The organism is Acidisoma sp. S159, from assembly GCF_009766125.1.
In the GTDB taxonomy this organism is placed as follows: Bacteria; Pseudomonadota; Alphaproteobacteria; order Acetobacterales; family Acetobacteraceae; genus Acidisoma.
This window is the reverse complement of the sequence record NZ_LMUG01000059.1, coordinates 489,938-546,759: the sequence shown is the minus strand read 5'-3', so window position 1 is coordinate 546,759 and position 56,822 is coordinate 489,938. Positions and strand designations below refer to the sequence as shown.

54 protein-coding genes (2 of these 54 running past the window's edge) are annotated in these 56,822 nt (G+C 63.1%); 20 read left to right on the top strand and 34 right to left on the bottom strand.

All coding sequences use genetic code 11. From position 1 onward, the window contains the following. Nucleotides 1-1,476: the 5' portion of an MmgE/PrpD family protein gene (locus GSQ92_RS19320; RefSeq protein WP_159013851.1), read on the bottom strand. The gene continues 39 nt to the left of window position 1, outside the view; the window shows 1,476 of its 1,515 coding nt (coding positions 1-1,476); the start codon lies at nucleotides 1,474-1,476; the stop codon falls past the left edge of the window. Then, on the bottom strand, nucleotides 1,473-2,195 hold the full coding sequence (locus GSQ92_RS19315; protein WP_216850380.1) for a GntR family transcriptional regulator: 723 nt from the start codon (nucleotides 2,193-2,195) through the stop codon (nucleotides 1,473-1,475). The genes GSQ92_RS19320 and GSQ92_RS19315 overlap by 4 nt, the downstream gene beginning before the upstream one ends. Nucleotides 2,196-2,392: 197 nt before the next feature. On the opposite strand from GSQ92_RS19315, the gene GSQ92_RS19310 reads away from it, so the two are divergent. Next, nucleotides 2,393-3,280: an MBL fold metallo-hydrolase gene (locus tag GSQ92_RS19310; RefSeq protein WP_254066645.1), complete on the top strand. Its 888-nt coding sequence runs from the start codon at nucleotides 2,393-2,395 to the stop codon at nucleotides 3,278-3,280. A 45-nt stretch (nucleotides 3,281-3,325) separates the two neighbouring features. Continuing rightward, nucleotides 3,326-4,105, top strand: a complete 780-nt coding sequence (locus GSQ92_RS19305) for a cyclase family protein (RefSeq protein ID WP_159013850.1) — start codon at nucleotides 3,326-3,328, stop codon at nucleotides 4,103-4,105. A 52-nt stretch (nucleotides 4,106-4,157) separates the two neighbouring features. On the opposite strand, the gene GSQ92_RS19300 is transcribed toward GSQ92_RS19305, so the two are convergent. From GSQ92_RS19300 to GSQ92_RS19275, 6 genes are read right to left on the bottom strand one after another with little or no spacing between them, the layout of a single operon-like run. After that, the gene (locus GSQ92_RS19300) at nucleotides 4,158-5,216 is read right to left on the bottom strand and encodes an enoyl-CoA hydratase/isomerase family protein (protein ID WP_174247826.1); all 1,059 of its coding nucleotides are present in this window, start codon (nucleotides 5,214-5,216) and stop codon (nucleotides 4,158-4,160) included. Nucleotides 5,217-5,221: 5 nt separating this feature from the next. Beyond that, a complete protein-coding gene (locus GSQ92_RS19295) occupies nucleotides 5,222-6,154 on the bottom strand; it encodes a 3-keto-5-aminohexanoate cleavage protein (RefSeq protein ID WP_158804676.1) in 933 nt (310 codons plus the stop codon). A gap of 12 nt (nucleotides 6,155-6,166) precedes the next feature. Beyond that, nucleotides 6,167-7,111 (bottom strand): 3-hydroxyacyl-CoA dehydrogenase, encoded by a 945-nt coding sequence (locus GSQ92_RS19290; protein ID WP_158804677.1) that lies wholly within the window; start codon nucleotides 7,109-7,111, stop codon nucleotides 6,167-6,169. A 38-nt stretch (nucleotides 7,112-7,149) separates the two neighbouring features. After that, nucleotides 7,150-9,237: an ABC transporter permease gene (locus tag GSQ92_RS19285; protein WP_158804678.1), complete on the bottom strand. Its 2,088-nt coding sequence runs from the start codon at nucleotides 9,235-9,237 to the stop codon at nucleotides 7,150-7,152. Beyond that, the gene (locus tag GSQ92_RS19280; RefSeq protein WP_158804679.1) at nucleotides 9,234-10,778 is read right to left on the bottom strand and encodes a sugar ABC transporter ATP-binding protein; all 1,545 of its coding nucleotides are present in this window, start codon (nucleotides 10,776-10,778) and stop codon (nucleotides 9,234-9,236) included. The genes GSQ92_RS19285 and GSQ92_RS19280 overlap by 4 nt, the downstream gene beginning before the upstream one ends. Before the next feature lie 39 nt (nucleotides 10,779-10,817). Then, entirely contained in the window at nucleotides 10,818-12,068 is a 1,251-nt protein-coding gene (locus GSQ92_RS19275) for a sugar ABC transporter substrate-binding protein (protein WP_216850381.1), read from the bottom strand. A 63-nt stretch (nucleotides 12,069-12,131) separates the two neighbouring features. Between GSQ92_RS19275 and GSQ92_RS19270 the strand changes: the two genes are divergently transcribed. Continuing rightward, nucleotides 12,132-12,842 carry a GntR family transcriptional regulator gene (locus tag GSQ92_RS19270; RefSeq protein WP_158804680.1) on the top strand — a complete coding sequence of 237 codons (711 nt, stop codon included), beginning with the start codon at nucleotides 12,132-12,134 and terminating at the stop codon, nucleotides 12,840-12,842. Nucleotides 12,843-12,852: 10 nt separating this feature from the next. Here GSQ92_RS19270 and GSQ92_RS19265 read toward each other — a convergent pair whose 3' ends face one another. Then, complete coding sequence (locus GSQ92_RS19265) at nucleotides 12,853-13,644, bottom strand: SDR family oxidoreductase (RefSeq protein WP_158804681.1); 792 nt, start codon at nucleotides 13,642-13,644, stop codon at nucleotides 12,853-12,855. Nucleotides 13,645-13,883: 239 nt separating this feature from the next. On the opposite strand from GSQ92_RS19265, the gene GSQ92_RS19260 reads away from it, so the two are divergent. From GSQ92_RS19260 to GSQ92_RS19250, 3 genes are read left to right on the top strand one after another with little or no spacing between them, the layout of a single operon-like run. Further along, nucleotides 13,884-14,786: an SMP-30/gluconolactonase/LRE family protein gene (locus GSQ92_RS19260; RefSeq protein WP_158804682.1), complete on the top strand. Its 903-nt coding sequence runs from the start codon at nucleotides 13,884-13,886 to the stop codon at nucleotides 14,784-14,786. A gap of 22 nt (nucleotides 14,787-14,808) precedes the next feature. Further along, nucleotides 14,809-15,705, top strand: coding sequence for an SMP-30/gluconolactonase/LRE family protein (locus GSQ92_RS19255; protein WP_158804683.1), 897 nt, complete (start codon nucleotides 14,809-14,811; stop codon nucleotides 15,703-15,705). A gap of 33 nt (nucleotides 15,706-15,738) precedes the next feature. After that, a complete protein-coding gene (locus tag GSQ92_RS19250; RefSeq protein ID WP_158804684.1) occupies nucleotides 15,739-16,653 on the top strand; it encodes an SMP-30/gluconolactonase/LRE family protein in 915 nt (304 codons plus the stop codon). 13 nt (nucleotides 16,654-16,666) lie between these two features. Here GSQ92_RS19250 and GSQ92_RS19245 read toward each other — a convergent pair whose 3' ends face one another. Beyond that, nucleotides 16,667-17,116, bottom strand: a complete 450-nt coding sequence (locus tag GSQ92_RS19245; RefSeq protein WP_159013849.1) for a GNAT family N-acetyltransferase — start codon at nucleotides 17,114-17,116, stop codon at nucleotides 16,667-16,669. 70 nt (nucleotides 17,117-17,186) lie between these two features. Then, complete coding sequence (locus GSQ92_RS19240; protein ID WP_159013848.1) at nucleotides 17,187-17,828, bottom strand: HD domain-containing protein; 642 nt, start codon at nucleotides 17,826-17,828, stop codon at nucleotides 17,187-17,189. Nucleotides 17,829-17,941: 113 nt separating this feature from the next. Between GSQ92_RS19240 and GSQ92_RS19235 the strand changes: the two genes are divergently transcribed. From GSQ92_RS19235 to GSQ92_RS19225, 3 genes are read left to right on the top strand one after another with little or no spacing between them, the layout of a single operon-like run. Continuing rightward, entirely contained in the window at nucleotides 17,942-18,955 is a 1,014-nt protein-coding gene (locus GSQ92_RS19235) for a GlxA family transcriptional regulator (protein ID WP_158804686.1), read from the top strand. A gap of 27 nt (nucleotides 18,956-18,982) precedes the next feature. After that, nucleotides 18,983-20,179 (top strand): acyl-CoA dehydrogenase, encoded by a 1,197-nt coding sequence (locus GSQ92_RS19230; protein ID WP_159013847.1) that lies wholly within the window; start codon nucleotides 18,983-18,985, stop codon nucleotides 20,177-20,179. 58 nt (nucleotides 20,180-20,237) lie between these two features. Then, the gene (locus GSQ92_RS19225; protein WP_158804688.1) at nucleotides 20,238-21,356 is read left to right on the top strand and encodes a CaiB/BaiF CoA-transferase family protein; all 1,119 of its coding nucleotides are present in this window, start codon (nucleotides 20,238-20,240) and stop codon (nucleotides 21,354-21,356) included. A gap of 53 nt (nucleotides 21,357-21,409) precedes the next feature. Here the strand turns inward: GSQ92_RS19225 and GSQ92_RS19220 are convergent, their stop codons facing one another. From GSQ92_RS19220 to GSQ92_RS19160, 13 genes are all read right to left on the bottom strand, one after another. Continuing rightward, nucleotides 21,410-22,060, bottom strand: coding sequence for a hypothetical protein (locus tag GSQ92_RS19220; protein WP_158804689.1), 651 nt, complete (start codon nucleotides 22,058-22,060; stop codon nucleotides 21,410-21,412). 1,280 nt (nucleotides 22,061-23,340) lie between these two features. After that, nucleotides 23,341-23,871 carry a hypothetical protein gene (locus GSQ92_RS19215; protein ID WP_158804690.1) on the bottom strand — a complete coding sequence of 177 codons (531 nt, stop codon included), beginning with the start codon at nucleotides 23,869-23,871 and terminating at the stop codon, nucleotides 23,341-23,343. Nucleotides 23,872-24,295: 424 nt separating this feature from the next. Next, nucleotides 24,296-25,771 (bottom strand): M81 family metallopeptidase, encoded by a 1,476-nt coding sequence (locus GSQ92_RS19210; RefSeq protein WP_158804691.1) that lies wholly within the window; start codon nucleotides 25,769-25,771, stop codon nucleotides 24,296-24,298. Nucleotides 25,772-25,818: 47 nt separating this feature from the next. After that, nucleotides 25,819-26,310 (bottom strand): YbhB/YbcL family Raf kinase inhibitor-like protein, encoded by a 492-nt coding sequence (locus tag GSQ92_RS19205; RefSeq protein WP_158804692.1) that lies wholly within the window; start codon nucleotides 26,308-26,310, stop codon nucleotides 25,819-25,821. 30 nt (nucleotides 26,311-26,340) lie between these two features. Then, on the bottom strand, nucleotides 26,341-26,892 hold the full coding sequence (locus tag GSQ92_RS19200) for a methylated-DNA--[protein]-cysteine S-methyltransferase (RefSeq protein WP_158804693.1): 552 nt from the start codon (nucleotides 26,890-26,892) through the stop codon (nucleotides 26,341-26,343). Continuing rightward, nucleotides 26,873-28,369, bottom strand: a complete 1,497-nt coding sequence (locus GSQ92_RS19195) for an AlkA N-terminal domain-containing protein (protein WP_159013846.1) — start codon at nucleotides 28,367-28,369, stop codon at nucleotides 26,873-26,875. Before GSQ92_RS19195 ends, GSQ92_RS19200 begins: the two co-directional genes overlap by 20 nt. Before the next feature lie 98 nt (nucleotides 28,370-28,467). Beyond that, nucleotides 28,468-30,324 carry a hypothetical protein gene (locus GSQ92_RS19190; protein WP_158804695.1) on the bottom strand — a complete coding sequence of 619 codons (1,857 nt, stop codon included), beginning with the start codon at nucleotides 30,322-30,324 and terminating at the stop codon, nucleotides 28,468-28,470. A 55-nt stretch (nucleotides 30,325-30,379) separates the two neighbouring features. Beyond that, complete coding sequence (locus GSQ92_RS19185; protein ID WP_158804696.1) at nucleotides 30,380-31,357, bottom strand: lysylphosphatidylglycerol synthase domain-containing protein; 978 nt, start codon at nucleotides 31,355-31,357, stop codon at nucleotides 30,380-30,382. 219 nt (nucleotides 31,358-31,576) lie between these two features. Further along, nucleotides 31,577-32,479, bottom strand: coding sequence for an SDR family oxidoreductase (locus GSQ92_RS19180; protein WP_216850421.1), 903 nt, complete (start codon nucleotides 32,477-32,479; stop codon nucleotides 31,577-31,579). 111 nt (nucleotides 32,480-32,590) lie between these two features. Continuing rightward, the gene (gene acs / locus GSQ92_RS19175; protein WP_174246698.1) at nucleotides 32,591-34,522 is read right to left on the bottom strand and encodes an acetate--CoA ligase; all 1,932 of its coding nucleotides are present in this window, start codon (nucleotides 34,520-34,522) and stop codon (nucleotides 32,591-32,593) included. Nucleotides 34,523-34,655: 133 nt separating this feature from the next. Then, entirely contained in the window at nucleotides 34,656-35,597 is a 942-nt protein-coding gene (locus GSQ92_RS19170; RefSeq protein WP_158804697.1) for an alpha/beta hydrolase, read from the bottom strand. An 18-nt stretch (nucleotides 35,598-35,615) separates the two neighbouring features. Next, nucleotides 35,616-35,894, bottom strand: a complete 279-nt coding sequence (locus GSQ92_RS19165) for a hypothetical protein (RefSeq protein ID WP_159013845.1) — start codon at nucleotides 35,892-35,894, stop codon at nucleotides 35,616-35,618. Next, the gene (locus tag GSQ92_RS19160; RefSeq protein WP_158804699.1) at nucleotides 35,891-36,124 is read right to left on the bottom strand and encodes a hypothetical protein; all 234 of its coding nucleotides are present in this window, start codon (nucleotides 36,122-36,124) and stop codon (nucleotides 35,891-35,893) included. The genes GSQ92_RS19165 and GSQ92_RS19160 overlap by 4 nt, the downstream gene beginning before the upstream one ends. 205 nt (nucleotides 36,125-36,329) lie before the next feature. Between GSQ92_RS19160 and GSQ92_RS19155 the strand changes: the two genes are divergently transcribed. Next, entirely contained in the window at nucleotides 36,330-36,578 is a 249-nt protein-coding gene (locus GSQ92_RS19155) for a hypothetical protein (protein WP_159013844.1), read from the top strand. Between the two features lie 135 nt (nucleotides 36,579-36,713). On the opposite strand, the gene GSQ92_RS19150 is transcribed toward GSQ92_RS19155, so the two are convergent. From GSQ92_RS19150 to GSQ92_RS19120, 7 genes are all read right to left on the bottom strand, one after another. Then, nucleotides 36,714-36,935 carry a hypothetical protein gene (locus GSQ92_RS19150; RefSeq protein ID WP_158804701.1) on the bottom strand — a complete coding sequence of 74 codons (222 nt, stop codon included), beginning with the start codon at nucleotides 36,933-36,935 and terminating at the stop codon, nucleotides 36,714-36,716. Nucleotides 36,936-36,964: 29 nt separating this feature from the next. Next, the gene (locus GSQ92_RS19145) at nucleotides 36,965-37,405 is read right to left on the bottom strand and encodes a SufE family protein (RefSeq protein WP_158804702.1); all 441 of its coding nucleotides are present in this window, start codon (nucleotides 37,403-37,405) and stop codon (nucleotides 36,965-36,967) included. Nucleotides 37,406-37,547: 142 nt separating this feature from the next. Further along, nucleotides 37,548-38,864: an ATP-dependent protease ATPase subunit HslU gene (hslU, locus tag GSQ92_RS19140; protein WP_158804703.1), complete on the bottom strand. Its 1,317-nt coding sequence runs from the start codon at nucleotides 38,862-38,864 to the stop codon at nucleotides 37,548-37,550. Nucleotides 38,865-38,934: 70 nt separating this feature from the next. Next, complete coding sequence (gene hslV / locus GSQ92_RS19135; protein WP_174246699.1) at nucleotides 38,935-39,498, bottom strand: ATP-dependent protease subunit HslV; 564 nt, start codon at nucleotides 39,496-39,498, stop codon at nucleotides 38,935-38,937. A gap of 101 nt (nucleotides 39,499-39,599) precedes the next feature. Continuing rightward, complete coding sequence (mutL, locus tag GSQ92_RS19130; RefSeq protein WP_158804704.1) at nucleotides 39,600-41,387, bottom strand: DNA mismatch repair endonuclease MutL; 1,788 nt, start codon at nucleotides 41,385-41,387, stop codon at nucleotides 39,600-39,602. Nucleotides 41,388-41,441: 54 nt separating this feature from the next. After that, the gene (locus GSQ92_RS19125) at nucleotides 41,442-42,629 is read right to left on the bottom strand and encodes a YbfB/YjiJ family MFS transporter (protein ID WP_254065806.1); all 1,188 of its coding nucleotides are present in this window, start codon (nucleotides 42,627-42,629) and stop codon (nucleotides 41,442-41,444) included. 90 nt (nucleotides 42,630-42,719) lie between these two features. Then, nucleotides 42,720-43,442: an SDR family NAD(P)-dependent oxidoreductase gene (locus GSQ92_RS19120; protein WP_158804705.1), complete on the bottom strand. Its 723-nt coding sequence runs from the start codon at nucleotides 43,440-43,442 to the stop codon at nucleotides 42,720-42,722. A gap of 252 nt (nucleotides 43,443-43,694) precedes the next feature. On the opposite strand from GSQ92_RS19120, the gene GSQ92_RS19115 reads away from it, so the two are divergent. Beyond that, on the top strand, nucleotides 43,695-44,582 hold the full coding sequence (locus GSQ92_RS19115) for an alpha/beta fold hydrolase (RefSeq protein ID WP_158804706.1): 888 nt from the start codon (nucleotides 43,695-43,697) through the stop codon (nucleotides 44,580-44,582). A gap of 4 nt (nucleotides 44,583-44,586) precedes the next feature. On the opposite strand, the gene GSQ92_RS19110 is transcribed toward GSQ92_RS19115, so the two are convergent. Next, nucleotides 44,587-45,384: a FadR/GntR family transcriptional regulator gene (locus GSQ92_RS19110; protein ID WP_158804707.1), complete on the bottom strand. Its 798-nt coding sequence runs from the start codon at nucleotides 45,382-45,384 to the stop codon at nucleotides 44,587-44,589. A gap of 204 nt (nucleotides 45,385-45,588) precedes the next feature. Here GSQ92_RS19110 and GSQ92_RS19105 point away from each other — a divergent pair, with 204 nt between their 5' ends. The 9 genes from GSQ92_RS19105 (at nucleotide 45,589) to GSQ92_RS19065 (ending at nucleotide 56,416) form a co-directional block, all read left to right on the top strand. After that, nucleotides 45,589-46,581, top strand: a complete 993-nt coding sequence (locus GSQ92_RS19105; RefSeq protein WP_216850384.1) for a substrate-binding domain-containing protein — start codon at nucleotides 45,589-45,591, stop codon at nucleotides 46,579-46,581. A 21-nt stretch (nucleotides 46,582-46,602) separates the two neighbouring features. Beyond that, on the top strand, nucleotides 46,603-48,501 hold the full coding sequence (locus tag GSQ92_RS19100) for a sugar ABC transporter ATP-binding protein (protein WP_158804708.1): 1,899 nt from the start codon (nucleotides 46,603-46,605) through the stop codon (nucleotides 48,499-48,501). Beyond that, nucleotides 48,498-49,478 (top strand): ABC transporter permease, encoded by a 981-nt coding sequence (locus GSQ92_RS19095; RefSeq protein ID WP_158804709.1) that lies wholly within the window; start codon nucleotides 48,498-48,500, stop codon nucleotides 49,476-49,478. The genes GSQ92_RS19100 and GSQ92_RS19095 overlap by 4 nt, the downstream gene beginning before the upstream one ends. Nucleotides 49,479-49,648: 170 nt before the next feature. Further along, nucleotides 49,649-50,665: an ABC transporter substrate-binding protein gene (locus GSQ92_RS19090; protein WP_216850385.1), complete on the top strand. Its 1,017-nt coding sequence runs from the start codon at nucleotides 49,649-49,651 to the stop codon at nucleotides 50,663-50,665. Between the two features lie 10 nt (nucleotides 50,666-50,675). After that, the gene (locus tag GSQ92_RS19085) at nucleotides 50,676-52,154 is read left to right on the top strand and encodes a sugar ABC transporter ATP-binding protein (RefSeq protein ID WP_254065807.1); all 1,479 of its coding nucleotides are present in this window, start codon (nucleotides 50,676-50,678) and stop codon (nucleotides 52,152-52,154) included. Next, complete coding sequence (locus GSQ92_RS19080) at nucleotides 52,151-53,146, top strand: ABC transporter permease (protein WP_158804710.1); 996 nt, start codon at nucleotides 52,151-52,153, stop codon at nucleotides 53,144-53,146. The genes GSQ92_RS19085 and GSQ92_RS19080 overlap by 4 nt, the downstream gene beginning before the upstream one ends. Then, nucleotides 53,143-54,108, top strand: a complete 966-nt coding sequence (locus GSQ92_RS19075) for an ABC transporter permease (RefSeq protein WP_158804711.1) — start codon at nucleotides 53,143-53,145, stop codon at nucleotides 54,106-54,108. Before GSQ92_RS19080 ends, GSQ92_RS19075 begins: the two co-directional genes overlap by 4 nt. Nucleotides 54,109-54,246: 138 nt before the next feature. Beyond that, complete coding sequence (locus GSQ92_RS31040) at nucleotides 54,247-55,293, top strand: alpha/beta fold hydrolase (protein ID WP_158804712.1); 1,047 nt, start codon at nucleotides 54,247-54,249, stop codon at nucleotides 55,291-55,293. A 37-nt stretch (nucleotides 55,294-55,330) separates the two neighbouring features. Further along, entirely contained in the window at nucleotides 55,331-56,416 is a 1,086-nt protein-coding gene (locus GSQ92_RS19065; RefSeq protein WP_158804713.1) for a thioredoxin family protein, read from the top strand. Here the strand turns inward: GSQ92_RS19065 and GSQ92_RS19060 are convergent. Beyond that, a complete protein-coding gene (locus tag GSQ92_RS19060) occupies nucleotides 56,413-56,775 on the bottom strand; it encodes a type II toxin-antitoxin system PemK/MazF family toxin (protein WP_158804714.1) in 363 nt (120 codons plus the stop codon). The two genes, GSQ92_RS19065 and GSQ92_RS19060, sit on opposite strands and share 4 nt — an antisense overlap. Continuing rightward, nucleotides 56,762-56,822 carry the 3' end of a type II toxin-antitoxin system PrlF family antitoxin gene (locus tag GSQ92_RS19055; RefSeq protein ID WP_158804715.1) on the bottom strand. It continues 155 nt past the right edge of the window, so 61 of the gene's 216 nt are visible here — the last part of the coding sequence; the start codon falls outside the window, past its right edge; it ends in the stop codon at nucleotides 56,762-56,764. The genes GSQ92_RS19060 and GSQ92_RS19055 overlap by 14 nt, the downstream gene beginning before the upstream one ends.

The window sequence follows — 56,822 nt, the reverse complement described above, 5'->3', positions numbered from 1 at the left end:
CGTCAGCCCCGCGGCGGGGAGCGCCACGTTCAGCTCTTCAAGTTCATACGCCTTGAGTTTGGGTAGAAGCTGCACCGCCTGCAGGAACCGCGCCGCCTCATCCGCATCCAGCACGCCTTCCGTCAAGATCTCGAACTTGCGAATGTAGTCCGCCCGCTGCCAGGGCGTCGCGCCCAGACTATGCGCATTCGCGACCGCCAGCTCATCCACGATCTCGCGACCGTCCCGCAGGCGGATAACCACGCGACCACCGAAAGCCTTCACGGCCGGGTCCTCGGAATGGTAGCGCCGCGTCCAGTCCGGATCCTCGATCGTGCTAATCTTGTGCCATAGACGCACGGTATCCGGTCGCTGCGCCCGCTCCGGTGCATAGGAGTTGACGTGATGCCAAGCGCCATCCTGCAAAGCCACAGCCACGATATACATGATCGAATGATCGAGGGTTTCGCGTGAGGCGGTGGGATCAAACTTCTGCGGATCGTTCGAGCCTGTGCCGATGACGTAATGCGTGTGATGGCTGGTGTGGATGACGATGCTCTCCACGTGCTCCCAATCCGTCACCTGGCGCCCCATGCGGAAAGCCAGGTCGATCAGCGCCTGGCTCTGATACTCCGCCGAGTGTTCCTTCGTGTAGGTATCGAGGATCGCGCGCTTTGCCTCGCCCGGCGCCGGCAGCGGCACGGCATATTGCGCCTTCGGACCGTCGAGCATCCAGGCGATCACGCTGTCCTCGCCTTCATAGATCGGGCTCGGCGCGCCCTCGCCGCGCATGGCGCGGTCCACCGCCTCGATCGCCAGCTTCCCGGCATGTGATGGCGCATAGGCCTTCCACGAACTGATTTCACCCTTGCGGCTTTGCCGCGTCGCGGTCGTCACGTGCAGCGCCTGCTGAACCGACTGGTAGATTTCCTCCGCGGGCAAATTGAGCAATGTGCCGATGCCAGCCGCGGCCGACGGTCCCAGATGCGCGACATGGTCGATCTTGTGCTTATGCAGGCAAATGGCCCGCACCAAATCCACCTGAATTTCGTAGCCGGTGGCGAGGCCGCGGATCAGCGAGCGTCCGTCTTTGCCGCATTGCTGCGCCACCGCCAGGATCGGCGGGATATTGTCGCCGGGGTGGCTGTATTCCGCCGCCAGAAAAGTGTCGTGATAGTCCAGCTCACGCACGGCCGTGCCATTGGCCCAGGCGGCCCATTCCGCATGCACCCGCAGCCTCGGATCGCAGCCAAACACCGTCGCCCCCCCTTGGCGCAGATGCGCGAGCGCCTGGGCACGCGCGGTCACCACCGGGTGGCGATTGATCGCGGCGATCGCCACAGCGGCATTGTCGATGATCCGGTTCACGATCATCTCGGCGACGACGGGCTCCACCTCCACCGGATCGGCGGCGACGGCGGCGATCTTCCAGGCGAGCTGATCTTCTCGTGCCAGGCGGTCTTTTTCCGGATGAACCCGAACCTCGTGAGTGATCATGCTGCGATCCCGCTTTCCATCTGTGGCGTCCGTGTTTCAGCATCGAGGCTGCCGAGAATGCCGCGCAGCGCCGCGGCGACGTGCCGGCGCATCAATCGCTCGGCGAAATCGCCGTCCCTCTCGGCCAACGCCTCGACCAATTGCTGGTGTTCCTGTAGCGCGCGGCGGGCACGCCCCGCGACCCGGCTGTGACGGCGCCGGACCATGCGGATAAGGTTGTAGTATTCGTCGCAGAGAATCTGCACCAGGGTCGCATTGCCGCTGCGCTGGATGATGAAGAAGTGGAAATCCTCATCCGCCGTGCCCTGCCGATAGACGTCATCCTCAGTCGCATTCAGGGCGGCTTCGTGCTGCCGCAGCAGATCCCGCAGGTGAGCGATGTCATCCGGCTGCATCCGCAAGGCCGCCTGCCGTGCCGCCATGCCCTCCAGCACCTCACGAATTTCATAGAGCTCGGTGATGCGAACCGGCGTTAATTCTGTGACGCGCGCGCTGAGCCTCGGCGTGCGAATGAGCAGCTTGCGCTCCTCGAGCCGGCGGATGGCTTCCCGTAAAGGCGCGCGGCTAACACCGAAACGTGAGGAAAGCGCGGATTCCTTGATCTTCGCGCCGGGCGCGAGTTCCCCACTGATGATTGCTTCACTGAGCAAATCGAAGACGCGGTGGGCCGCCGTGGCCCCATCCGCCTCGGCAGCCGGATCAGCTGGCGCAGTTGACACGGCTCGCTCCCCCGAAGCGCTTATCGCGCGGCCATGGCGTCAGGTCAATATTGTCGACCAGCGTTCCACACGCCTCACCGTCGCGATCACGACAGGTGGCAATCGCGCTGCTTTTGTCGACAAATTAATGACACGCGACGGCTTCGGATTGCCTTCCGAAGCTTTCGGGGTCACTTACCCCTGAACAGCGAGCCCAGATGGATCAGAATGGATTGGAGCCTAACCGCGAGATGACTTTCCTCAAGGAGCCTGAACCACCTCGCGGCTTCGCGCTCGATGTCTTGCCCGGCGTCAAACGTGTGGTGGCGGGTAATGCGGCAAGCATGACCTATCACGGCACCAACACCTATCTGGTCGACGACCCCGATGGTGGCCTGATCGTAATCGATCCCGGGCCCGACCTGCCCGGACATGTCGCCGCCATCGTCAAAGCCGGAGGCGGCCAGATACGCCGCATCCTTCTCAGCCACACCCATAGCGACCATGTCGGCGCCACGGCTGAGCTAAAAGCCGCAACGGGCGCGCCAACCTATGGCTGGAAGCGCAGTGCGACACCGAGCTTCGAACCGGATTTCGCGCTTGACGATGGCGACACGATTTCCGGGCTTACCGCGATCTTCACGCCGGGCCATGCAGCGGATCACCTCTGTTTCGCATGGCGCGACGGCATATTGTTCAGTGGCGATCACGTCATGGGTTGGTCCAGCAGCGTGGTCAGCCCACCGCTTGGTGATATGAAAGCTTATCTGGCGAGCCTCGAACTACTCCTGGACCGCTCCGACACGCTCTATCTTTGCGGCCATGGTCCCGCCTTGCCGAACCCCCAAGCCTATGTCCGTCTTCTCATCGCGCATCGCAGACGGCGGGAAGAGGCGATCAGCCGCGCCATCGCCGCGCGGCCCCAGACGACAGCCGAATTGGTATCGCGTCTCTACGCCAAAACCGATCCCATGCTCCGGCGCGCAGCCGAGCGAAACGTTCTCGCGCATCTCATCAAGCTCGATGCCGAGGGGAGGGTGACCCGCCAGGGAAACACCTGGCGTATAAACGCGCAGCGTGCAGAAAAGCAAAACGTTGAAGTTTGAAGTTTCTCGTTGACCTGCCACAGTTCGATTGCCCAGGAGTTCAGCATGGCCCGTCGCATTATCGACATTTCGATTCCACTCGCGAACGACATCCCGGCCGATCCGCCGATGATGATCCCGTCAATCACCTATACCGCGCACAAGGAATCGCTGCCGCAGATACTGGGCTTCTTCCCGGGCCTGCGCGGGGAAGATCTGCCGGATGGCGAGGGCTGGGCCATGGAGCAGGTGACGATTTCAACGCATAACGGCACGCATCTGGATGCGCCGTGGCACTACCACTCGACCATGAACCATGGCGAGAGGGCGATCACGATCGACGAAGTGCCGCTGGACTGGTGCTTCCAGCCCGGCGTGAAGCTCGATTTTCGCCACTTCCCTTCCGGATATGTCGCGACCGCCGCCGATGTCGAGGCAGAACTCGCGCGTATCGGCCACACCCTGAGTCCGCTCGAAATTGTTGTGGTCAACACCGCGGCAGGCCTGCGTTTCGGCGAGCCGGACTATCTCGCGAGCGGTTGTGGCGTGGGGTATGAGGCGACGATATACCTCCTCGATCGCGGGATCCGGCTCACCGGCACGGACGGTTGGAGCTGGGACGCGCCCTTCGTGCACACCGCCCGGAAATATGCCGAGACGAAAGACGCTTCATTGATCTGGGAGGGTCACAAAGCCGGACGGCACACCGGCTATTGCCACATCGAGAAGCTACACAATCTGGAGCAGCTGCCATCAACCGGTTTCCTGGTAAGTTGTTTCCCGGTGAAAATCGAACGAGCTTCCGCTGGCTGGACGAGAGCCGTCGCGATCATCGAAGAACCGTAGGTATTTGAGCGCCCGCCGCGTAAAGCGGGCAAGCTGAGATTGAAACCTCAACTCACGCTGACCCCTCGTCCAGCCACAGCGAAGGCTTCAGCGCGGCGTTGGCGAAAAACTGAGCGACCTCACCGTCGCTCATTTCTTCTAAATGGGCGGGAACCCAGTGCGGCTTGCGATCCTTATCGACAATCGCAGCCCGCACGCCCTCGACGAAATCGTGGCCACTTGTCCGGACCAACGCCATCCCGAACTCACGGTCCAGACAGGCTCTCAAACCACCACGCGCGGGCGCCGTTCGTAAGGCCTGCAACGTGATCTTGAGACTGCTCGGGGAACGCAGCGCGACAGTCGCGGCTGCCTTTCGTGCGGGCGGCTCCTCCCGTGTCGCAAGCGCCGCGACAATCGCCTCAACACTGGCTCCCGCGTAGCAGGCTTCAATCCAGCCTCGACCTGCCTCGAGAACGCCGGGCGGCGGCGCCTCGGAATGAGCCTGAATGCAGTCCTCTAGACCCACCGCACCGCAGTTCAGCAGTGCCTCCAACAAAGCGGGCAGCCGGACGGATGGCACGTAAACATCCGCAAGCCCGCACAACAAGGCGTCGGCCGCCCCGATCGCATCGCCTGTGAGTGCGATATGCATGCAGATTTCGCGCGGCGCGCGGCTCAGCAACCAGGTCGCGCCGATATCCGGGAAGAAGCCAATCCCCGTCTCCGGCATGGCAACACGCGAGCGCTCCGTGACAATGCGGTGGCTGCCGTGAGCGGACAGACCAATTCCGCCGCCCATGACAATGCCTTCCATCAGCGCCACATAAGGCTTCGGGTATTCCGCGATGCGCGCGTTGAGCTGGTACTCGTTGCGAAAGAAGCTCTCATTTGCGCCAAAATCCGCAGCGAGTGTTGCCTCATACACCTCGCGAATATCGCCACCCGCACATAAGCCACGCTCGCCCGCGCCATCGATCAGCACGAACTCCACGCCGGAATCCGTTTCCCATGCGTCGAGCGCCACACGAATATGCTCGACCATCTCCAAGGTCAGCGCATTCAAGCGGGCCGGCCGGTTGAGTGTGATCCGGCCGACACGTCCCTCGACACGGATCAGGACATCGGACACGAAGCTCAGAATCCGACCTTATCTCCGCCCTTGAGCGCCAACATGGCCCGCGCCTCGTCCGGGCTTGCAAGTTCCAATCCCAGACCTTCGAGAATCTGCCGCACATTGCGCACCTGCTGCGCATTGCTTTCAGCGAATTTCCCTGGCCCGATCCAAAGACTGTCCTCCAGGCCCACCCGCACATGGGACCCCATGGCCGCCGCCATTGCCGCGATCGGCATTTGGTTGCGTCCCGCGCCGAGCACCGACCACTGATACCCATCGCCAAACAGCCGATCGGCCGTGCGCCGCATATGCATCACATCCTCAGGATGCGGCCCAATGCCGCCGAGAATGCCGAATACTGTCTGCACGAATAGCGGCGGTGTCACCAGCTTGCGGTCAAGAAAATGCGCGAGGTTGTATAAGTGGCTGACGTCATAGCACTCGAACTCAAACCGCGTCCCGTTCCCGCTCATCGCGTTCAGCGCGTATTCGATGTCCTTGAAGGTATTGCGGAAAATCAGGTCCCGGCTGCCCTCCAGGAATTCCCGTTCCCAGGGATGCTTGAACTCCTTGAACCGATCGAGCATCGGAAACAATCCGAAATTCATCGAACCCATATTCAGCGACGCCACTTCCGGCTTGTAGGTCGTCGAGGGCCGGATGCGCTCGTCGATCTTCATGAAAGGGCTGCCGCCGCTGGTCAGGTTCAGCACGGCATTGGTCGACTGCTTGATGCGCGAGAGAAATGGCGCGAATGCCTCCGGCCGCTGATCCGGCCTGCCCGTCTCGGGGTCTCGCGCGTGCAAATGCAGCACGGCGGCGCCAGCCTCCGCCGCGCCGATGGCCGCTTCGGCAATCTCGTCAGCCGTCACCGGCAGATGCGGCGACATCGATGGCGTGTGGATCGCACCGGTAACCGCACAGGTGACGATGACTTTTCTGGCCTTGGCCATGGTGCTTGCTCCTTAAACGATCTTCTTCGCCGCGTCGCGTTTATGCGCCAGCAACGCCATCAACCGACGATCCCGCCAACCAGCATGCTCCGCCAGCCGTTCCTTCGGCAGGGCTGCCCGTCGTTCCGCATCCACACGCTCGCTCGCCTCCGCCCAGCTCGCAATATGCTGCTGGCCCTTCCACAGGTTTTCATAGAGGCCCTCGTAGCGCGCGATATAGTCGGCCGCACCACCGGGCGCGTTCAGGTCGATGGTCTCGAAAGGTCCCATGAAAGCCCAGCGCAGCCCCAGACCATCGCGAATGCCGATATCGACATCCTCGACCCCGGCATAGCCTTCGGCAACGAGCCGAAAAGCCTCCTGTAGTAAAGCACCTTGCAGGCGGTTCATCACGAAGCCGTCAATCTCCCGCTTCATCATGATGGGCGCGTGCCCGGCAGCCCGCATGAAATTGCCAGACCGCTCCACCACCTCCGGCGCCGTCCATGGCGCGGGAACCACCTCGACAGCCGGGATAAGGTAGGGCGGATTGATCGGATGGATCACCAGACAGCGATGCCGCCCCGGCAAACTCTCCGTAAAAGCCGACGGCAAAAGCGCCGAGGTCGAACTGGCGAGGATCGTGTCTGGTCCCGCCGCGGCATCAAGCTCGCGAAACACAGCGATCTTGGTCTCGATCCGCTCGGGAGTATTCTCCTGCGCATGCACCGCGCCCTCAAGGGCCGCGGCGAGATTGCGCGCAGGTCTGATGCGGTTGCGCACCTGCTCGGGCGTATGGCCGCTGAGCAAGTCGTTGCGCGCGAGATCCTCCAACACCGAATCGACGTAGGCAACGGCTGCCTGCGCCGCGCCATCTTGAGCATCATGCAATGCCACCTCGTAGCCGGCACGTGCGAAGCTGATGGACCAGGCGCGCCCGATGAGCCCGCTACCAATCACCGCGACCTTTTCGACCATCTCACCGTTTCCTTATCGTCTCAACACGGTCGCCGCCGTCAACGTGTCTGCCGTTCGCGCAAAGCAAGAACCGCGCCCAAAACAACCAAGCCGAAGATGATGTCCCGGACGGCATGCGGCAAGTTCGTGCCGTCGAGCAGAGTCTGCAGAGCCGTCAGAAGTAGCGCGCCTCCCAACATGCCGAGATAGTGGCCACGACCGCCGGTGATAAGCGTCCCGCCCACTACCACCACGGCAATCGAGGGCAAAAGGTAATCATCTCCCATGCCGAGACTGGCTTGGCCGCTAAAGCCGGTCAGCAGTACACCGACGAGCGCCGAACAAACACCGCTCAGCACATAGACCAGAACCAACGTGCGCGGCACATTGACGCCCGACAGCCGCGCGACAGTCACGCTATTTCCAATCGCATAGACGCGCCGCCCGAAGACCGTGCCACCCAGCAGAAAGACCGCCCCGACGATGAACAACACGACGAAGACCACGACGGGCGCAATGCCAGTGATCTTGCCGGTCAGGAACCAATGCAGTCCGGATGAGGAAAACCCATCCGGCGTGCCATTGCTGTAGACCAGCGCCGCACCCTGCAGAATGCCGTTCATTGCAAGCGTAATTACGATTGGTGGGAGCCCCAGCACCACGATTCCGAGACCATTGACCGTGCCAATCAGCGCACCCAGCACCAGAACCGCCGGCACAACCCAGAGCGATGCCTCGTTCGAGCCGCGGATCATTCCGGCCGCCAGGATGCCGCAAAAGCCGATCACCCAGGGAACCGAAAGATCCAACCCGCCAGTCAGGATCACCGTGCCCTGCCCGAGCGCCAGAATGATGAGAAAAGAACTTAGCACGATAAGCGAATTGTAATACGACCAGTGCTCGACTGTGTCCGGCCGCACGATCGCCGTCGCGACCAGTACTCCGGCGACACAGACATAGGCCGGAAGCGCAAAGCGCAGGCGCTCCCGGTTGCGTTGCATCCAACTGACGTTTGGTGCTCGCAACGCCGCTGCCGAGCGTGAAAGCTCAACATGAACGGGCGCCCCGCCCCACTGGATCTGCGACGGCAGCAAGCCCGCTCGCCACCCCCGAAACCAGCGGCGCATGGAGCCGACGCCTTGCGCAAGTGGCGCGTCCTTGTGCAGGGCCGAGACCAGCACGGCAAGGATCAGTACAACGCCTTCGGCAACCGAGCTGTAATAGGCGGATACATTCAGGGCCAATAGGATATTGACCATCAGCATCAGGGTATAGGCGCCAAAAATCGCCCCAATCAGGCCACCCCGTCCGCCACCGAGAACCGTGCCACCGAGCACCACGGCGGCAAAAGTCTCGAGCACCAGAGGGTCCCCGATCAGGGGATCGCCAGCTCCGGTCTGAGCACTGATGAAGATACCCGCCCCACCATAGAACATCCCGGCCACGACATAAGTGAGGAATTTCGTCCGACGCACAGGGATGCCGGTAGAACGCGCGGACTCCTCCTCGCTGCCTATAGCGTAAATGCTGATACCGAAGCGCGTGCCCTTGATCGCCAGCCAGACCACAACCGCAAAGGCGATCACCAGCAGCGCAGCGGGTAAGAAATTAGGGATCGCGGCGCCGGTGAAGAAGTTCTTGAAGCCATCGGGAATCGATCCGCCCGGTGAATCCAGCACCAGGACGGTGACGCCCCGCACGAGGAACATCGAGGACAACGTGACAACGATCGGTTGCAATCCCAGAAAAGCCACGAAAAAGCCGTTGAAAGCGCCGACGGCCCCACCCACGGCGAGGCCAAGAACGCCGACCCCAACTTCCGAGCCGATCCCCGTGCCCATATGCGTCGCCAGCACAACATTGACGAGCGACACGACCGAGCCGACCGAAAGATCAAAGCCGCCTACAAGAATGACGAGCGCCTGCCCCATCGCTGCGAGCGCTAGCGTGGCACCGCCGCTCGCCATGAAACTCGCTTCGAAATAGCCGAAGGAACCGCCGCTGAAAATCGTCGAGACAAGGAAGAGCGCGGTGAATACCGCGACGATGATCAGCACGCCGCGATTTCGGCGCAGGAAGAGGACAGCGCTGGAACTTCGCGGCGCGACACCCGATGGCGGAGCGGATCGCACCACGGCGGAGGTCATGACGCCAATTCCATCACGGCGCGGTTCGGCTCGATTTCACCCAGCGCCGGCCGCATGATGGCCTCTTCGTCAATTTCATCTCCGACCAGCTCGCACACAACCTGGCCGCCATACATAACGAGCACGCGGTCACACAGATTTACTAACTCAGGGACCTCGCTGGAACAGAACAACACCGCACCTCCAGCCTTGGCGAAATCGCGAATCAGAACATAGATTTCGTGTTTGGTGCCGACATCGACGCCGCGCGTCGGATCGTACATCAGCATGACCCGGCTTTCCGCAAGCAACCACTTGGCGATCGCGATCTTTTGCTGATTACCTCCGCTGAACGCCGAGACACGCGTATAAAGCGCTCTTTCCTGCACCTGAACGACATCCAGCACACGCGCGACCGCGCTGGCCTCCGCTTTCTTGTCGATGAGGCCAAAACGACTCCGCCGCTCCAGTGTCGGAAGTGAAACGTTGCTCTGCCCGTCTAGCTTGAGAAGAAGCGCCTCGGTCTTGCGGTCTTCGGGAACCATGCTGATCCCGATCTGCGCGCACACCGCGTCGCCCGGGGAGGACAGCATCACTGGCTTTCCGGCTACCTCGATAACGCCGCCGGTTGGCTGCGCCGCGCCGAAACACGCCTGGAAAAGCTCCAATTGCCCCATTCCTTGCAGACCGGCAATTCCAAGCACCTCACCGGGCGCAAGCGAGAATGACACGTCACGCACCTTGCCCTCTACGCTCAGGCTCTTGGCCGCGAGCGCTGGCGTCGCGCCCAAGACGGCGGTAGAAATGCGCGGCGGAAAAGTTGCCGCAAGCGAGCGGCCGATAATCATCTGGATGAGTTCATCTTCCTTGACCTCATCGACGCGCCCGGCTCCGACATCTTTGCCGTTCCGCAGAACCGTGAGATGCTCGCAGAACAGCCGCACCTCCGGCATGCGATGCGAGATGAAGATGATCGTGATGCTTTGCGCCTTCAGCCGTGCGATTAGATCGCCTAACCAATCGATATCACGTCCTGACAAAGTGGACGTCGGCTCATCCAACAGCAGAATCCTCGGCCGCCGAAAGACGGCCCGCGCAATCTCCACCTTCTGCCGCGAGGAAAGGCTCAGCTCCGACATCTCCCTGCGCGGATCGATATCCTCGAGGCCCAAACTGGCCAGATGCTCGTTAACTAACCGAAGACCTTCCCGCTTGCGCACCTGACCGAGGGTCGAAACGGGTTCGTATAGCAGCAGCATATTCTCCGCGATTGTGAGGTCGCGGATTTGGGTCATTTCCTGGAACGCGGTCTGGATGCCGAGCGCGTGGGACTGGCGCGGCGAACGAAGCGCGCAACTCTCGCCGAATACCTTGAGAACGCCGGCATCCGGCTGGACCAGCCCACTCAGCATCTTGACCGTGGTCGATTTTCCCGCGCCGTTCTCGCCGAGCAGCGCATGCACTGTTCCCGCGCGCACCGAGAAAGACATGCCGTCGAGAGCGACCGTCGCGCCATAGACCTTCCGGATGTTCTCGGCGGAAATGGCGATATCGACCGTCATGCCCGTAGCCCTCTCAAGCAATTCGGCGAGGCCGACGTCTCACTCCTCCGGTTTGCCGGTGAGCGCGCCTTGCACGCCTACCTCAGGAACGTCGGGAGAATAGACAGAAGCGAACCAGCCGGGATTGGGGATCAGCGACGGCTTGAAGACGTTGCAACCCGCCCTCATTTCCGCCCAGCTTCCGGTCTCACAGAGTTTGATGTTGTCGTTAGTGACCAAATTCTGTTCGATCACCGTCAGCTTCGGAATATCTTTTCCCTCAAGCTTCTCGACGACGCGCTTGAGCGCGAGCGCACCGGAGAAGTTTTGTGAACCAGAAGACATGCGGTGTGCCCCCATCGGGCGGTAACTGCCATTTGCCCCATCGACCTGAGTGCCGGCGGGCAGCATCTGCAAACGGCCACCATTGGAGGCTTCGCCGCCGCAAGGCCTAAGCTTGTCGTCGGCGATACCGGCTTCCTTCTGCATGGCATTCGCCGTGTAGCATCCAGCTTGCATCAGCACGCCGTCGATGCTGGTCCAGGGATGCGTGGCGATGATTTTCGAAAGCTCCGTGCGAGCCACCGCCTGGCTCCACATGCCATTCGCCTGAGCGACGATGTGAATATCCGGGTAGTTCTTCAGCACCTCCAACTCGCCCTGCTTGCGCAAGAGGTCCACGGAGGTTCCGGGCACACCATTGATCAGAACGATATTGCCCTTGCCATTCAGCTGTTTGACGAGCCAGTTGGCCTGGTTCTTCCCCCATAGAAGCTGGTCGATGTGAAAGTTATAGGCGCATGGCTCCGAGATCACGGAATCATAGGCAGCGACAATGACGCCGCGCTGACAGGCGTTCTTGACAACCGCGTTCAGCGCCGTGGGGGAGATCGGGTAGACCAGAATGGCATTGGCGCCAGCCTGCACCATGCTGTTGATCTGCTGGATCTGGCGCTGGGCATTTGGCCCGGCAACCTGAATGCGGAGGTCAACCTTGTCACGCAAAGATTTCGACGCCGCCATCGCCCGGATTTCGTTCTCGGCCTCCGCCTGCCAGTCGTTGCCGATGTAGCTCATGCTCAAAAAGATTTTGAGCTTCTTGTCGGCTGCGTGGCTCGGCGCGGCTAACCCGGCGGTGATTGCCGCACTCATTGCGAGAGGCAAAAGGCCCCGAGCGATCATCTTGTGAAGACGCATCGTCTTTTTCTCCCCTGTCCCGGCGCCCGGGCTCTTGCAATTTTTCACAGTCGTCCGAGCAACGTCCGAAATTGCTATTCTCGCTAAAACACCATACATGATGGTTGTCGTCAACGTGGATCGATCTGTGATCACACGCAGCGGCAGAGACGCTTCGGCGACAGGGAGCAGAAAAGCGTGACGACCAGCATTACCGCTGTCGATGTCACCACGGTGCAGGAGCGTGTTTACCGCGAGTTGCGTGGCGCACTGCAGCAAGGGCGGCTGGTCTCAGGGCAATCGATGACCGTTCGCGCCCTCGCGCGCGCTGTCGGCACCAGCGAAATGCCTGTCCGCGAAGCGCTTCGCCGGCTCATCGCCGAAGGTGCGCTGATCCAGGCACCGAACCGCTCGTTTCAGGTCATTCCGATGACTCCCGACCGGCTGGTGGAACTCACCCGCGTACGTGTGGCGCTTGAGGGCATGGCGGCCCGCCTCGCGACAACGAATGTGGATCAAGAACTTATCGAAACCCTCACGCGACTGAATGCCGAGATGCGCGAGGCGATCGAGCCCACCCGCGCCGACGATGTTTTGCGCGCGAACCAGGAGTTTCATTTCACGATCTACCGCGCGGCGAAGTCGCCGCAGCTTCTCGAATTGATTGACATGCTTTGGCTCCGCAGTGGCCCTTATCTCGCCGATATGTTGCGGGGGCGCATGGACGCGCGGGAGATCTTTCGTCGGGGAACGGTTGTGCATGGCCGGCTAATCCGGGCGATGGCGCGACAGGACGCGGATGGCGTCGCCCGCGCGCTCACGCTGGACATGGAGCGCACGGCAGAATTCTCGATGAAGCACCTCACCGCAACGGCGACGCGGCCACGAAGAGCCGCGATTGCCGCTTAGGCATTGCTTCTCAGTTTTCCGGCGGCGAGCGATAGGTTTCGAAGTTGCCGCAGACCCCGACCGACTGGCCGGAAACATGCGGCGCCCGATCGGAGGCGAGGAAGATTGCCATATCCGCGATCTCGACCATCTCGACCATGCTGTGCATCGAAACATTGTGCAGCACCATCGGGAGATATCGCTCGTAGCTCACACCACGAGCCTTGGCTTGTTCCTCGAACACTCGCCTTGAGCGTGGCCCGTTGACGACGCCCGGCAGAATCGCGTTGACGCGAATATTGAACGCCCCGAGTTCGATCGCGAGCACATCTGTGAACCCGCGGACGGCGTATTTGCTGGTCGAATAGGCCGATCGCAGTGGCATGCCCATTCGCCCGGCGGTCGAGGACAGATTGAGGATAACGCCGCTATTCTGTTTCTTCATTAATGGAATCGCGCGCCGGGCCATGTAGAATCCGCCGGTGACATTGACGTCGATCGTCTGCGCCCATTCCGTGTCCGTGACATCCTCCACCATCTTCGTCGGACCTGAGACACCCGCATTATTGACCAGAATGTCGATGCCGCCGAGTTCGGTCTCGATGCGGTCGAACATCGCGCCTACCTGTTCGGACTTGGAGACATCGGCGCGCATCGCGGTCAGCGAGGGGTGGTGACCGTCCAGCTTCGCGAGCGCGGCCTCATCTACGTCACAGACGAAAACGCGCGCGCCCTCGTCGAGAAACCGCTCGGCGATTACGCGGCCGATACCCGCGGCGCCCGCACTGATAACGACACGTTTGCCCGTCAACCCGAGATCCATGAGATCCTCCCCTGACTTATCCGCCTTGCTGCACCGCAGCGCGGATGACGCCCGATTTCAGCCGGGACTTCGTGAATGCCATGCCACGCGGTGGCGATGAGCGTCAATGCTGCGCAATGGGAGATAGGCGATGTGTGATCACAGGGCTTGGAAATGCCCGGCTCCGCCGGTATCCTCGCTCCCAAGAAAACGTATGCAAGCGGCCTAAATCCGTGCGACGAGAAATAGGGAGCAGCGTCATGGTCGATATCCGCCTCTTGGTGGACTCACGCAACCATCTCGGCGAGGGTCCCTTATGGGACGTTGAGGAGCAGCGTCTATACTGGATCGATAGTTCAGCGGCTGAAATCTGGAGCTGCAAATCGGATGGCAGTGATGTGAAGCTTTTCTACGTTCCCTCCCATATCGGCTCTATGGCATTGCGTGAAAAGGGCGGCGCCGTGCTCGCTCTCGCTAATGGCTTCAGCCTGTACGATTTTGAAACGCAACGACTCACTCATATTGGCGACCCGGAAGCCGATGAGCCCGAGAACCGGCTGAATGACGGCAAGGTCGATCGTCGTGGGCGTTTTCTCGCGGGCTACATGTCCTATGACCACGATCGGCAAGATGCGAACCGAGGTCAGCGGCCCGTCAGAAACTCCGCGTTGTATCGTTTGGATCCCGACCTCTCCATCCACCGGCTCGATGGCGGCATTAAATGCTCGAACGGTCCCTGCTGGAGCCCTGACAACCGTACCTTCTATTTCTGCGATTCCTACGACAACGTCATGTACGCTTATGACTATGACATCGAGAGCGGCGAAGTAAGCAACCGGCGAGTCTTCGCCGATACCTTGAACTATCCTGGCACCTTCGACGGCTCGACAGTGGACTCGGAGGGCTATATCTGGAATGCGCATGTCTTCGGCGGCCGCATCATTCGCTATGCGCCTGATGGAAGCATCGATCGCATGGTTCCCTTCCCGCTCCGCAACCTGACGAGCGTCATGTTCGGCGGCCCCAATCTCGACATTCTCTACGTCACCAGCATGGGCCGACCCATTAAGGGCATTCCACAGCGAGAGCCGCATGCCGGCGGTGTCTATGCCGTGCACGGCCTCGGTGTGAAGGGCTTGCCCGAACCCCGTTTCGCCGGCTGATTGCAGGAAGCAGGAGAACACGATGAAGGTCACGAAACTCGCGGACGGTCTCGGCTGGCCCGAAGGTCCGTCGGAGCTCTCAGATGGTCGAATCATTTTCGTCGAGACCTATCGCAGCCAGGTCTCGGTTTGGGAAGAAGGCCGCGGCGTCTCGCGTTTCGCCTATGTGGGTGGCGGCCCCAACGCTGTACTCGCGGCGAGCGACGGCTGTTGCTACGTCACCCAGAATGGTGGCGTCATTGGGCCGTGGCGAGCCGTCGATCGGCGGCCGCCTTGCATCCAGCGCGTGACGCCAGAGGGCAAGGTCGAGATTCTCGCGACCCAGATCGATGGTCATGAGCTACGCGCACCAAATGATTTGGCTTTTGGACCGGACGGCACATTGTATTTCACCGATCCCGGTGGCCCGTTCGACCCAGTAAACCGGCCGGATCGCTCGCGCCTTTTCGCGATGAAGCCGGATGGAACGGGCCGACTTCTGGAGGAGTTGGAACCCGTCTATTCCAACGGCATCGTGGTCGAAGCCGACGGCAGCATCGTTTGGGTGGAGAGCTATACCGGCGCGGTGAAACGGCGTGGTACGGATGGCCGCATCACGCAACTCTGCATCCTGCCGGAGAAGGGCAAGCCTGATGGGCTGAAGGTTGCGGCCAACGGCGACCTCTACGTCACGGCACTTATCGCTGAGGGCATTGATGTCGTGGCGCCAGATGGCAGCTATCGCTATCTCCTCCCCGTCGGGCGCGTTCCAACCAACTGCCTCTTCGTCGGCCGCAAACTATATGTGACGGATGGCGGCCATCTAGGTCTGTCGCCGGATCCCGAAATGGCCGGCGCGCTGTGGCAGGTGGACCTCGGCGATGTCGAGGGCATGCCGCTTTTCCCAGGCGGGATCGCGCGGCACGTCATCGCTGGCTGAACACGAAACACGCGGCGCCACAAGGAAGACCGAATGTCTTACACAATAGAACGCGTTCTCGACTGTGAAAATCATCTTGGCGAGGGTCCGATCTGGGATGTCGAGGAGGGCAAGCTCTATTGGGTGGACGGCACAGGGCGGCGCGTGGGGAAGCCCGCGATCTGGCGTTACGATCCGCGCGACGGCAAGATTGAGAACTGGCGCCTGGATCGGGACGTCGGCGCGATGGTGCTTGGCCGCGATCGAAACGCGGTTCTCGCCCTTGATGACGGTTTCTATTTCTTCGACTTCACCACCGGGAAAACCGAGCTGATCGGGCTCGTGGATGAGGAACAGCCACGCACGCGCCTGAACGACGGAAAATGCGACCGGCGCGGCCGGTTCTTCGCCGGCGGGATGGACGACAAGGAGGAGCTGAAGATCTGCGGTCTTTGGCGCCTCGACCCCGATCTCTCCATCACGAAAGTAGATGGCGGCATCATCTGCTCGAACGGTCCTTGCTGGAGTCCGGACGACAAAACCTTCTACTTCGCGGATACCTTCCAAGAAGAAATCTGGGCCTACGATTACGACCTCGCAACAGGCGTGCCCTCGTCCCGGCGGCTTTTCGCCAGTACGAAGGATGATGCGGGCGTCGCTGATGGCTCGACGGTGGATGCCGAAGGCTATCTCTGGAATGCGCAGTTGATTTCCGGAGATCTCGTTCGCTATGCGCCCGACGGAACGGTGGACCGCCGCATTTCGATGCCGGTCAAGAATATAACCAGCGTCAACTTCGGCGGTCCCAACCTCGATGAGATCTACGTCACCTCCATGGCGCGCGTTAAACACCCGGCGGTGCACGATCACTTCGCGGTCGAGGCGAAGCCGCAATTCGGGGCCGGAAGCCTGTTCCGCATACGCGGGCTTGGGATTCGAGGCGTGCCGGAGCCCCGCTTCGCGATCTAATCCGTCGGGCGCGCTAGCCCTTCTTGCGAAGCGCCCGCACGAAACGTGACCCCGTCTCGGCAAATCCGGTGGCGAGGCAGAATGCCGATAACGTCGGCTCCTCGCCAGCCACCGCGAGTTCCAGCACATCGCATCCCGCGACCCTTGCCGCTTGAGATGCGGCTTTCAGCAATAGCCGGCCGATTCCACGGCGTCGCTCATCCGGGCCGACCAACAACGTGGTGATCTGCGCTGTTGGCTGCTCCGCGCCCAGCGTCCGGTACCAATGCACCACCACCAACCCGCTCGGCGGTCCCCATTCCAGCGCGACCAAGGCTGCCCCGGGCCATTGATGAAGCGCATCCAGCCGATCCGCCAATACACGCGTTTCGACAGGATGACCGGCCACACTCAGAAGCTCCGCAAGCCCCGGCGCCTCGGCGCCTGTGGCAGCGCGGATTTCCAATCCGTATCGAGTGGTCACCTCAGCCCTCCGCCATCGCCCGCGGCCAGCCTAGCCGCGGGCGATGAGCGGCGCCAAGCTCGGCGAATGCTCAGCCCCGCCAAGCCGAACCGCGAATCACACTGCAGAAGTTGCCCCGCGTGAAACTGGGGTCCTTATCCGCGAGAACATCCGCCTTCACATTGCCGAAGGTGGTGTCCGGCTTGTGCTTGATACCATCATAGAAGGTCTGGATGATTTCCTCCTTGAACTTCGTCTCGCGCGGATGGGCATGCACCACCGCCTCACGTTCTTCCGCGCTGTATTCGGGATAAGTCAGCCCAAGCACATCCATTTCGACGCCGGCGGTGACCAGCGCAACAACTGGATGCATATGCTGCGGAATGCCGGGCGTGGTGTGCAAGGCAATCGCCGTCCAAACCGTGTCGAGATCCTGCTGCGCGATACCATGCCCGCGCAGGAAATCCCGCGCAGCATTGGCACCGTCGACCTCGAAACGCTCATGCGCGCTGCTGTGCTGATGCGTCAGCCCCATGTCGTGGAACATCGCACCCGCATAGAGCAGTTCGGGGTCGAAACGCAGCCCGCGATGCTTTCCGGCAAGCGCGCCAAAGTAATAGACCCGGCTCGAATGATGAAACAGCAGCGGCGTCTCCGTATCCTTCACTAGCTCAGTGATCTCGCGTGCCAGTTTGCTATCGGGGATGGTCACCCCTTCGATCGACAGGCTCATTGGATCTCTCCTTGAAAGCTGCCGCTACAATTACGCCGCTACTGACACGTCCGCAATTGACGTAAACAGTCATTCTCTGCCAGATAGCGGCGAAACCGGCCATGGCGATCGATATGACGAAGACGGTCATCCTTCTTGCAGTCCCGGGGGTGCAGCTCCTCGACGTCTCCGGCCCGCTTGACGTCTTTGCCGAGGCGAATGTCCAGGCCGGACGCGCGGCCTATCGGACGTTCGTCGTCGCGACCGAGCCCGGGCCGATCCGCAGCGCCTCGGGGGTGCGCCTGCTGCCCGACCATGTCGTGGGCGAGGCGGCCAGCCGAAGCGCTGACACCCTACTCGTCGCGGGGTCTCCTCACATGCACGAAGTTGCACCCGATCCAGCCGTGCTCGCCTGGCTGCGTGAGGCCACCGCCGAGGCCCGCCGCTATGGCTCCGTTTGTAGCGGCGCTTTCCTCCTCGCGGCGGCAGGACTGCTCGAGGGCCGGCGCATCACCACCCATTGGGCAGTCGCCGAGCAGCTCGCGCTGGCCTATCCCGGCGTTATTGTCGATACCGATGCCATCCACCTGCGCGACGGCCGCCTCCGCACCGCCGCTGGTGTTACCGCCGGGCTCGATCTCGCGCTGTCGCTCGTGGAGGAGGATCTCGGCCGCGCCATCGCCATGAAAGTCGCGGCGCAGCTCGTTATGTTCTTCAAGCGCCCCGGCGGCCAGTTGCAATTCAGCCGGCGTGGCGAGGCCGCGCCTGCCGGCCGCTCGGTCTTGCAGGAGGTGCAACGCTGGGTCGCGGCCAATCCCGCCGCCGATCACACGGTCGCGCATCTCGCTGCCCGAACCGGCCTTAGTCCGCGCCATTTCGCGCGTCTCTTCCGCCAGGAAGTCGGCATGACGCCCGCCGCCTGGACCGAAGCCGCCCGCGTCGCCGCCGCGCGACGGCGCCTGGAAGACGGGCACGAACCGCCGAAGCAGGTCGCGGCCCTCTGCGGCTTCGCCGATGCCGACACGCTCCGCCGCGCCTTTGTCCGGCAGGTGGGAGTGACGCCTGCCGAATATCGGAAGCGCCATGGCGGGACGATAGCAGCCACAAGCGCTGCGCCCGGCTTTGGCAACCCCACCGAGAGGGTCTAATCTGCGCCCCAAGCCGGAGGAACCACCATGGACGACGTCCGCCCCACCAAGCCCGTATTCGACTGGGCCGATCCCTTTCTTCTCGATGACCAGCTGACGGAAGAAGAGCGCATGGTCCGTGACACCGCGCGGGACTTCGCGCAGGAACGGCTTCAGCCCGGTATCCTCCAGGCCTATCGCGACGAGGCTTTCGACCGCAATCTAATGGCGGAAATGGGTGCGCTCGGCCTGCTCGGCCCCACCATCCCGGTCGAATATGGCGGCGCCGGCCTCGGCTATGTCTCCTACGGCCTGGTGGCGCGCGAAGTTGAGCGCGTGGACAGCGGTTATCGCTCGGCGATGAGCGTGCAGTCCTCGCTCGTCATGTATCCGATCTACGCTTATGGCTCCCCGGCCCAGCGCGAGCGCTACCTGCCCCGGCTGGCCACCGGCGAATTGGTCGGCTGCTTTGGCCTGACCGAGCCGGATGCGGGGTCCGACCCCTCCGGCATGCGCACCCGCGCCGAGAAGGTCGCGGATGGCTATCGGCTGACCGGATCGAAGACCTGGATCAGCAACAGCCCCTTCGCCGATATCATGATCGTCTGGGCGAAATCGGCGGCGCATGACGGCGCCATCCGCGGCTTCATCCTCGAACGCGGCATGGCTGGCCTCACCACCCCCAAGATCGAGAACAAGCTCAGCCTGCGCGCCTCGGTCACTGGTGAGATCGTGATGGACGGCGTCGTGGTGCCCGAGGAAAACCTGCTGCCCGGCGTCTCGGGCATCAAAGGCCCCTTCGGCTGCCTCAACCGCGCGCGTTACGGCATTTCCTGGGGTGTGATGGGCGCCGCCGAATTCTGCTTTGCCGCGGCCCGGCAGTATACGCTCGACCGCAAGCAATTCGGCCGCCCGCTGGCGGCAACTCAGCTCGTGCAGAAAAAGCTCGCGGATATGGAAACCGAGATCGCGCTGGGTCTGCAAGCAGCGCTCCGCCTCGGCCGCTTGTTCGAGGAAGGCAAGCTGGCGCCCGAGGTCATCTCGCTCGTCAAGCGCAACAACTGCGGCAAGGCGCTGGATATCGCGCGGGTGGCGCGGGACATGCACGGCGGCAACGGCATTTCCGCCGAGTTCCACGTCATGCGGCACGCCATCAATCTCGAAACCACCAATACCTATGAGGGCACGCATGACATTCACGCCCTGATACTTGGCCGCGCCATTACAGGGATTGCAGCGTTCTGATGCGCGCCCTTGCATCACTGACCGCTCGCGACTGGAATCAGCGGCCCCGACAAACGCGATGACCGCTAAACCTCTCGCCGGGGTTCGCGTTCTCGAACTCGCCCGCATTCTCGCTGGACCTTGGGCGGGACAATTGCTCGCCGACCTCGGCGCCGAGGTCCTCAAGGTTGAGCGGCCGGGTGTCGGCGATGATACGCGCCACTGGGGCCCACCCTTCGTCACGGCCGGGGATGGCAGCGCCCTTGGCGCCGCCTATTTCCATGGTACCAATCGCGGCAAGCAAGGCATCGCGATTGATTACGAGACCGAAGAGGGACGGGCCGAGGTGCGCCGTCTCGTCGCGGAGTCCGATGTGCTGATCGAGAACTTCAAGGTCGGCGGCCTCGCGAAATACGGCCTCGACTATGCGTCGCTCAGCGCCGTGTATCCGCGCCTGATCTATTGCTCCATCACCGGCTTCGGCCAAACCGGTCCCTACGCGCCGCGCGCCGGCTACGACTTCATGATCCAGGGCCTCGGCGGAATCATGGATCTAACTGGTGAGCCTGACGGCGAGCCGCAGAAGATGGGCGTCGCCTTCGCGGATATCTTCACCGGCGTCTACAGCGTCGTCGGCATTCTTGCGGCCCTGCGCCAGCGGGATGTCACCGGGCGCGGCGCGCATCTCGACATGGCCTTGATGGATTGCATGGTCGGCGTGCTCGCCAACCAGGGCATGAATTATCTCGTGAGCGGCACGGCACCGAAGCGCATGGGCAACGCCCATCCCAATATCGCACCGTATCAGACGCTGCCGGTCTCGGATGGACATATCATCGTCGCTGTCGGCAATGACAGCCAGTTCCAGGCCTTCTGCCGCGTACTGAACGCGCCGGAGATTGGCGCAGATCCCTATTACGCCACCAATCCCCTGCGCGTCGGCCACCGCTCCGCGCTGACGGCCGCGCTGACAGCGCATACGCTACGGTTCGACCGAGACACCTTGCTCACGGCGTTGAGCGCGGTCGGTGTACCGGGCGGTCCCATCAACACGGTCGCGGATGTCTTCGCCGATCCCCAAGTCATCGCGCGCGGCATGCTGTTGTCGCTGACCGACGGCATTCCCGGCATCGCGAGCCCCATCGTGATGGATGGCGAGCGGTTGGTGTCGGATAGAGCGAGCCCCAGACTCGCATGATACAAATATCGATGCTCATGGCGCGCTAAGCACTCGCGAGCCTCAATGGCTTCTCAGCCCTGGGAAAGCATCAAGATGAAAGCCGCCACATTGTCGGGATTGTGCACCTCGTACCCCGGTGGCACGGGGTTGGTAAGATACCGCAGACCACCGCCAGCATGGAAGTATGGCCAGTCTATATATCCATACTCCCCAAACCCTGCGTATTGGTGACATGCCTCATGCACGATGGTGCGCATCGCATCATGGGGGAAGTCCCTGAGATATTCGCGCGAGAGACACATAGCACTGGTATGTTCTAGTCGTCCGGTCATCGGATTGACGATTGAGCTGTTTCCGTAGTGCTGGGGCGCATAGCCTGCCAACCCCGCAATGTCGTGCGACCTCACAAGGTTAATGCGATGCGGGCCTGTGAGGCCAGCAGCGATTGATCCGACGACTCCTGAGATGTGCGCGTATTCCGAAGGCGTCATGCCCATCGGGTGGGTGCCGAAGCACTGATTCGCGATGGCGTTTAGTCGGGGATGGGGATATCTTTGAAGTCTTTGCGAGGCGATCCCGCACCGTGTCCAGGCTTCGGCATCAAGATGCGCAAGGTTCATCACTTCAGCCTGAGAAACTGGCTCACCGCTCAAATCTTCACCGATCGACAGGTGTCCGTAGTTCAGGACGCGCCAAGGCTTCTGCGCAAGATGGTGGGTCACCGCTGGATTGCCGTCGGGAGGAGGAGTGTGCGTTAACGGCTTCGCACGTGGCGGCTTAGGCGACGCAGAGCGAATAGAGGGCGAATGCCGAGCGATAGCCTCGGCGAATGACTTGCCGCCACCCTGCGCTTGATCATTCTGAGAATGAGGTCGCGTTACCGCTGTTCGTTCCGTCGCACTCAAGACAGTCATAGCTTTTTCCCGGGATCTCTTTTTCTCAGTCTCAAGATAGCAATCGGCATCCCGAAGCCACAATGCACCCTACCGTTTGATACAAGACATCGCCGTTAAGTCCCGCGCCGATGCGGTCGGCAATGAGGCATGCGATGTTCCGCACGCTACGCACGCGTCCGATACCGCAACTCGATAGCCTGAAATTTCTCTTTTGCCGCTGTGAAGCTCCCTCCGGTCCGAGACCCGACGTCTCGACGCCGGCTTCAATCATTGCGGAGTCATGGACCCTCGACGCGAGGTGTGGCTTCAATAGCCCGACGTTGAGCTTCGGCCGCGTCGCGACGCACCGCCGACAGGTCCTGGCGAGTGATCGGATCGTCTTTAAGATTGCAGCGAATCGAAAGAGATCCACCCCTTGGAAACGGCCTCGGTGCAGAAGTTTCCACGGTTTTCGGCTGAGTGTGGAGCCTACTGATATTTCACCATCCACCGGCAGCAACACAGGCGCCAGCTGGTTCGGCGTCCGGAGCCGCCGCCCGACCTGCGGTGACATAGAGCTGTCGGCCGCTGTAAACCCTCTCTGCGCCGCGTTCCATTGATCACGCGGCTTTGCCACAACACGCTTGCCGAACGTGTGCGCTGCGTCTCTAGCACTCCCCGTTGTCGAAACTTGCATCGGCGGCCTCTTGTCGTGATCCAAGCGACACTAGGCAACACTTTTCGTTCCCAGCCGAGCCCATCATCCCCATACGACGATCGCTAATATAGGCTCCAATGCACTACGCAAGAAGGACCGCATAGGCCGAGCTGATATAAAGACGAAATCGCGCTTCCTTGAGGAAAGATCCTCCTCACGTAGCTTGAGTGAGGCATCTTCCGGTCAGTCGGCGCGGCGAGGTTTCGTTGATCCACAAATCAACGCGCGCCGCATGTTGCTGTCGCCGAACGGCGGCGTTCGGACATCGCCAGCCTCCTCGTGATCCCTGGCAACCGAATGATGTCGAACATAGCGAATCACGCCTTACCCTGACCGCGAGATAAGCGCTCATTGCTCGCATCCTAAGCCGGCACGCACACAATTCAAAGCTATAGGCTGCGGCCGCTCTCTATCCAATACGATGGGCGAAGGCAGCGATGCTGTCTGCATTGTTCGTAAATTTTTTTGTCTTTCCGAGATATTTCACGATGTCATGTTCAAGAAATTGCCTTAGGTCAAGATACGCCTTGTCTTCCGTTCCTATACAATGAGACGCCTCGTGAAGCAGCGCGAAGACCACCTTTTCCACCGAGCATGGCTCGCCTAAAAGCTCTCGCGCCAAGTATATTTCGCCTCGCCGCGCCATACCGAGCGCGTCGTCGATCTGGCTACTACTACAGAGCTTCACCGTGAAAGGCCCAAGCATACCCTCGGCAATGCTGTCATACTTACTAGCCAGATGCACCTTGTCCATCGCCGATGGACCCTTGGGCCCAAAACCGAAAATCTCCATGCCAGACTCAATCATTTCTTTGTTCCAAGGACCCATGATTCGCCTCGCGGTCTTCTCCGCGCGCTTCTGGGCATCGACCGTGGCTTTGTACGCGACCGCGCCTTCCTTTGGTGCAATTGGTCTCTCATCGGAATCATGGACGATCACGAGGGGGCCATTCGGAAGCTCGCCTCCATAGAGAGCTCGCCACCGATTGTGGATGTATTTATGCGCCGACGCAGCAGATGCCGGTGGTTGCAGCGGCGCCCCGATCCGTTGTCGGCTCGGTCCGCTACCCCTTGGTTCAACTCGCGGCGATACGGGGTCGCGAACGGTCGCGGACTTCCTCTCCGCCGCGTTCCATTCTCCCTCATGGTCTGCCGCACAAAGCCTGCCGGATGGGGACGCGACGCTGTCCCCACGAGCCGCTGTCCCAATCTGCATCACCGCTCTCTTCGTCATGACCGGTGCTGCAATTATCACTTTCAGATCGTGGCCGATCCCATCAACCGCACCCGGCCGCCTCTGATTTCATCGATCCGATGAAGCAATAATGCAGACCCGCACTGGCTGGCGCGATACACATACAAATTCACTCTCCCCTGAGGAAAGGGTCCTCGTCACGTGGCCAAAACGCGCCCTGCCGCTTGGTGTAGGGAAGCGTCGCAAAATCCTGCGTCAGCGCGCCGGGCGAGGACGCATACAGCACCTCCCGCGCGATCGGCGCGAACCCCGCGTGAAAATGCTGGATCGACTTCACCACGATGATGCGGGAACCTGCAGTATCAAGACCCAAGGCGCTCATGCCCATCGGATGAAAAGTCTGAGTCCGCAGACTAATCAACACCAGATCGACACCCTGGCCACGCACCCAGGCGCAAGCACCCAGCGCTACCGGAGCATCGCCGAATAACTGCGTTCCGGAATCCGCCAAGCCCATCACAGTCACGCGCAAATCCACCGGATCGCCGGAAGCCTTCCCGCATTTACCACCGATCCGCAGATCGAGCGTCGCGCCCACCCCGGCTTCCATGCAAAACCGCACCGCCATCGGGTCCCAGAAATAGCCGAGCGCCACCTCCGACAAGCCACGCTCCAGCACGCGGCGCAGGAAGAAGGTGCTGTCGCCTGCCGCACCGCCGCCTGGATTATCCGCCACATCGGCAATCACCACCGGCCGCGACGGCAAACTTGGGGGAATGTCCAACGCCAGATCAAGCGCCGCATCGATGGTGAGGAAAGCCGGCGTGGTCTCCTTGCGCAGCGCGAACAACGCCTCGCCGTACTGCCGCGCTGTTGCCACCGCCAGCTCGGCATCGCCATCCGCGATCGCGAGCATCCTCACGCCAACATCGGCCACATCCCCCCAAGGGAAGCCATGCATGAGCGAAAGCGACAGCACCCCATCGCGGCCCTCGTGCGCGATCATGCGATCGACGAAACCGCGCATCGGCTGCGCGGTCGGCCGGAAGGTGCCGATCATGCGGCAATCGAAAACCGCCATCACCGGCTTCGTGCGCCCCTCCGCCGCATCCGCGATCAGCGTGAACAGGTGCTCCGCGCGCTCGGCGATATCGGTGTGCGGATACTCCTTGTAAGCGACTAGCACGGTCGCCGCCCGCAGCATCGCTTTGGTGAGATGGCAGTGGAGATCGAGCTCGGCGCCGACAGGCACGTCCTGCCCGACGATCGCTCGCACCTCCGCAAGCAGATCGCCCTCGCAATCATCATATCCGACCGCGACCATCGCGCCATGCAGCGCGAGCATCACCGCGTCAACCGGCACGGCCGCACGAAGATCCGCCAGAATCTCGTCGCGAAACGCCTCGTAAACCGCGCGCGTCGTGACGCCGCCAGGCTCGGCGTAGGCACAGAGGCTTTCGGCGACATCCCAACCAAGCGCCGCTGCCCTGTGCCGCCAGGCGTAAAGCTGCACGGAGCTATAATTCGCCGGCCGCCGCGTCGCATCGCCATGAGCAACGAAGCCCTCAGCGAAGCTGAGGGCACCGGTCGGAACCGCAACAAATGTGTTGGTTTCGGTATCCAGGCCGGCGATGAAAATCTTCATGCCGAGCCGTAGTGACAAAAACGCGCCGCCGTCAAAGGCGGCGAGACCTACTTGCCATAGGTTACGGTGAAAGAGGCTTTAGCGATCGTCGCGAAATGCAGGTAGTAGCCCACCTGCGCGCTGGGCGTGTCCCCATTCAGCGGAAGGCTTGGTTCCTTCAAGGCGTGAATCGTGAAGATGTAGTGATGCGGCGCGTCGCCCTCCGGCGGGCAGGGACCGCCATAGCCGGCACTACCGAAATCCGTCCGCGCCTCCACCGACCCCGCGGGCAAGCCGCTCTTTACCGGGTGGCTCGCGCCCTCGGGGATCGACGTCGCGCTGGCGGGAATATTGACCACCGTCCAATGCCACCAGCCGCTGCCGGTCGGCGCATCGGGATCATAAACCGTCAGGGCGAAGCTCTTGGTGCCTTCAGGCGCGCCGGACCAGTGCAACTCAGGAGAGACATTGCCGCCGGTACAGCCAAAGCTCGAGAAGACATGCTTCATCGGGCACTCGGCGCCGTCGGACAAGCTGTTGCTGGCCAGGGTAAATGTCATGCATGGGCTCCGGTAGGTCTGCCCCTACCCTCACGCGGCAGCGCCGAGCCCGTCAAGAGAGCGCGGCGTCAAGGCGCTCGGTGTCGCACCCTTTTCATGTTCGAGCAGCCAGACCTTTCGGACGATGCCGCCGCCATAGCCGGTTGGTGACGCATCAGCGCCGATAACGCGGTGGCAGGGCACCACAATCCCCACGGGATTGGCTCCGTTGGCCATGCCCACGGCACGATAGGCGGAAGGGCGGCCGAGCGTCGCGGCGAGGCGGCCGTAGCTCGTCGTAACACCTGGTGGAATCGTCCGCAGCGCAGTCCAGACCGCGCGCTGAAACGCGGTGCCCGCGGTTTCCACGGCAATGGCATCCAGCGCTGCCAGATCGCCCGCGAAGTAAGCAGCCAGCGGCTCACGAATCGCGGCGGGAGCAACGGCCGTCTCCAGCACTACGGCGCCGTAGTGCTGACGGAGCAGCCTGTGCATCCGCGGCGCATAGTCCTCGAAATCGAGTGCCCGTAGCCGGTTCTCCTCGAACACCAGGAGGATCGTGCCGAGTGGCGAGGCGAAGCGGTCAAGCGACAGCGTCTTCATGAGAAATCCTTTCGGGCGCCGGCGAAAGTCCCAGCGCCACCATCCAGAGGTGTGTTGCGGCATAGGCTCGCCACGGCCGCCATTGCTCCGCGCGCGCCGCCAGAGCCGTCGCGGGCAACCCAATCGCTCGCTGCAAGCCGACATCGCCGACCGGAAAAGCATCGGTCTCGCGCAGAGCGAAAAGCGCGATGCATTGTGCCGTCCACGGGCCGATGCCAGGCACCGCGCAAAGCCGCCGCTGGGCAATGTCCAGCCCGTCCCCGCGCATTAACAAACCGGGCGTCTCGACCACGGCGCGCGCCAGGTTGACGATCGCCGCTCCCCGCGCGCGCGGCATGTTCAGTGCCAGGCTGATGGCATCCGGCGCCACGGCCGCCAGAACGACCGCTGGCGGGAACAGCGCGGTCAAGCCAGCGACCCGCGTTTCGACCAAAGTGCCGAACTCCGTCGCGAGCCGCCCCGCCATCCGGCTACCTGCCGCGACACTGACCTGCTGGCCGAGGATCACCCGCACCGCCAGCTCGAAGGGGTCCCAGGCGCCCGGCACCCGCATGCCGGGTCGCAGCGTCACCAAGCCCGCCAGCGCCGGGTCCTGCCCAAGCCAGGCATCAATCGGCACGGGGTCGGCACCGAGGTCGAAAATCCGCCGCAGCCGAGCGACAATACGAGGCAGCATCCGCAGCGCGGGAAAGTTGATCCGGGCGCGCAGGCTGGTCGCGTCCTCCTGCCAGACCTCGACCGTGCCGTATTGCCCTTCCACGGCAATCACCCGGGCGTAGCAAGCAGGCGATACCTGCTCGACACCCGGAATCGCATGGGCCGCGAGGAGCGACATCACCCCCGCCCACTCATAGGGCGGACGCAGTGGCAGGCTGAGCACGAGACCCGGCTCCGCCTGCCGTCCCTTGGCGCGGCGCATCTCACTCGGCGGCCGGCCGTAGAGATCGCGGAAGACGGTATTGAACCGGCGCAGACTCCCGAAACCGGCGGCAAGCGCCACCTCGGTGAGCGGCAGATCAGTCTCGGCCACCAATTGCCGTGCCAGCAGGTTTCGCCGCGTTTGCGCCAGCGCCTTCGGGCTCGCCCCAAGGTGGCTTTGAAACAGCCGCCGCAATTGCCGCTCGCCAATGCCGAGCCTGGCGGCCAGACCGGCTTCGTCATTTCCCTCGCCCGTCTCGCCTTCGGCGATCAACACCATTGCTTGCTCGACGAGACGGGCGGAACCGGTCGATAGGGTGGTTTCCGGTGCGCGCTCCGGCCGGCAGCGCAAGCAGGAGCGAAATCCCGCCGCCTCGGCTGCGGCGGCACTACGATAGAAGGTGACATGCGCGGGCTTCGGGGTCGGCGCCGGGCAAATGGGTCGGCAATAGATGCCCGTCGTCCGCACGGCGGTGAAGAACCGGCCATCGAAACGCGCATCGCGCGTGATCAGGGCACGGTAGCAAACCTCGGGATCGAGATGGAGCGCGATTGACATGGCCGGATCATGCCAGCACCCGCCGCCTCACGCTCGCCGTTTTCGGACATGAACGTCTCCGCCCGGCGCCGAGCCTCCGCGTCCTTACACGCCCGGAACTAACGCCCAGCGAGCTGAGCCCGCAACGTCACGACCTCTTCCCGAAGCAAATCCAGGCTGACGCGCTGATAGGTCACCGCCGCATGCCGAGCGAAGCGCGCAAGGATAATGCGCTGATCGTGATTTAGCTCGTTGCCCGCCTGCTGGGGACCATACAAGGCGAGCGCCACCCCATGACCGTCGGCCGCCAGCGGAACCGCCAGTGTCGGTGCCGCAAGTCCCTTTGGCAGTCCCTCGCGCGTATATTCGTCACGGCCGAGGCGCAGCGGTCCTTTCGCGTGCAGACAATCGAGCAGCGGAGAATGCGCGGCCGGATCCAGCTCGCGCAACAGCCCGTCGCTCCAACCATGGGAAGAGGCACGCCGAAACCCCTTTCCCGCCTCGCGGAATACCGCCGCCGAGACCAGCCCGAAGGCTTCCACCGGCACCTCGCTCACCAGCCGGTCTACCTCCTCCAGCGTTATCGCGGCGAGCAACTCGTCATTCGCGCGGCGAAAGCGGCGCTCCGCGAGGAAATAAGCGCGATGCAGCAGATGGTCGGTAATATGGACGATGAGTTCATGCGCCTTGCTCATCACCAGCAAAATTCCCGGCGCGGCGATAAATGCCCATAAAAGCTCGGGAATTTCCAAAACATGCTCGTAGCGAATGAGCGTGTCGTGGACATAGACGATCGGCACGGCGACGACCACGGTGACAGCGGCAAGCGTGGTGCCGCGCCGGATCGGTGTCCAAACGCTTTCGACCCGGCGACGCCAGATGGCGATGCCGACGAACCAGGCGAGCATGCAGTTGAACAGGAACAGCAAACCGATGACCTGGTCACTCGGCTGAGCCTCGCCCCAGATCAGGGTGAGCAAAGTCGTGCTCTCGCTGACCTTGGCGAAAATGAAGGCCGGCAGTCCCAGGGCGCAGCCGGCGGTAACCCAGCGTAGCCGCTGATATTCCGCCGGCGGCATTTCCCACCGCCGCGCGATCAGAATGCCGAGCGCGCCGATATCGATGGCAAGCAGAACAACAAACAACCCATCCGTCAGCCGTTCGGTCTGCAAGCCAAGCACATTGCTGAAGCTGACGAGTTGCCCAAGGGCCAGCGCAATGGCGATGAAAGGCAAGGCGCGTTCCAGCCCCCGCCAGCGAGACGCCGTCTCGTCATGCGGGAAACACAGGATGAGTAGCACGAAGCCGACCACCCCGGCAGCCTGGATCAGCGCGAAGATCACTTCGACGACAAGAACCGCCGGCGGCCAGGCCAGTAGCACCGACAGCAGCCCTACCGCCTGTCCCGGCTGAGACCACAAGGCAAACAGGAAAAATCCCCAGGCGGTGCGGCTCGGCCGCCGCCACACCAGGAAGGCCGCGCCCAGAACGAAAATGAGCGCCAAGATTTGGTCGGCGGCGAGCACGACCATCGCACCAACACCCCAGGGCGGATCAGTCGCCGCCACGGTGACCTCGCGGCTGGCACCATTGACGCCCTGCACCTCCAGGCGGCTCGTCATGCCCGGGGGCACGAAACTCAGACCACCGAGACCTGCCAAGACCGCGAGCGTGTCCCGGCAACGCAACGATCCCGGGTTCCAGCAATTCATGACGTTGAGATCCAGCCGGTCACCCGGTCGCAGCCCGGCGCGCCAGGCCGGCGAATGCTCCTCAGCCGTGAAAGGCGCCACGACATCCAAAACGATGCCGTTATTGTCGGTCGAGAAACCGTAGGAGGCGAGTGGCCAAACCAGCCGGCCGAGATCCGGCAGCAGCGTCAACACGCCCCAAAGGGTGAGAAGAACCAGCAGCACCCGTCCGACACTGCCATGCAGCCAGTTCCGCGCTCTACTCCCCTCGCCTAGGTCCGTCATCGCCCCTCCTTGAAAGGGAGGGGCCGGGGGTGGGTTGGAGGCCGCGTCTCCGCGTTCAAGCGCGCTTACGCAGCAGCAACCGCCCCTCCGCCGCCTGCCAGGCCAGCAGCGCAGGCAGCCCGATCGCCAAATCCCGTGCCCGCCGGGTCAGCGACAGAGCGAGACCGATATCCGCCGGGATGCCGAACACTCCGCAAAGCATGATGTAGCCACCCTCCTGCACGCCTAGCGCATTGGGAATGAAGAAGGCGAAGCTGCGCAAGGCCGCCAAGAGGCTATCAATGATGATGCCGTCCGTGAGGGTTGCATCGGTGCCCATCAGCCGCAGCATGATCCAAGTCTCCAGCCCGGTCACCGCCCAGCAGCCAAGATGCACGATCGCCGCCAGGGCAAGCCTTCCCGGAGCGCTAAAGATAATCCGCAGCTCCACCAGAAGCTCGCCCGCACGATCCGCGCGTCCGCCAAGGAAGGGCAGCCGCTGCACCACGCGCAGCAGCCGCGCCTCGGCCCATGCAGGCGCAGTGCCGAGCACCGCGAGTGCTACGACAACGATCGTACCCATTAGCGCGGCGCCACCCGCCAGCGGCAGGATAAGCCCCTGCCCGCGGTGGGACGCCGCGAGCAGGCCAAGTCCGATCGCCGCGTAGGCGATCTGCATCATCGCCTCGATGGTCACATCGACAATGGTCGAGACGCCGGCGAAAATACCGTCCGCTCCCGCCATCATCAAAGCCCTGGCGCCCAGCACCTGACCGCCGACCTGCGACAGCGGCAGAGCCTCGGAAGCAGCGTCGCGGATCAGCCGCCCCCAGCAGAAGGCCAGGTAGCGCAGCCGTTGCCCCGCACGGTCGAGCAGCCACCAGGCGAGTGCGAGACCCTCGTTGAGCGCCAGGTGGATCGCGAGGATCAGCGCGAACCCCGCCACGCCCAGGCGTTCGAGCCCATGCAGGATGCCGCCGATGCCGACATGGGCCATCAGCAGAGTGAGCAGGACGAGACCCGCGATCAAAGCAGGCAGCAGGAGACGCTTCATGACCCTCGAAGGCGATGCGGATGCCGCCGTCTATCCGGAGAAACGACGCATACCGCAATGCCTGTCTTGCCGATCCATCCCTTTTCGGCGGTGTCTCCTCAACGCACCGCACCCACCAAAGGGCAGCATCATCAAGTCTTTGCCTGTCCTCCATCCAGGGGATTGAGGATGACGCGCCTCAGCCACTCACCTCGCTCGTGTCTTCTGTCCGGCGGCACTTCAGGGCAAATGATTGCCGCCCGTCACGCCATAAACCTCGCCAGTCACGAAGCTCGATTCCTGAGACGCCAGAAGCACATAGACAGAGGCAAGCTCGGCCGGCTGCCCCGGCCGGCCGAGCGGCACCGTCGCCCCAAATTGCGGGATCTTATCCTGCGGCTGGCCGCCCGAAGGCTGTAGCGGCGTCCAGACCGGTCCCGGCGCCACCGCATTCACCCGGATACCCTTCTTGGCCACCTGCTTCGCCAGGGCATGGGTGAAGGCAACGATGGCCGCCTTCGTCGAGGCATAGTCGAGCAGCGACGCTGACGGCTGGTAAGATTGGATTGAGGCCGTGTTGATGATGGTGGCCCCCGGCGGCAGCAGCGGCAGTGCCGCCTTGCATAGCCAAAACATGCTGTAGACGTTGGTCTTAAAGGTCTCGTCGAACTGCTGCGTGGTCAGTTCCTCGATGTTCTCGCAAGCCTGCTGATGGCCGCCGACCAGAGCCAGGATATCGAGCCCGCCCAGCGCCTCATGGGCCTTCGACACCAGCGCCTTGCAGAAAGCTTCATCGGCGATGCTGCCTGGTAGGCACACTGCCTTGCGCCCTGCCGCCTCGATGAGGCCCACGACTTCCCGCGCATCCTCTTCCTCGGATGGAAGGTAGTTCAATACGATGTCCGCACCCTCCCGCGCGAAGGCGATGGCGGCAGCGCGACCGATGCCGGAATCGGCGCCCGTGATCAGTGCCTTACGGCCCGCCAGACGCCCGAACCCCTTGTAGCTGTCCTCGCCGTGGTCTGGCTTGGGGTCCATTTTCTGAGCAAGGCCCGGCACAGGTTGTGGCTGCTTCGGGAAGGGCGGCTGCGGATACTGCTTGGTCGGATCCTGCATCGCATATTGATTCTCGGTCGCCATCATCATCTCCGGTCGCGGTTGGCTTCCGGAAATCGGGCGTGCGATAGGCGAGGCAAGAGTCAGGCGCGGCGCGCCGCAGACAACTCCCCGTGTTGGCGCAAGCCGCTCGCCACCCTACCCCGCGCGGTTCTGCACCAGGTCATCCACCACGGCTGGATCGGCCAGGGTCGAGGTATCGCCCAGCGTCTCGATCTCATTGGCCGCGATCTTGCGGAGAATGCGGCGCATGATCTTGCCGCTGCGGGTCTTCGGCAATCCCGGTGCCCATTGGATGACATCCGGCACCGCAATCGGCCCGATCTGCTTGCGCACCAGCGCGAACAAATCCTTCCGAACGGCATCAGTCGGTTCAATGCCGCGCTTGAGCGTGACATAGGCATAGATGCCCTGCCCCTTCACCTCATGCGGGAATCCAACCACGGCCGATTCCGCCACCCGCTCGTCATTGTCGAGCGCGCTTTCGACCTCGGCCGTTCCCATGCGATGGCCGGAGACATTGATGACGTCATCCACCCGGCCGGTAATCCAGTAATACCCATCCGCATCGCAGCGCGCGCCGTCGCCGGTGAAGTAGAGGCCCTTGTAGGTGCTGAAATAGGTCTGGATGAAGCGCTGGTGGTCGCCATACAGCGTGCGCGCCTGGCCGGGCCAGCTATCGGCGATGCAGAGATAGCCTTCCGCCACCCCTTCCAGCACCTTGCCCTCGCTATCGACGATCACAGGGACAACCCCGGGCAACGGCAGGGTCGCCGAACCGGGTTTGAGCGGCATGCCCGGCACCGGACTGATCAGAATGCCGCCCGTCTCGGTCTGCCACCAGCTATCGACAATCGGGCAACGTTCCTCTCCGACAACGGTGTTGTACCAATGCCAGGCCTCGGGATTGATCGGCTCCCCCACGCTTCCCAGCAGCCACAAACTGCTCCGCGCGCTGCGCTTCACCGGCTCGTCCCCGTCGCGCATCAGTGCGCGGATGGCGGTCGGCGCGGTGTAGAAGATCTCGACCTTGTGGCGATCCACCACCTCCCACATTCGCCCGCTATCCGGATAGGTCGGGACGCCCTCGAACATGACGGTGGTGCCGCCATTCGCGAGCGGGCCGTAGACAATGTACGTGTGGCCGGTGACCCAGCCGACATCCGCGGTGCACCAAAAAATCTCGCCGGGCTTGTAGTCGAAGACGAGTTCATGGGTGAAACTCGCCCAGACCATATAGCCGCCGGTCGTATGCAGCACGCCCTTCGGCTTGCCGGTGCTGCCCGACGTGTAGAGGATGAACAACGGATCCTCGGCGCCCATCTCGACAGGCGCGCAATCGGTCGATGCCTCGGCGAGTGCTGCGGCGTAATCATGGTCCCGTCCTTCCGTCATCGGTACCGAGGCGCCGGTCACCGGCACCACCAGCACCGTCGTGACATCGGAGCAACTGGCGAGCGCCTGATCGACGTTGGCCTTTAGCGGCACGCGCCGCCCGCCGCGCCGGCCCTCATCGGCCGTGATCAACACCGTCGACTTACAGTCCTGAATGCGGCCCGCAAGACTGTCCGGCGAGAAGCCGCCAAAGACCACGGAATGCGCGGCACCAATACGCGCGCATGCCAACATGGACACTGCAGCTTCCACCACCATCGGCAAATAGATCGTGACGCGGTCACCCCGCTTCACGCCATGACCCTTCAAAACATTGGCGAGGCGACACACGCGCTCGTGCAGGTCGCGATAGGTGACACTCTCGGACGTGCCAGGCTCATCGCCTTCCCAGATGATGGCAACTTGATCGCCGCGCGTTGCCAGATGCCGGTCGAGACAGGAAACACTGGCATTCAGCGTCCCATCCTCGAACCACTTGATCGAGACATCGCCGGTGAAACTCGTATTCTTGATCTTGGTGGGCGGCCGCATCCAGGCGATGCGGTCAGTCGCCTCGCGCTTCCAGAAAGCCTCGGGATCAGCCGTCGCCGCCGCGCGCAGCGCCTCGATGCGTTGCGCGCTTTCGGCCAGCCGCGGATGGAGCGGCGTTTTTGGGGCGGTCAGATCGTTGGGCATGCCGTCTCTCCCGAACTAGCGGCCGCAAGGCCGCCGCTGGCCGGATCTCGCGCCCGGCTCGGGCCGGAGCCTCCGAGTCCAAAGCTGCAATGTCAAACGCTTTCGCCGCCCGGAAAGCCGCGAAAGGCGCGGCTCAGACCCGCCCGCTGTGAGCCAGTCGTTGCAGCGATGAGACGATCTCGGAAAATGCCGTCGCGATGCGTTCGCTGTTCGCCCGGCCGCGCAGATAAGCATGCACAAGGCCCTCGCCGGAATGCAGCGTCACATGGATGCCAGCCTCGCGCAGCGCCGCCGCATACTCCGCCGCGTCGTCGCAAAGTGGATCGTGCTGAGCGGGAAATAGTGCCGCCGGCGGAAATCCCGCCACGTCGAGCGAAGCGAGCGGCGCCAGTTCCGGATCGCGCGTCACACTGACATCGCCGCCTGTGTAAAAACCCCGGAAGGAAGAGAGCGCCGCCGCCGTCAGCATTGGCGCATTCTCGTTCGGGCCGCCCTTCGCGCGGCCTGGATCAGGATGCAGCATCGGATAGATCAGCACCTGCGCCCAGGGCATCGGCTTGCCGAGACGCCGCAGCCGATGGCAGAGCGCAACCGCAAGCGTGGCGCCCGCGCTATCCCCAACCAGGATCACCGCCTGGCCGGAATCGATCAAATCATCGTAGGCGGCCTCGGCATCATCGAGCGCCGCCGGATAGACATGCTCAGGGGAGAGCCGGTAGTCGAGCGCCACCACCGCCACCTCGGCGCCCGCGGCCAGATCGGCGCAGACGCTGTCATGGCTGTCGAGGCCGCCAAGCACGAAACCGCCGCCATGAAAGAACAGCGCGACCCGGCCGGGGATCGCATCGGGGGTCGCGTAGCACCGCACGCGCAACTCCCGCGCGGGATTTTGCGCGTGTAAGACCCCGTCCTTGGCTTGCAGCCCGGGCGGATAGGGCCGCGCGAAAGCCTCGGCCGTCCGATCATACCGCGCGCGGATCGTCTCCAGCGAATCGTCGGGCCGCGCATCTTTCGAGAAGCTTTCGCTGCGCTTGATGAAGGCTTGCATCTCCTGGTCCACATCGAATCCGCTCACCCTGCCTGTCCCCCCGCCTCAACTCGCGTCCGTGCTGCCGGCCTGGATCTTATAGGCCATTCCCTTCTCAACCTCATCGATGGCTTGCTGGACCAGCTTGAGTGCGGCCTGGATATGGCCTGCCTTGTCCGGCGTCGCGAGGCCAAGCTGCTGGGCCGCGACATTGAGGGCGGTCAGCGCCTTGTCCATATGACCCTGATGGTGCAGCGCACAGCCGGCGAGCAAGGCCCCGGCAAGGCAGGCGCCCGCAAGTCCCGCCAAGCGACCATCAAACCCGGCCGTCCAAACGCGGCTCACTGGCTTACCGCCGAAAGCTCGGCCTTGGCGCTGGCAATTAGCGCGATCGCGGCAGCGGGGTGGCCGCCCTTATTGTCCCTCGTGGCCGCGAGAGCGTCATGGGCGTCATCCAGCGCCTCAAGCGCCTGGGCGACGTGGCTCTCCTCGGCAACCGCTGTCACCCCGAGGCCACCCAAGGTGAACGCCACGAGCATCGCCCCCGCCAGTCTCCACCCGCCCGCTGCCGCCATGCTCTCGACCCCGCCCGATTCCCGAAGCCCGCAGCATAGCGCGACGAACCAATGGCGCCAGCGTCGGATGGCAACGGGATCGAGCCGTTTCTTTACAACTCGGTCGTAATGTTTGTGCGATCTCGCAATGAGTTAAGCGTCTTTAGCCCTTGGAAGAAGCCCAGCCGCCATCATCGGCCGAAATCCTTTGGAACAAGCAACGCATATGACTATCTCAACGACGACAGGCGCTCCTCCGATTGCGAAGGCATCGCACCCGACGGCCGAGACCAAGGACTACAAGGCGGCCTTCTCGGAGATTCTGAAGAAGCACTCCCGCACGCTTTGCAAAGTGGGAGGCGAGCATAAGACGCTTGTTGAGAAGGAAGCCAAAGGCGGCATCTCGCGCTCCGATGCGATCGATGCGCAGTACGTGGTAATGAATGAGGAGCTTGCGCTCACCGACCAGCGTTAGAATCAGGTTAGAAAGCTTGGCAAGACCTACAACTTCTCGCTCGGCGAGCTGGGTCACCTGTTCTAAGGCATTCAACCACACGACACAGAAGATCTTGGACGAGCGCGGGAAGAACATGGCCGACGATTCAAATGCTTAAAAAATTGGCCGGCGGAACAGCGTATCGGGAACCGGCGGCTTGATGACCTCGAGGCCAAATACCTCGGGAGCGCGGGCACCAATGGTGGGGTCGGGCTGGCCAGCATAGCCGACATCGGCGATTTTCGGAGGAAACCCGAGCCGCGCTTCGATGATCCTGATAGCCCGCCACGCATACTTTGAGGCGAAGGGTTGCACTTCTCGGGCACCCGTAGACATGGAGATCTCGGCACGCTGTCGCGGCCGGATTAAACCGCCGCGGCGCGCTCCCGGATCGCCCGGGCCATAGCCGCGATGCCGTTGCCACGGTTGGTCGAAAGTGCCTCGATCAAACCGAGTTCTTTGAGGAACGCAGGATCCGTCGCCAGGATCTCGTCGCGCGGCCGTCCCGAGTAAACCCGCAGCAGCAGCGCGACGAGACCCGACACGATCGCCGCATCCGAAACGCCCGCGAGGAAGAGCGCGCCATCACGCTCCTCGGCTTCCATCCATACGCGGCTCTGGCAGCCTGGTACGCGATGCGCGTCGTTCAGCCATTCGGCAGGGAACGGCGCGAGCTTTTTCCCCAATCCGATGATGTAGCCGTAGCGATCCTCCCAATCGTCGAACAACGCCAACTCCTCGCCGATTTCGGCTATGGCTGCCGCCGCTGTCGGTTCGGAGGCTACGAAGAAAGGGGCATTCGTCATCAGCGAAGTCCCATCCCGTCATGGCACGCGAAGGCGGGGCGGCCACCCACGTGCCATCCACGCCTTGCCTTCGTGGAGTACGGAAGGCGTAGATGCTCGGCCTTCGCCGAGCATGACGGTGTCGTGTCAGCGATCCTCGCCACTACAGAATGAACCGGCTGAGGTCGCCCTTCGCGGCCAGCGGCGCCACGCGGTCGCGCACGTCGGAAGCATCTACCTTCACCGTCTCGCCGCCACGATCCGAGGCCGTGAAGCTGATCTCCTCGAACAGTTTCTCCAGCACAGTGGAAAGCCGGCGTGCGCCGATATTCTCCACCCGGTCGTTGATGTCCGCCGCCAAATCCGCCACCGCGTCAATCGCCGCTTCAGTAATGTCGAGCGTCAGCCGCTCGGTCTGCATCAGCGCGACGTACTGCTTCAGCAGCGAATGCTCCGGCTCGGTCAGGATACGCCGCAAATCACTCCGCGACAGCGGCGCCAGTTCCACGCGGATCGGCAAACGCCCCTGCAATTCCGGCAACAGGTCGGAGGGTTTCGCGACATGAAAGGCACCCGAGGCGATGAACAGGATGTGGTCGGTCTTCACCGGCCCGTATTTCGTCGCGACCGTCGTGCCCTCGATCAGCGGCAGCAGGTCGCGCTGCACACCCTCGCGGCTGACATCGGCCCCCCGGAAGCCGCCTTCCGATCGCGCGCAAATCTTGTCGATCTCGTCGAGGAAGACGATGCCGTTCTGCTCGGCATGGTTCACCGCATCCTTGGTGAGCTGCTCGCTATCCAGCAGCTTATCCGCTTCCTCACGCTCCAGCGCGCGGCGAGCCGCCTCCACCGTCATCTTCTTGGCCTGAGCCTGACGGCCGAACATGCCTTTCATCATCTCGCCGAGATTGATCACCTGGCCAGGTGGCATGCCGGGCATATCCATCTGCCCGATTGGCGCGCCGCCGGTATCGGTCACCGAAACCTCGACTTCCTTCTGCTCGAACTCACCGTTCCGCAGCATGCGGCGGAACTTCGAGCGGGTATCGGCCGCGGCACCCTCGCCGACCAGCGCCGTCACCAGCCGCTCCTCGGCGGCAAGCTCGGCCTTGGCCTGCACGCCCTTGCGGCTGGATTCGCGCAGCATCGTGATGCTGGCTTCCACTAGGTCACGCACGATGCTCTCCACGTCGCGGCCGACATAGCCGACCTCGGTGAATTTCGTGGCCTCGACCTTCAGGAAGGGCGCCTGGGCCAGCTTGGCCAGGCGGCGCGCGATCTCGGTCTTGCCGCAGCCGGTGGGGCCGATCATCAGGATATTCTTCGGCACCACCTCCTCGCGCATGCCCTCCGGCACCTGCTGGCGGCGCCAGCGGTTGCGCAGAGCAATGGCGACGGCGCGTTTCGCGTCATCCTGGCCGACGATATAGCGGTCGAGTTCCGAGACAATCTCCCGGGGAGAATAGGTCGGGGCTTCCATAGGCTAACTCCTAGCGCCGAGGCTGGTCCCGCTCAGCGGCGACCGGCGACGGCCCGAATGGCTTGGTTACTTAGATGGTCTCAACGACGAGGCTATGATTGGTATAGACGCAAATGTCGCCGGCGATCTTCATAGCTCTACGGGCGATCTCCTCGGCCGTAAGATCGGGCACGTCGATCAGTGCACGCGCCGCCGCCAGGGCGTAGTTGCCGCCCGAGCCGATGGCGATGATGCCGTCCTCCGGCTCCAGTACGTCGCCATTGCCGGTGAGGGTATAGGAATGATCGGCATCAGCCACTGTCATCATCGCCTCAAGCCGGCGCAGGTATCGGTCGGTCCGCCAATCCTTGGCAAGCTCCACGCAGGCGCGCTCAAGCTGGTTAGGGAAGCGTTCGAGCTTGGCCTCCAGCCGTTCGAGGAGGGTGAAGGCATCCGCCGTGGCACCGGCAAAGCCGGCAATCACGCTGCCGCCACCGATGCGGCGGACCTTGCGGGCATTGCCCTTGATAACGGTCTGGCCGAGCGTGACCTGGCCATCTCCGGCCATGGCCACCTGGGGGCCTTTCCGGACGCAGAGGATCGTCGTGCCATGCCAGCCGACGGGGTCGTAGGGGTTTTGCAGGGTCTGGGACATGCGAGGCAGATGGGGCCACTCACGTTTCCGTGCAAGACAGCGAGCGGGCAGCGGCCATGCAGCAGGCTGCGGTCGACAGTGCGCGACCGCGGGGACTCCACCTAGCCGCGACGGCCGAACAGCGTCTCGATCTCTCCGCGACTCAGCTTCAGAAAAGTCGGCCTTCCATGGCTACAGGTGGCGGCACGGGGGACCCGCTCCATCTCGCGGAGCAATGCATTCATCTCGGCCTGGTTCATCCGCCGGCCGGCACGGATGCTGCCATGGCAGGCCATACGCGCGATCACCGCATCCAGCCGCTGGTCCAGCGCCGTGCTCTCTTCGGTTTCCGCGAGCTCGTCGGCAATGTCGCGCAGCAGTGGCGTCGGATCGGCGGTGCCCAGAACGGCGGGCAAAGCCCGGACCATGATCGCGCCGGGACCAAACCCCTCGATCTCCAGGCCCAGCCGGGCGAGTGCCGTGGCTTCCGCCAGCAGCCGCGAGACATCGGGAGGCGGCAGATCGACCACGGCGGGAAGCAGCAGCGGCTGGGACGACGGACCGCCGCCCTCCATCACCGAGGCGCGCAACGCCTCATGCGTCAGCCGTTCATGCGCCGCGTGCTGATCTACCAGGATCAGCGTCCCATCCGTCGCAACGGCGATGACATAGGTATCGAGCACCTGAGCCACTGCCGCACCCAAGGGGTGCTCCGCGACAAAGCTCGGTTCCGTCGATGGCACTGCCCGGGCGTATGGCGCGGCTGCGAGCGGCAACTGCGCCTCGGCCAAGAACGAATCGAATGGGCGCGACGCAACTTGGGTCTCAGCCTGAACCGAAGCGGGGCCAAAATATGCCGGCGCTGGCACCACATTCGACCGGCGATAGGCCATGTGGATTCCGGCCCGCCGGGGCTGGGAAAAGACCGAGGCCGGCCGCGCCAGGGACTGTCGCAGCGCCGAGATCATCAGCCCGCGCACCGCCGCGCCATCCCGAAAGCGCAGTTCGGTCTTTGCCGGATGAACATTCACATCCACAGCCGCTGCCGGTAGATCGAGCCACAGCCCCGCCACCGGAAAGCGCCCGCGCGGAATCACTTCCTGATAGGCGACTCGCAAAGCCGTGCGGAGTAGCGGATCCGTCACAGGGCGCCCATTGACGACGAGGAACTGCGCTCCGCCTGTAGCCCGATGTGTCGCCGCAGCTCCGGCGAAACCCACCAGCGTTACCACGTCCCGTTCGCCATCGACGCTGACCAGCGTCTCGGCCTCCTCCTTCGCCAGCAGAGCCGCCAGCCGCCCGCGTCGATCGGATGCCGGCAAATCCAGCACCACCCGGCCTTCATTCTCCAACCGGAAAGCCACCGCGGGCGCCGCCAGCGCCAGCCGGCTGACCGCCGCCTGGACATGATCCATCTCGATTCGCGCCGAGCGCAGGAAGGCCCGCCGCGCCGGGGTGGCGAAGAACAGGTCGCTCACCACCACCCGCGTTCCCTGCGTGCCCGCCGCCGGCGCTACCTCCGCCACGGCACCGCCCTCGACCCGGATAGTGAAGGCGCTCTCCGCCCCCGCCACGCGGCTGGTGACGGCAAGCCGCGCCGCCGCCCCAATCGAGGGCAGCGCCTCGCCGCGAAAACCGAGCGTCGCGATATGCACCAGGTCACCTGCCTCAGTGAGCTTGCTCGTGGCGTGGCGCTGGATGGCGAGGGCCAGATCTCCCGCCGTCATGCCATGGCCGTCATCCGAAACCTCGATCCGCCGGATGCCGCCTTCCTCCAGCGCCACGGCGATCCGAGTCGCCCCGGCATCGAGCGCGTTTTCCACCAGCTCCTTCACCGCTGCGGCCGGCCGCTCAACCACCTCGCCAGCAGCGATGCGGTCGATGACGTGGTCAGGCAGAAGGCGAATCATGGCCATGAGCGCCTGAGTGGCGCTTTCACCGAGGCACCGCAAGCGTCACGATGCTCATTGCGTGGGGATGCGTTCTGCTAGGCGACGCGTCGTGACCGCCAAGACAAGATCTAGGGCGAGTCCAAGCCCAACAGCGATCGCGCCCAAGGCGAATAGCAGGCGGTAGTCCCCGCCGGTACGTGAGAAAAGAAACGAAAACCCATAGGCGGCCGCTGCCTGGCAGATCGCATAGCTCGTGGTAACCGTGCTCCAGGCGTGCTGTTGCCGGGCGAGCTCGTGCGGGAACAGCTCATGGACCCTTCCGAACACCAGCGGCACGATGCCCGGCGTCAAGGCGCCCATGGCGATGCAGGAGACGGCCAGGGGGATGGTGCCGCTGGTAAAGGCCGGCACGGCAATTGCTGCGCACTGAACAAAATAGGCGAGACGCAAAGCGGGGCCAAACCCTGTTCGATCCGCCAGATGACCGGTCAGGAGCGGTCCCGCCATTGCGCCGATGCCATATAGAACCCAGTAGCGCGCCCCGGAATCCAATCCCCGATGCAGGCCGCGCACGATGAAATCCACCAGGAAGATCATCGGCGGCACGAGCGCCACGGCGTTCAGCCCGTATTCGACCACCAGACCACGGATTAGTAACGGCGAAACCGCACGCCCTTCACGGCTAACGAGATGAAGCGCCCGCGTCGTCCCCGTCGGCGGCCAGCTATGCCAACTCATGAGGGTAAGCAGGCCCGACAACACTCCAAGCCCGCACCACGTCTCCGTCAGCCCGCCTCTCAGCAATAGCGGCACAAGCGTGCCGGACGCCGCGATGCCGAGCCCGACACCTGTGAATATCGTTCCACTCACGAGCCCCCGCTTCCCCGGGGGCGTATGAGGAAGAATGGCCGAGGCGGCCAGAACCATGATCACGCCGCCAGTCAATCCCGCGACCAATCGCCAGCAGAAATACCAGGCGAGCGACAGCGGCAACGCGCAGGCGAAGAAAGCGAGAGTCGCGAAGACCATCGCCGCGCGCAGCAGCATTGTCACGGGAAGCCGCGCGGCCAATCGCCTCGCCAGCAGGGCACCGGCCAAATAGCCAGCGAGATTTGCCGCGCCGAGATAGAGAACGTCGGAAGGCGCGAACCAGTGTGCCTCGATCAACGGCGGGATTAGCGGTGTATAAGCGAAGCGACCCAGACCGATGCCAACAAGGCATGCGCAAAGCCCCGCCATTGTCGCACGCCAGGCGCTCACGCTGGATCCGGACACCGCGCGATTCACCACGAGGCGCGGCAGATCACCCGGCCCCAAGCCGCCATCGCGCAAATCACCTTCGGCTGCGGATCACCAATGCCCCGCATTCTGCCCGCCATCGACATGGATGGTCTCACCTGTCACGAAAAGCGCGGATTCGAGGTAAAGCACGGCATCGACCACCTCGCTGATCTCGGCCATCCTGTGCATCGGATGCAGCTTCGCCAGCGCCTCATAGGTTTCAGCGGAATGCATAGGCGTCTTGGTGATCCCCGGTGCAACCGCATTCACACGCACACCGCGATCCGCAAATTCGATCGCGAGTCCACGCGTGACAGTCGCGAGCCCGCCTTTCGTCAGAGACGCCAGCGCCCCCGGCACCTCCTTGAGCGGCTGGCCGACCATGCTGGCCGTAATCTGTACGATATGCCCGGACTTCTGCTTCAGCATCTGCGCCGCCGCGCGCTGCGTGATATGAAAGAACCCGGCGACATTCACCGCGATCGCCGCGACAAAATCGGTTTCCGTATATTCAATGAATGGTTTGCTGAGGAAGATGCCAGCATTGTTGATCAAGCTATCGATGCGTCCGAATCGCTCCAAAGCCGCCGCGGCAACACGATCCGCCGTCGCGGAACTCCCGATATCGCCGTCAACGGTCACGATGCCCGCATCACCTGCGGCAAATGCGGGCGTAATCGCACGCGAATTCGCGACAACGCCATACCCTCGCGCTCGATAAGCCGCCACTAAACCAGCGCCAATACCCTGCGACGCACCCGTAACGATGACAACCTTCTGTTCTGCTTGCATGACGCCACTTCCACCAATATGATTTCGGAAAGACTCGAAGTTCCTAGAGAGACCAGAGGAGGCGGAAAGCTGGCCCGCTTATACCGGCTAGCTCAGCCATGTTCAATCTCACCACGCGCTGCGATATTGTAACGACTGAGTTGCGGTCCCCCTGTCTCATGGCAAATCACCATGTTTGATTTCGGACGGCGAAGCGCGCTCGCCGCGGGAGCGAGCATGATGCTCCTACTCTCAACCAAGGCTCGGAGCGAAATGAAATCCGCCGCTGCCGCGTTCACCGGCATCACATACAAAAGCCGGATCATCGACGGCCACTCGATCTTCTATCGAGAGGCAGGAAACCCCGGCGCACCGGCGATCATTCTCCTGCACGGCTTCCCATCGTCTTCCCGTATGTGGGAGCGGCTCATGCCATCCCTCGCCCAGCGTTACCACGTGATCGCGCCCGACTATATCGGCTTCGGCTGGAGCGACGCACCAGCGCCGGTGAAGTTCGACTATACCTTCGATAATCTTGCCAAGATCGTTGGTGGACTCACGGAGGAACTCAACCTCGGCCGCTACGTGCTTGTGTTGCAAGACTATGGCGGTCCGGTTGGTTTCCGCTTGGCACTTGCCCATCCGGAGCGGGTGAGAGCGCTCATCGTGCAGAATGCCGCCTCCTATGACGAGGCGCTCGGCCCGCTTTGGGACGCGCGCAAAGCTTATTGGGCCGATCCCGCGGCGCATGTCGAGAAGCTGAAGGCCAATTTCCTCTCCCTCGACGCAACGCGATTTAGGCATATTGGAAAGTCGCCTCATCCGGAGCGTTATGATCCGGACACCTGGGCGGATGAATTCGCCTTTCTTTCCCGGCCGGGCCAGGCGGATATCCAGGTGGCCTTGTTCTACGATTACAGAACGAACGTGGCAGCCTATCCGGCTTGGCAAGCGTGGCTGCGCGAATATAAGCCGCCTCTGCTGGTCACCTGGGGCCGCTACGATCCGTCATTCGAACTTGCGGGCGCCGGTGCCTTCAAACGCGATGTTCCGGAGGCTGAGATAAACATTCTCGAAGCCGGCCATTTCCCCATGGATGAAGCACCCGCCGAAGTAACAAGGCTCACAGGCGCGTTCCTGGATAAGCTTAAAACCGATTAGCGTCTCAAGCGCGTTTTGAGGTGCGGCGCGCGCGAAGTTCAGGAACGTCCCGCGCAATACCCATCTCGGAAACCTGCAACCAGTCGCGGGCCAGGTGTTCGCCCTCCGATTTCCAGAAGTCCCGGTCGGCCTTCAGCAATCGCTGCGCCGCACCCTCCAGATGCACCTTCACCGCAGCGCGCGCTTCGTCCGGCGACGCCGCCTCGATCGCCTCGTAGATTTGCCGGTGCTCCTTCACCACTGACGCAGCGAAATCCTCACGCCGAGCCTCATTCGCGCGTGTCACCCGAATAGCTGACCGCATAGGCCCGGCGAACATCTGCACAAATTGTCCCCAATAGGCATTCGACGTTGCACGGCCGATGGCGAGGTGAAATTCCAGATCCTCCTGCACCCCATCGCCCCCTTCGCGCATCCGGTCCTCGATCGCGAACAACGCTTTCCTGATCGCGCGGCACTGCGAGGCAGTACGGCGCTCCGCCGCGAGTCCCGCCATCTCGGCCTCTATCGCGCGCCGCACCTCGAGGAAACCGAGCAGCCCCTTGATTGACTGCGGCACCGAAAGCGACCGGTCGCTGCCCAATGTAACCGCGAGCACGGTAGCGGCGCGGCCCTGGCTCGTACGAAGCAAACCCTCCGACTTCAACCGGGCCACCGCCTCCCGCACAACCGTGCGGCTGACCTGGTATTGCGTCGCGATCATCTGCTCCGAGGGCAGCTGTGCGCCGACCTGCAGTTCGCCCCCCAGGATCCGCGCCCGCAGCGCCTCGGCCAGCTGATCGGAGCGACTTTGGTGCAACATGCGGCAACTCCGCCCTGCCGGTGAGTGTAACCTGAAAGGGCTTGCATCGCCCTGTGGAGGCGGTAGCTTATCATACAACTTAAGGCCGATCCGGTACAAAAACCAGCCCCGGCAGCGCTCGCCTGGCTTAATTCCGGCGGATGCAGCGAAGGTGCCGGCGGCGACGATGAATGCTAATGACATTGCCAAAGGGAGAAACAAAAAATGTCCAAGATCACTGACCTCACCATGAACCGTCGCGGTCTGCTCAAGCTCACCGCACCCGCCATGCTCGCCGCTATGGCGCCTGCCGCCTGGGCCGCCGGAGGAAAGCGTTTCGCCTATCTGACGCCTGGCCTCGATCTCCCTTTCTGGCGCTATCTCGCCAAAGGCGTTGACGACACCGTAAAGGCGGCGGGCGGCACGAACACGACCTATGACAGCCATAACAGCGCGCAGACGCAGTTGCAGAACGCCCAGGATGTCATCTCGCGCGGCGTGGACGGCATCATCATCTCGCCCACCGACAGCTCCACCGCCCCCGCCGTTATCGCCGCCGCCGAGCGCGCGAAGATCCCGGTTGTGATCGCCGATATCGGCACAACCAGCGGCGACTATGTTTCCTTCGTCACCTCCAATAACGGGCAAGGCGCTTACGAAACGGGCCAGGCGCTCGCCAAGGCGATCAAGGCGAAGGGCTGGCAAAACGGCACCTTCGGGCTGGTCACCATCTCGCTCGCCCGCAAGAACGGCCAGCTCCGCACCGCAGGCTTCCGCCGCGCCATGGCGGAGATCGGCATGAAGGAAGCGCAGCTTTCGCAAATGCAGACCTACACCGCGGACGAGACCTTCCGTTTCACGCAGGATATGCTGACAGCCCATCCCGACATGCGCGCGCTTTTTGTCGAAACGGATGACCCCGCGCTCGGCGCCGCGCGCGCAATCAAGGCTGGCCGCCGTGAAGGCGAAATCCTGCTCGCCGCTTTCGATGGTGTGCCCGCCTTCGTGCCAATGTTGGAGAGTGGTGAGATCACTGTCGCCGGAATGCAGCAGCCTTATCTGATAGGCGTTACCTGTTGCCAGGCGATGCTCGACCATCTCGCCGGCAAGACGCCCGAGAAGAATGTTCTTTTGCCGGTGGAAATCGTGACCTCGCAAAACGTCAAGCAACTGCTGCCGGAAATCACCCGCACCGTCTTCGCGAACAACATGGGTTGAGCGAGCGACGCGGAGAAACCAATGGCGCTTCTTGAATTGTCTGGCGTCAGCAAGCGCTTTGGCTCGACCCAAGCGCTATCGGATGCGAGCTTCAGCCTGGCGGCAGGAGAAGTGCATGGCTTGTGCGGCGCCAATGGCGCCGGCAAGTCAACTTTGTCGCGCGTCATCTCAGGTCACGTCCAGCCCGATCAGAGCCGGTTCGTGCTGGATGGTCAGGAGCGTCACTTCACCAGTTCGCGCGATGCGCTGCGTGCTGGCATCTGCATGGTCACGCAGGAAACCACGCTGGCGCCCGATCTTTCGGTTCTCGAGAACATCATGCTACCACGCCTCGGCATGCCCGGGGCGCTCAACTGGCGTCGTCTGCGAGAAGAAGCGGCGCAGCTTGTCGCCGGGCTCGGCGGCGACATTCAACTAACCCTGGATGAAACCGTCGGCACGCTCAGCATCGGCCAGCGGCAGATGGTCGAGATCCTGAAGGCTTTGGCGCTCGATAGCCGCATCATCATCTTCGACGAGCCCACCGCCTCGCTCTCGCCATTCGAAAGCGAAATCCTGTTCGGCATCATGCGTGACCTTACCGCGCGCGGACATGGCCTCATCTTCGTCTCCCATCGGCTGGAGGAGATCTTCGGCGTCTGTGATCGCATCACCGTGTTGCGCGAGGGACGGCTCGTCGCCTCCGGCGCTACCACCGCCAGCATGACCGGCGGCGAATTGGTTCGCTTGATGATCGGCCGCGAACTGGCTGATGTCTTCGCGCGTGGCGATGATCCGCCCGCTGAGCCGTTGCGAACCGGCAAACCCGTGTTGCGCGTCCGCAATCTCGCATCTTCGCCGCTCGTGCGCGATGTTTCCTTTGAACTCCATGCGGGCGAAATCCTCGGTCTTGCCGGGCTCATCGGCGCCGGCCGGTCGGAAACACTCGAAACCATCTTCGGCCTCCGCAAAGCGACGGGTGGAAAAGTCGAACTCGAGGGCGACGCGTTCTCTCCCCGTCGTCCAGTGGACGCGATCCGCGCGGGTGTCGCTCTGGTGCCGGAAGATCGTCGCCACCAAAGCATCGTTCCCGATCTTTCGGTGCGTGAGAATCTGCTGCTGGCCCATCTCGGTGACCATCGCGGTTTCGGCCGCGGCTATGCGGCGCGCAAAACGGAGGCGGAGCGGCTGCTGGATCTTCTCGGGCTGCCGCCTGATCGCCTTTGGGATCCGGATCTGCTGAATTTCAGCGGCGGCATGCAGCAGAAAATCATTCTCGCGCGCTGGCTGCTTCTCAAGCCGCGCGTTCTCATGCTGGACGAGCCGACGCGCGGCGTGGATATCGGCACGCGCAGCAGCATCTACGCGCTGCTGCGGCGGATCGCGGCGGAAGGCGTCGCCGTTCTCGTCGTGTCGTCGGATTTTGAGGAAGTGATCGGCATTTCGGATCGCATCGTGGTGATGAGCGACGGCGTGTCTGTGGCCGAATTCCCGAGCCGTCTCGTCAGCATCGAGAGTCTGGCGATGTTCGCCGCCCCGCGCAGCTCTGCAAAACGAACCCACGCGGTTCTGGAAGAACTCGTTGCGGCTCATGGCGGTGTCGCCTGCTGGGTCGGCATAGAGCAGGACCGCCTGTTTTGTTTCGATCGTGCCGGAAGCGAGACCCGCGCCGACCCCGGCATCGCCGCCGGGCAGATCCATGACGTCTCCACTCTCGCCATGGCGCTGGCCCTCACGGCGCGCGCCCCAGGCTTCGTCACCGACACGGACGCCAAGCAGACGCTGGCAATCGCGATCATGGGCCGCCGCGGCCACGAACTTGGTCTCGTTAGCCTGACGCTGCCCGCCGGAAACCCTTTGCCGGACGCCGAAACCCTGACGCGGCAGGTACAGGATAGGCTTGCCGCCAAGGGCTCGCTCGCTTTGGGGAAGGCTGCATGACGGAGGAGATCGTGCCTGCCGCCCCGCCACGCCACGGAGTGCTGAAACTCTTCGCGACCCAGATCGAGCTTCGCATGCTGCTGCTGACCCTCGCGGTCATGCTCGTTCTGGCCATAAGCTCGCCCTACTTCCGCACGCTCAACAATCTCCTCAACGCGATGGACCAATCCGTCGTCGTCGGGCTCGTAGCGCTGGGGCAGACCCTGGTGATTCTGATCGGCGGCATCGATCTCGCGGTCGGCTCGCTGGTTGGCGTGACCGGTATCGTTCTCGGCCTCTGCTTCCCGAGCCTGGGCCTCTATGGCGCTGTGGCCGCCTGCCTCGTGACCGGCGCGGTGGCCGGCACGATCAGCGGCGCCATCACAACCTTCGGCCGCGTCGCACCTTTCGTCGTCACGCTAGGGATGATGTCGATCGGCCGCAGCCTCGCTTACGTCCTCAGTGGCGCCACCTCGATCAGCGCCATCCCGCCTGCGCTGGGCGACCTGTCGAGCCTCACCATCTTCGGTGTGCCGCTTAACTTCACCCTGCTCATCATCGTCTATCTGCTGGCCTGGTGGTTCCTCAGCCGCGCCAAGGGCGGCCGAACACTCTATGCCATCGGTTCAAACAACGCCGCCGCGCGGGTCGCCGGCCTCTCCATCTCGATCTGGAGTGTGCTGGCCTATACGATATCGGGCCTGATGGCGGCGGTCTCGGCGATCTTTCTGACCTCGCGTGTGCTGTCGATCGACCCGCTCGCCGGAACCGGCCTCGAACTCGATTCCATCGCTGCCGTGGTGATCGGCGGCGCCAGCCTGTTCGGCGGGCGCGGCTCCATCATCGGCACGCTGTTCGGCGTGTTCATCATGGTGTTCATCCGTAACGGCCTCAACCTCCTTGGCGTCTCGCCCTATTGGCAGGGCACCGCGATCGGCTCGATCATCATCGCCGCCGTGCTGCTAGAGCGGATCGTAAGCAGCCGTGCGCGCCGTTGAGCTTTGCACGTCGGAGCAATCGGCATTCATCCAAGGTCGCGGTTGCGGCTGTTGGAGCCTTGCCACAATACTGCCACCCCAAACGTCAGATGGGATTGCAGAACTAGCCTGGACCGGCTGACGGACGACCGAGGCCGTTACGCTTCGGAAAACAACAGGAGGAACGACACGTGAAGACCATCATGACGACGACCGCCATCGCCCTGGTCCTGGCTTTCGCAGCGGGCTCCGCTTTAGCCGATACCTCAGGCAAGAAAGTGGCGCTCTCGAACAACTACGCGGGCAATTCCTGGCGGCAGGCCATGCTCCATAGCTGGGACAAGGTCGCCAAGGCCGCCGTGGCCGACCACATGGTCGCTTCCGCCGATTCCTTCACCACAGCCGACAAGGAAGTGCCGACCCAGGCGGCCCAGCTCCAGAACCTCATCCTGCAAGGTTACGACGCCATCGTCATCGACGCCGCCTCGCCCGAGGCGCTCAATGGCGCGGTCAAGGCCGCCTGCGATGCCGGCATCACCGTCGTTTCCTATGACGGCACGGTCAGCGAGCCCTGCGCCTATCGCGTCGGCATCGATTACGTGGGCATGGGCAAGGAGCAGGTCGACTACCTCGCGAAGCGCCTCCCGGATGGCGGCAACCTCCTGGAAATTCGCGGTCTTGCCGGAACCTCAATCGACGACCTGATCCACCAGGGCATCGCGGCGGGGGTCAAGGCGCATCCGAACTTCAAGATCGTCGGATCGGTCACCGGCAACTGGGACGAAGCCACGGCGCAAAAAGCGGTCGCGACCGTCTTGCCGTCGATGCCCGATATCGTCGGCGTGGTCGACCAGGGCGGAGACGGCTACGGCGCCGCGCAGGCTTTCACCGCGGCGGGCAAGAAAGAGCCGATCATCATCATGGGCAACCGCCAGGACGAACTCGCCTGGTGGAAGCAGCAGCATGACGCGAACGGCTACACCACCTGGTCCGCCACCATCCCGCCGGGCGGCGTAACGCTGGCCTTCTGGGTCGCGCAGCAGATCCTCGACGGCAAGAAGGTGCCGCATGATGTCGTCTTCCCGGCGCTCGAGGTCGATCAGGCCGGTCTCGACGCCGCTCTGAAAGCCGCACCGGTCGGTGGCGTCTACAACACCGAATACAGTCAGGCCGATGCCATCAAGGCGATTGCCGCGAGCGCGAAATAAGCTCATTGCGATGACAAGCGTGACCGCCGCGAATCCCGAAGTCGTCCGTCTAGCGGCGGTCACTAAAAACTTTGGCGCCGTCCGCGCCCTCGCCGGCGTCGATCTCATGGTCGATTCCGGCGCCTGCCTGGGCCTCGTCGGCCATAACGGCGCCGGCAAATCGACGCTCATGCATGTCCTCGCCGGCACGCTTCTCCCCTCGAGCGGCGAGATCGCGATCGGCGGCGCGCGCCAGGACAGCTACTCGGTGACGCTCGCGCAGCAACTCGGCATCCGCTGCGTGTTTCAGGAGCTGTCGCTCTGTCCCAACCTGACGGTCGCCGAGAATACCCGCATCCTCCACCCGTCGATCCGTGGCATAGGCTGGCGCCGCCGGGCCGGGCGCCTCATCATTGACCGCCTCGACGCGATCTTCCCCGGCCACGGCATCGCGGCCGAGACCATCGTCGCGGATCTCTCCATCAGCCGCCGCCAGATGGTCGAGATCGCCCGCGCCTTCAGCGTCACCGACGCGCCGCTGAAACTGGTGATCCTCGACGAACCCACCTCCTCGCTGGATGCGGACACCGCTGGCCAGCTCCTCAGTTTCGTCCGCCGCTTCGTCGCTGAGGGCGGCAGCGTCATCCTCATCTCCCACATCCTCGGCGAGATCCTCGGCAATTCGGACCGCATCGTCGTCATGCGGGACGGCCAGGTGGTCGCCAGCGAGCAGGCCAAAGCCTTCGACCGCGCCCGCCTGGTCGAGACCATGGGCAGCACCCACGCCACCGACCAGCCGCCGCCCGCCACCCTCGCCCAGAACCGGGGCCAGACGCCGATCATGGTCCGCGCCCGCCCGAAATCCCAGGCCGACAGGACCGATCTCGTCGCGCATCAGGGCGAGATCATCGGACTCGCCGGCTTCTCGGGCCATGGCCAGACCGAGCTTCTCATCGAGGTCTTCGACGCCGCGTCCCGCAACACCACCCGCACCACCGTCGCCGCCCCGGTCGCCCTGGTGGCCGGGGACCGCCAGACCGACGGCGTCTTTCCCCTGTGGTCGATCGCCGAGAACATCACCATCCGCTCGCTCGCCGCACTACGGCGCGGCATGCTCATTTCGCCCACGCGCGAGGCCGCAATGGCGGAGGACTGGAAGCAGCGTATCGGCATCCGCAGCCCCAACCTGGGCAACCCCATCCTCTCGCTCTCCGGAGGCAACCAGCAGAAGGCGCTCTTCGCTCGCGCGCTCGGCTCGGATGCGCGCATCGTGGTGATGGACGACCCGATGCGCGGCGTCGATATCGGCACGAAGCTCGATGTCTATGACCTCATCCGTGGCGAGGCAGCGGCCGGCCGCACCTTCCTCTGGTACACCACCGAGCTGGAGGAGCTGCAGAATTGCGACCACGTCTATGTCTTCCGCCACGGCCGCATCGTCGCCGATCTCGGCCGCGCTGATCTCACCGAGCAACAGCTCATCCGTGCCTCCTTCCAGGACGTCGCATGACCACGAACGCTGCCGCGTCCACCCGCCGCCCCATCTTGTTCGGCACGACGCCAGGCCGGCTTCTGCGCGGCCTGCTGCCGGCGATTTCCTTCGCGCTGGTGGTTCTCGCGATCTCGTACTTCAACCCGCGGGCGATCAGCTATTTCGGCTTCACGCTGATGCTGAACCTCGCGGTGCCAGTCGCCCTCGCGACCATCGCGCAAATGTTGATCATCACCGTCAATGACCTCGATCTTTCGATCGGCGCCTTCGTCGGCTTCACGGGCTGCGTCGTCGCGACCTGGCTGCCGACCAACCCGCTGCTCGGCTGGGCCATCCTCGCCGCATCCGTCGCCGTCTACGCGGCACTCGGCGCGCTGGTCTATCTGCGTCAACTGCCCTCGATCGTCGTCACGCTTGGCATGAGCTTCGTCTGGCTCGGCCTAGCCATCCTCATCCGCCCGACCCCCGGCGGCACCGCGCCCGGCTGGCTGCATGCCTTCGTCAGCCAGCGCATCCCGGGCATCCCCTTCCCGATCGTCGCGGCGGTGGTGATCGCCGTCGTCGTCCATATCGGCCTGATGCGAACCTCCTACGGCGCCATCCTGCGCGGCGTGGGCGGCAATCCGAGCGCCATCGAGCGGGCCGGATGGTCGCTCCTCAAGGCGAAGATGGCTGTCTATGCCTTGGCTGGCGTCTTCGGCGTGCTAGCGGGCCTGTCGCTGGTCGGTGTCTCGACCTCCGCCGATGCCAATATGGCGAATGGCTATACGCTGCTCTCCATCGCCGGCGCGATCCTGGGCGGCGCGGAGTTCGTCGGCGGCCGTGTGTCACCCATCGGCGCGGTGATCGGAGCGCTCACCTTGCAGCTCGCGGCGGTGGCGCTGAACTTCTTCCACCTGCCCGCCTTCCCGTCCTTCCGCATTCCGCAGGAGTGGCAGGTCGGCGCGCAGGGCATCATCCTCATCATCATCCTGGCGGCCCGCACGCTGATCAACCGGAGCGACCGATGAGCGACGCCGCCGCCCCCGCTTTCATCAAGCGCCTCGGCGCTCGGCCCTGGATCTGGTCCTTCCTGGCCGCCGCCGTCGTCTGGGTGCTGGCGATCGCCGTTGCCCATGGCGAGGGCGCCTCGGGCATGCTCTCGACCGCGCTCTCCTTCTCGGTCTTCACCGTGGTGGTGGGTATGGGCCAGATGTTCGTCATCACCCTTGGTCCCGGCAATATCGACCTGTCGCTGCCGGCCAATATCGGCCTGTCCGGCGCGGTCGCGATGCAGGTCATGAATGGTTCGGACGACCGCATCGCGCTCGGCATCCTCGCCGCCCTCGTGACCGGACTGCTGATCGGCCTGTTCAATTACCTGCTGATCCGGCTGCTGCGAATCCCACCGATCATCGCGACGCTCGCGGCGAGTTTCGTATTGGTCTCGGTCGGCATCAGCTATGGCCGCGGCCTGCAGATCAAACCGCCGCCTGCCTTCGCCGATTTCACCTTCTGGCGCATCGCCACGATTCCCGCGCTCGCCTTGGCGGCGCTGTTGCTCACGATCCTCGCCGCCATCCTCCTCCATCGCACGATCTTTGGCCGGTCCGTGCTCGCGATCGGCCAGAACATGCGCGCGGCGCGCCTCTCCGGCATCCGCGTGGAGCGCGTGCGGCTACTCACCTACGTCCTCTGCGCGGCGCTCGCGAGCCTCTGCGGCGCGCTCCTCGCCGGCTTCACCGGCGGCTCCTCACTCGACATGGGCGCCGAGTATTTGTTGAGTTCGATCGCCGTCGTCGTCATCGGCGGCACCTCAGTTGCCGGAGGCTCGGCGAACCTGCCGGGCATCTGGGGCGCCTCGCTCTTCCTGTTCATGGTGGTGACGCTGCTGAACACGTCGGGATTCGGCGCGGGTGTGCGTGACGTCATGACCGGCGTGATTATCATCGCGGTCATCACGATCGCGGGGGGTAAGCGCAAGCTGCGATAGTGTTTCTGCCCGCCACGAGCTTCCGCCAATGTATCGACGACACCATCGTCCGATAGCGATCAGCCGGGTCTCCGCCTAAACTATGATGGCGATACCGGCCCGCGGCATTACGCGGGCAATGTCCGATGGGGAGAGGCAATGCCCGGAGAAATCGACCAATATCGCCGCCGTTTCCTGGGCGCCGCGGCCGTGACCATCGCCGCCTCTCAACTCGGTACCGCAGGCTCCGCGTCGGCGCAATCCGGCAGCGCAAAACCGGACGTGCCCAAGATCAAGCCCGGAACGAACACGGCCTTCGCTCCATTGAAGCAGATCGATGCCGGCGAGCTGAGCATCGGCTACGCCGAAGCCGGTCCCGCCGATGGTCCCGTCGTCATCCTCCTGCACGGCTGGCCCTATGACATTTACAGCTACGTTGATGTCGCGCCTTTGCTGGCGGCAACGGGTTACCGGGTAATCGTGCCGTATTTGCGCGGCTACGGCACGACGCGCTTTCTGTCGGACACCACCTTCCGGAATGGCCAGCAGGCGGTGGTCGCCGTCGATACCATCGCCTTGATGGACACCCTCAAGATCAAAACCGCGATCCTCGCAGGCTATGACTGGGGTGCGCGAACGGCCGACGTCATCGCGGCACTCTGGCCGGAGCGCTGCAAGGCCCTGGTCTCCGTCAGCGGCTATCTGATCGGCAGCCAAAAGGCCAACGAGAAGCCGCTGCCGCCAAAGGCCGAGCTGCAATGGTGGTATCAATACTATTTCGCCACGGAACGCGGAGAGGCGGGCTACGGCGAATACCGGCACGATTTCGCGAAGCTGATCTGGCAGATCGCCTCGCCGAAATGGAACTTCGATGATGCCACATTCGACCGCACCGCAACGGCGTTCGACAACCCGGATCACGTTGCAATTGTGATTCACAACTACAGGTGGCGGCTTAGCTTGGCTAAAGGCGATCCAAAATATGACGGTCTCGAGCGGCGTCTCGCCGCGAGTCCCGTCATCACCGTGCCCACAATTACCCTGGAAGGTGATGCGAATGGCGCGCCGCACCCGCCTGCCGCAGCATATCGCACGAGATTCTCGGGCAGATATCAACACCGGATCATCGACGGCGGCATCGGTCACAACCTGCCTCAGGAGGCACCGCAAGCCTTTGCTCAAGCTGTGGTCGACGTCGCTAACTGATTTTTCGAGCATCGCACACCAGGGGAAGGCGTTCCCGATGAAAGCAAACCGACTCTTGTTGGCCGCGATACTCGCTAGCGTAATCGGCGCACCGCTTGAAGCCTCAGCCGAGGACAAAGCCGTGACGCAGCAGACGACACCCGCGACGGTTCAACTGCGTGTGGAAGGTGAGATGCCTTCTCTCCACGGCGCTGTGACGTGGCTCAACTCGCCACCTTTGACAGCAGCGGAACTGCGCGGAAAGGTCGTCCTTATCGACTTCTGGACCTACACCTGCATCAACTGGCTGCGCACGCTCCCCCATATCCAAGCCTGGGCCACGAAATATAGGGATCAAGGACTGGTGGTCATCGGCGTGCACACGCCCGAATTTGGCTTCGAGAAAAACATCGACAATGTTCGTCGGGCCATTAAAGAGATGGGGATCGACTATCCGGTCGCGGTCGATAGCAACTACGTGCTGTGGCAGGACTTTAACAACGAATATTGGCCGGCGCTTTATATTGTCGATGCACAGGGGCGCATCCGGCACCATGAGTTCGGCGAAGGCGGATACAAAAAGTCCGAAATGACTATCCAACAGCTCCTGACCGAGGCAGGGGCGAGCAACGTCAGCCACGATCTTGTCTCAGTCGATGCTCAGGGCAGGGAAAAACCCGCCGACTGGAGCAATCTGCAATCTTCAGAGAGTTATGTCGGCTACGGAAAAACCGAGAAGTTCGTGTCGCCTAGTGGTGAGATCCGAGATAAGCTGCATATCTACACGGCACCCGCGCGATTGAGGCTCAATCACTGGGCGCTCGAGGGTGACTGGACGATGGAGAAACACTTCGTCGCACTGAACCAGCCCGAGGGGCGGATCGTGTATCGCTTCCACGCGCGAGACCTTCATCTCGTAATGGGACCGGCGACGCCAGGAACATCGGTGCGGTTCCGTGTGCTCATCGATGGGCAGGAACCGGGGGCCGCTCATGGAATCGACGCGGACAGCCAAGGCAACGGCACGGTCACCGAACAGCGGCTCTATCAGCTTATCCGTCAACCGGAGCCCATCAGTGATCGGACGTTTGAGATCGAGTTTCTCGATCCGGGGGTCCAGGCTTTCGTGTTCACGTTTGGCTAAGCCAAAGCAACGCCTTCCAGCACAGCACGCAACCGAGCCTTCACTTTCGTCCTGTCGCGCGACGGCAGCCGCCCGATGCGCTGCGCCCGGGCAATCTCGATCGTCGCGACCTTCGCAGTTCGGACAACGGAGGGCGCGAAGAGCCCGGCCGCCATCAAGTCGGATAGCGCGACATCACCCTGCCACGGCCGATTGGCGGCACTGGTGATCATCAACACCCAGATCATGAAGGGCGTGTCGTCCGGCAGTCCGCCAGAGATAACGAGCGCCGGACGAAATTGCTGCACGGGATGGCTCGTGTATGGAAACGGCACCTTCACGATATCCCAGATACCGACGCGGGAATCAGAGTCCGGCATAAGCGCGTGTATCTTCCTCGCCACTCCATTCGCCGAAAGCCGCGAAT

Coding starts and splice junctions, on each gene's coding strand:
- GSQ92_RS19310 (WP_254066645.1), top strand. CDS start 2,393: ATGGATCAGAATGGATTGGAGCCTAACCGCGAGATGACTTTCCTCAAG.
- GSQ92_RS19305 (WP_159013850.1), top strand. CDS start 3,326: ATGGCCCGTCGCATTATCGACATTTCGATTCCACTCGCGAACGACATC.
- GSQ92_RS19295 (WP_158804676.1), bottom strand. CDS start 6,154: ATGGCCAAGGCCAGAAAAGTCATCGTCACCTGTGCGGTTACCGGTGCG.
- GSQ92_RS19290 (WP_158804677.1), bottom strand. CDS start 7,111: ATGGTCGAAAAGGTCGCGGTGATTGGTAGCGGGCTCATCGGGCGCGCC.
- GSQ92_RS19285 (WP_158804678.1), bottom strand. CDS start 9,237: ATGACCTCCGCCGTGGTGCGATCCGCTCCGCCATCGGGTGTCGCGCCG.
- GSQ92_RS19280 (WP_158804679.1), bottom strand. CDS start 10,778: ATGACGGTCGATATCGCCATTTCCGCCGAGAACATCCGGAAGGTCTAT.
- GSQ92_RS19265 (WP_158804681.1), bottom strand. CDS start 13,644: ATGGATCTCGGGTTGACGGGCAAACGTGTCGTTATCAGTGCGGGCGCC.
- GSQ92_RS19260 (WP_158804682.1), top strand. CDS start 13,884: ATGGTCGATATCCGCCTCTTGGTGGACTCACGCAACCATCTCGGCGAG.
- GSQ92_RS19255 (WP_158804683.1), top strand. CDS start 14,809: ATGAAGGTCACGAAACTCGCGGACGGTCTCGGCTGGCCCGAAGGTCCG.
- GSQ92_RS19250 (WP_158804684.1), top strand. CDS start 15,739: ATGTCTTACACAATAGAACGCGTTCTCGACTGTGAAAATCATCTTGGC.
- GSQ92_RS19240 (WP_159013848.1), bottom strand. CDS start 17,828: ATGAGCCTGTCGATCGAAGGGGTGACCATCCCCGATAGCAAACTGGCA.
- GSQ92_RS19235 (WP_158804686.1), top strand. CDS start 17,942: ATGACGAAGACGGTCATCCTTCTTGCAGTCCCGGGGGTGCAGCTCCTC.
- GSQ92_RS19230 (WP_159013847.1), top strand. CDS start 18,983: ATGGACGACGTCCGCCCCACCAAGCCCGTATTCGACTGGGCCGATCCC.
- GSQ92_RS19225 (WP_158804688.1), top strand. CDS start 20,238: ATGACCGCTAAACCTCTCGCCGGGGTTCGCGTTCTCGAACTCGCCCGC.
- GSQ92_RS19210 (WP_158804691.1), bottom strand. CDS start 25,771: ATGAAGATTTTCATCGCCGGCCTGGATACCGAAACCAACACATTTGTT.
- GSQ92_RS19205 (WP_158804692.1), bottom strand. CDS start 26,310: ATGACATTTACCCTGGCCAGCAACAGCTTGTCCGACGGCGCCGAGTGC.
- GSQ92_RS19200 (WP_158804693.1), bottom strand. CDS start 26,892: ATGAAGACGCTGTCGCTTGACCGCTTCGCCTCGCCACTCGGCACGATC.
- GSQ92_RS19195 (WP_159013846.1), bottom strand. CDS start 28,369: ATGTCAATCGCGCTCCATCTCGATCCCGAGGTTTGCTACCGTGCCCTG.
- GSQ92_RS19190 (WP_158804695.1), bottom strand. CDS start 30,324: ATGACGGACCTAGGCGAGGGGAGTAGAGCGCGGAACTGGCTGCATGGC.
- GSQ92_RS19185 (WP_158804696.1), bottom strand. CDS start 31,357: ATGAAGCGTCTCCTGCTGCCTGCTTTGATCGCGGGTCTCGTCCTGCTC.
- GSQ92_RS19180 (WP_216850421.1), bottom strand. CDS start 32,479: ATGATGGCGACCGAGAATCAATATGCGATGCAGGATCCGACCAAGCAG.
- acs (WP_174246698.1), bottom strand. CDS start 34,522: ATGCCCAACGATCTGACCGCCCCAAAAACGCCGCTCCATCCGCGGCTG.
- GSQ92_RS19160 (WP_158804699.1), bottom strand. CDS start 36,124: ATGGCGGCAGCGGGCGGGTGGAGACTGGCGGGGGCGATGCTCGTGGCG.
- GSQ92_RS19155 (WP_159013844.1), top strand. CDS start 36,330: ATGACTATCTCAACGACGACAGGCGCTCCTCCGATTGCGAAGGCATCG.
- GSQ92_RS19150 (WP_158804701.1), bottom strand. CDS start 36,935: ATGTCTACGGGTGCCCGAGAAGTGCAACCCTTCGCCTCAAAGTATGCG.
- GSQ92_RS19145 (WP_158804702.1), bottom strand. CDS start 37,405: ATGACGAATGCCCCTTTCTTCGTAGCCTCCGAACCGACAGCGGCGGCA.
- hslU (WP_158804703.1), bottom strand. CDS start 38,864: ATGGAAGCCCCGACCTATTCTCCCCGGGAGATTGTCTCGGAACTCGAC.
- hslV (WP_174246699.1), bottom strand. CDS start 39,498: ATGTCCCAGACCCTGCAAAACCCCTACGACCCCGTCGGCTGGCATGGC.
- mutL (WP_158804704.1), bottom strand. CDS start 41,387: ATGATTCGCCTTCTGCCTGACCACGTCATCGACCGCATCGCTGCTGGC.
- GSQ92_RS19120 (WP_158804705.1), bottom strand. CDS start 43,442: ATGCAAGCAGAACAGAAGGTTGTCATCGTTACGGGTGCGTCGCAGGGT.
- GSQ92_RS19115 (WP_158804706.1), top strand. CDS start 43,695: ATGAAATCCGCCGCTGCCGCGTTCACCGGCATCACATACAAAAGCCGG.
- GSQ92_RS19110 (WP_158804707.1), bottom strand. CDS start 45,384: ATGTTGCACCAAAGTCGCTCCGATCAGCTGGCCGAGGCGCTGCGGGCG.
- GSQ92_RS19105 (WP_216850384.1), top strand. CDS start 45,589: ATGTCCAAGATCACTGACCTCACCATGAACCGTCGCGGTCTGCTCAAG.
- GSQ92_RS19100 (WP_158804708.1), top strand. CDS start 46,603: ATGGCGCTTCTTGAATTGTCTGGCGTCAGCAAGCGCTTTGGCTCGACC.
- GSQ92_RS19095 (WP_158804709.1), top strand. CDS start 48,498: ATGACGGAGGAGATCGTGCCTGCCGCCCCGCCACGCCACGGAGTGCTG.
- GSQ92_RS19085 (WP_254065807.1), top strand. CDS start 50,676: ATGACAAGCGTGACCGCCGCGAATCCCGAAGTCGTCCGTCTAGCGGCG.
- GSQ92_RS19080 (WP_158804710.1), top strand. CDS start 52,151: ATGACCACGAACGCTGCCGCGTCCACCCGCCGCCCCATCTTGTTCGGC.
- GSQ92_RS19075 (WP_158804711.1), top strand. CDS start 53,143: ATGAGCGACGCCGCCGCCCCCGCTTTCATCAAGCGCCTCGGCGCTCGG.
- GSQ92_RS31040 (WP_158804712.1), top strand. CDS start 54,247: ATGCCCGGAGAAATCGACCAATATCGCCGCCGTTTCCTGGGCGCCGCG.
- GSQ92_RS19065 (WP_158804713.1), top strand. CDS start 55,331: ATGAAAGCAAACCGACTCTTGTTGGCCGCGATACTCGCTAGCGTAATC.
- GSQ92_RS19060 (WP_158804714.1), bottom strand. CDS start 56,775: ATGCCGGACTCTGATTCCCGCGTCGGTATCTGGGATATCGTGAAGGTG.